Source organism: Bacillus sp. CZDM1, assembly GCF_055502545.1.
Window position 1 is genome coordinate 115,344 of the sequence record NZ_JBUESO010000006.1, and the last position, 56,759, is coordinate 172,102.

At 42.6% G+C, this 56,759-nt stretch carries 64 protein-coding genes (1 of these 64 only partly in view); 8 read left to right on the forward strand and 56 right to left on the reverse strand.

Features of this window, described 5'->3' with window-relative positions:
- From ACY3XC_RS15485 to ACY3XC_RS15500, 4 genes are all read right to left on the reverse strand, one after another.
- Positions 1-660 carry the 5' portion of a YwmB family TATA-box binding protein gene (locus tag ACY3XC_RS15485; protein ID WP_464869357.1) on the reverse strand. It extends 84 nt beyond the left edge of the window, so only the first 660 of its 744 coding nucleotides appear in the window; the start codon lies at positions 658-660; its stop codon lies off the left edge, out of view.
- 278 nt (positions 661-938) lie between these two features.
- Positions 939-1,196: a DUF1146 family protein gene (locus ACY3XC_RS15490; protein WP_464869358.1), complete on the reverse strand. Its 258-nt coding sequence runs from the start codon at positions 1,194-1,196 to the stop codon at positions 939-941.
- Between the two features lie 226 nt (positions 1,197-1,422).
- Entirely contained in the window at positions 1,423-1,602 is a 180-nt protein-coding gene (locus tag ACY3XC_RS15495; RefSeq protein WP_179158098.1) for a hypothetical protein, read from the reverse strand.
- A 35-nt stretch (positions 1,603-1,637) separates the two neighbouring features.
- Complete coding sequence (locus tag ACY3XC_RS15500) at positions 1,638-1,964, reverse strand: YflT domain-containing protein (protein WP_464869359.1); 327 nt, start codon at positions 1,962-1,964, stop codon at positions 1,638-1,640.
- 166 nt (positions 1,965-2,130) lie between these two features.
- On the opposite strand from ACY3XC_RS15500, the gene ACY3XC_RS15505 reads away from it, so the two are divergent.
- Both ACY3XC_RS15505 and ACY3XC_RS15510 read left to right on the forward strand, forming a co-directional pair.
- A complete protein-coding gene (locus ACY3XC_RS15505; RefSeq protein ID WP_179158096.1) occupies positions 2,131-2,340 on the forward strand; it encodes an IDEAL domain-containing protein in 210 nt (69 codons plus the stop codon).
- 66 nt (positions 2,341-2,406) lie between these two features.
- The gene (locus ACY3XC_RS15510) at positions 2,407-2,658 is read left to right on the forward strand and encodes a GlsB/YeaQ/YmgE family stress response membrane protein (RefSeq protein WP_095247574.1); all 252 of its coding nucleotides are present in this window, start codon (positions 2,407-2,409) and stop codon (positions 2,656-2,658) included.
- Between the two features lie 96 nt (positions 2,659-2,754).
- On the opposite strand, the gene cls is transcribed toward ACY3XC_RS15510, so the two are convergent.
- The 3 genes from cls to ACY3XC_RS15525 all read right to left on the reverse strand — a co-directional run bounded on the left by cls (position 2,755) and on the right by ACY3XC_RS15525 (position 7,985).
- Positions 2,755-4,254: a cardiolipin synthase gene (cls, locus tag ACY3XC_RS15515; RefSeq protein ID WP_464869360.1), complete on the reverse strand. Its 1,500-nt coding sequence runs from the start codon at positions 4,252-4,254 to the stop codon at positions 2,755-2,757.
- An 81-nt stretch (positions 4,255-4,335) separates the two neighbouring features.
- On the reverse strand, positions 4,336-5,208 hold the full coding sequence (locus tag ACY3XC_RS15520; protein WP_179158093.1) for a CheR family methyltransferase: 873 nt from the start codon (positions 5,206-5,208) through the stop codon (positions 4,336-4,338).
- Positions 5,205-7,985, reverse strand: a complete 2,781-nt coding sequence (locus ACY3XC_RS15525; RefSeq protein WP_464869361.1) for a CHASE3 domain-containing protein — start codon at positions 7,983-7,985, stop codon at positions 5,205-5,207. Before ACY3XC_RS15525 ends, ACY3XC_RS15520 begins: the two co-directional genes overlap by 4 nt.
- A 169-nt stretch (positions 7,986-8,154) precedes the next feature.
- On the opposite strand from ACY3XC_RS15525, the gene ACY3XC_RS15530 reads away from it, so the two are divergent.
- On the forward strand, positions 8,155-8,622 hold the full coding sequence (locus tag ACY3XC_RS15530) for a Dps family protein (RefSeq protein ID WP_179158091.1): 468 nt from the start codon (positions 8,155-8,157) through the stop codon (positions 8,620-8,622).
- A 46-nt stretch (positions 8,623-8,668) separates the two neighbouring features.
- On the opposite strand, the gene ACY3XC_RS15535 is transcribed toward ACY3XC_RS15530, so the two are convergent.
- The 6 genes from ACY3XC_RS15535 to ACY3XC_RS15560 all read right to left on the reverse strand — a co-directional run bounded on the left by ACY3XC_RS15535 (position 8,669) and on the right by ACY3XC_RS15560 (position 13,123).
- Positions 8,669-9,817: a PP2C family protein-serine/threonine phosphatase gene (locus ACY3XC_RS15535; protein ID WP_464869530.1), complete on the reverse strand. Its 1,149-nt coding sequence runs from the start codon at positions 9,815-9,817 to the stop codon at positions 8,669-8,671.
- A 73-nt stretch (positions 9,818-9,890) separates the two neighbouring features.
- Entirely contained in the window at positions 9,891-10,682 is a 792-nt protein-coding gene (gene sigB, locus ACY3XC_RS15540; RefSeq protein WP_464869362.1) for an RNA polymerase sigma factor SigB, read from the reverse strand.
- On the reverse strand, positions 10,648-11,130 hold the full coding sequence (gene rsbW, locus ACY3XC_RS15545) for an anti-sigma B factor RsbW (RefSeq protein ID WP_179158088.1): 483 nt from the start codon (positions 11,128-11,130) through the stop codon (positions 10,648-10,650). Before rsbW ends, sigB begins: the two co-directional genes overlap by 35 nt.
- On the reverse strand, positions 11,127-11,459 hold the full coding sequence (locus ACY3XC_RS15550; protein WP_179158087.1) for an anti-sigma factor antagonist: 333 nt from the start codon (positions 11,457-11,459) through the stop codon (positions 11,127-11,129). The genes rsbW and ACY3XC_RS15550 overlap by 4 nt, the downstream gene beginning before the upstream one ends.
- 235 nt (positions 11,460-11,694) lie before the next feature.
- Positions 11,695-12,018: a hypothetical protein gene (locus tag ACY3XC_RS15555; RefSeq protein WP_464869363.1), complete on the reverse strand. Its 324-nt coding sequence runs from the start codon at positions 12,016-12,018 to the stop codon at positions 11,695-11,697.
- A 172-nt stretch (positions 12,019-12,190) separates the two neighbouring features.
- Positions 12,191-13,123, reverse strand: a complete 933-nt coding sequence (locus tag ACY3XC_RS15560) for a magnesium transporter CorA family protein (protein WP_464869364.1) — start codon at positions 13,121-13,123, stop codon at positions 12,191-12,193.
- Positions 13,124-13,250: 127 nt separating this feature from the next.
- Here ACY3XC_RS15560 and ACY3XC_RS15565 point away from each other — a divergent pair, with 127 nt between their 5' ends.
- Positions 13,251-13,520 carry a hypothetical protein gene (locus tag ACY3XC_RS15565; RefSeq protein WP_464869365.1) on the forward strand — a complete coding sequence of 90 codons (270 nt, stop codon included), beginning with the start codon at positions 13,251-13,253 and terminating at the stop codon, positions 13,518-13,520.
- A gap of 52 nt (positions 13,521-13,572) precedes the next feature.
- On the forward strand, positions 13,573-13,962 hold the full coding sequence (locus tag ACY3XC_RS15570) for a hypothetical protein (RefSeq protein WP_464869366.1): 390 nt from the start codon (positions 13,573-13,575) through the stop codon (positions 13,960-13,962).
- A gap of 46 nt (positions 13,963-14,008) precedes the next feature.
- Here ACY3XC_RS15570 and ACY3XC_RS15575 read toward each other — a convergent pair whose 3' ends face one another.
- Together ACY3XC_RS15575 and ACY3XC_RS15580 are read right to left on the reverse strand one after the other, a co-directional pair.
- Positions 14,009-15,313, reverse strand: coding sequence for a hemolysin family protein (locus ACY3XC_RS15575; protein WP_464869367.1), 1,305 nt, complete (start codon positions 15,311-15,313; stop codon positions 14,009-14,011).
- 90 nt (positions 15,314-15,403) lie between these two features.
- Positions 15,404-16,909, reverse strand: coding sequence for a mechanosensitive ion channel (locus ACY3XC_RS15580; protein WP_464869368.1), 1,506 nt, complete (start codon positions 16,907-16,909; stop codon positions 15,404-15,406).
- Between the two features lie 231 nt (positions 16,910-17,140).
- Here ACY3XC_RS15580 and ACY3XC_RS15585 point away from each other — a divergent pair, with 231 nt between their 5' ends.
- From ACY3XC_RS15585 to ACY3XC_RS15595, 3 genes are all read left to right on the forward strand, one after another.
- On the forward strand, positions 17,141-17,389 hold the full coding sequence (locus tag ACY3XC_RS15585; protein WP_464869369.1) for a hypothetical protein: 249 nt from the start codon (positions 17,141-17,143) through the stop codon (positions 17,387-17,389).
- Positions 17,390-17,437: 48 nt separating this feature from the next.
- Positions 17,438-17,608, forward strand: coding sequence for a CsbD family protein (locus tag ACY3XC_RS15590; RefSeq protein ID WP_464869370.1), 171 nt, complete (start codon positions 17,438-17,440; stop codon positions 17,606-17,608).
- Positions 17,609-17,679: 71 nt separating this feature from the next.
- A complete protein-coding gene (locus ACY3XC_RS15595; RefSeq protein WP_464869371.1) occupies positions 17,680-18,282 on the forward strand; it encodes a general stress protein in 603 nt (200 codons plus the stop codon).
- A gap of 132 nt (positions 18,283-18,414) precedes the next feature.
- Here ACY3XC_RS15595 and nuoN read toward each other — a convergent pair whose 3' ends face one another.
- The 41 genes from nuoN to spoIIR form a co-directional block, all read right to left on the reverse strand.
- Positions 18,415-19,932: an NADH-quinone oxidoreductase subunit NuoN gene (gene nuoN, locus ACY3XC_RS15600; RefSeq protein WP_464869372.1), complete on the reverse strand. Its 1,518-nt coding sequence runs from the start codon at positions 19,930-19,932 to the stop codon at positions 18,415-18,417.
- A gap of 6 nt (positions 19,933-19,938) precedes the next feature.
- Positions 19,939-21,447 carry a complex I subunit 4 family protein gene (locus ACY3XC_RS15605; RefSeq protein ID WP_464869373.1) on the reverse strand — a complete coding sequence of 503 codons (1,509 nt, stop codon included), beginning with the start codon at positions 21,445-21,447 and terminating at the stop codon, positions 19,939-19,941.
- On the reverse strand, positions 21,448-23,310 hold the full coding sequence (gene nuoL / locus ACY3XC_RS15610; RefSeq protein WP_464869531.1) for an NADH-quinone oxidoreductase subunit L: 1,863 nt from the start codon (positions 23,308-23,310) through the stop codon (positions 21,448-21,450).
- Between the two features lie 132 nt (positions 23,311-23,442).
- Positions 23,443-23,757 (reverse strand): NADH-quinone oxidoreductase subunit NuoK, encoded by a 315-nt coding sequence (nuoK, locus tag ACY3XC_RS15615; RefSeq protein WP_179158074.1) that lies wholly within the window; start codon positions 23,755-23,757, stop codon positions 23,443-23,445.
- A complete protein-coding gene (locus ACY3XC_RS15620; protein WP_251635840.1) occupies positions 23,754-24,272 on the reverse strand; it encodes an NADH-quinone oxidoreductase subunit J in 519 nt (172 codons plus the stop codon). The genes nuoK and ACY3XC_RS15620 overlap by 4 nt, the downstream gene beginning before the upstream one ends.
- Entirely contained in the window at positions 24,269-24,688 is a 420-nt protein-coding gene (nuoI, locus tag ACY3XC_RS15625; RefSeq protein WP_063255622.1) for an NADH-quinone oxidoreductase subunit NuoI, read from the reverse strand. Before nuoI ends, ACY3XC_RS15620 begins: the two co-directional genes overlap by 4 nt.
- A 110-nt stretch (positions 24,689-24,798) precedes the next feature.
- Complete coding sequence (gene nuoH, locus ACY3XC_RS15630) at positions 24,799-25,803, reverse strand: NADH-quinone oxidoreductase subunit NuoH (protein ID WP_464869374.1); 1,005 nt, start codon at positions 25,801-25,803, stop codon at positions 24,799-24,801.
- The gene (locus tag ACY3XC_RS15635) at positions 25,803-26,903 is read right to left on the reverse strand and encodes an NADH-quinone oxidoreductase subunit D (protein ID WP_179158071.1); all 1,101 of its coding nucleotides are present in this window, start codon (positions 26,901-26,903) and stop codon (positions 25,803-25,805) included. The genes nuoH and ACY3XC_RS15635 overlap by 1 nt, the downstream gene beginning before the upstream one ends.
- Before the next feature lie 3 nt (positions 26,904-26,906).
- A complete protein-coding gene (locus tag ACY3XC_RS15640) occupies positions 26,907-28,253 on the reverse strand; it encodes an NADH-quinone oxidoreductase subunit C (protein ID WP_464869375.1) in 1,347 nt (448 codons plus the stop codon).
- A 3-nt stretch (positions 28,254-28,256) separates the two neighbouring features.
- Positions 28,257-28,769 carry a NuoB/complex I 20 kDa subunit family protein gene (locus tag ACY3XC_RS15645; RefSeq protein WP_179158069.1) on the reverse strand — a complete coding sequence of 171 codons (513 nt, stop codon included), beginning with the start codon at positions 28,767-28,769 and terminating at the stop codon, positions 28,257-28,259.
- Positions 28,760-29,134 carry an NADH-quinone oxidoreductase subunit A gene (locus ACY3XC_RS15650; RefSeq protein WP_095247549.1) on the reverse strand — a complete coding sequence of 125 codons (375 nt, stop codon included), beginning with the start codon at positions 29,132-29,134 and terminating at the stop codon, positions 28,760-28,762. The genes ACY3XC_RS15645 and ACY3XC_RS15650 overlap by 10 nt, the downstream gene beginning before the upstream one ends.
- Positions 29,135-29,880: 746 nt before the next feature.
- Positions 29,881-30,039, reverse strand: a complete 159-nt coding sequence (locus ACY3XC_RS15655) for a hypothetical protein (RefSeq protein ID WP_464869376.1) — start codon at positions 30,037-30,039, stop codon at positions 29,881-29,883.
- A 68-nt stretch (positions 30,040-30,107) separates the two neighbouring features.
- Positions 30,108-30,260 carry a hypothetical protein gene (locus ACY3XC_RS15660; protein ID WP_464869377.1) on the reverse strand — a complete coding sequence of 51 codons (153 nt, stop codon included), beginning with the start codon at positions 30,258-30,260 and terminating at the stop codon, positions 30,108-30,110.
- 556 nt (positions 30,261-30,816) lie between these two features.
- On the reverse strand, positions 30,817-30,996 hold the full coding sequence (locus ACY3XC_RS15665; RefSeq protein ID WP_464869378.1) for a hypothetical protein: 180 nt from the start codon (positions 30,994-30,996) through the stop codon (positions 30,817-30,819).
- 186 nt (positions 30,997-31,182) lie between these two features.
- Positions 31,183-31,947, reverse strand: a complete 765-nt coding sequence (locus tag ACY3XC_RS15670) for a GntR family transcriptional regulator (protein WP_464869379.1) — start codon at positions 31,945-31,947, stop codon at positions 31,183-31,185.
- A gap of 118 nt (positions 31,948-32,065) precedes the next feature.
- Positions 32,066-32,887, reverse strand: a complete 822-nt coding sequence (locus ACY3XC_RS15675; RefSeq protein ID WP_464869380.1) for a PfkB family carbohydrate kinase — start codon at positions 32,885-32,887, stop codon at positions 32,066-32,068.
- Between the two features lie 13 nt (positions 32,888-32,900).
- Positions 32,901-33,779, reverse strand: a complete 879-nt coding sequence (locus tag ACY3XC_RS15680) for a carbohydrate ABC transporter permease (RefSeq protein ID WP_464869381.1) — start codon at positions 33,777-33,779, stop codon at positions 32,901-32,903.
- A 1-nt stretch (position 33,780) separates the two neighbouring features.
- Positions 33,781-34,665: a carbohydrate ABC transporter permease gene (locus ACY3XC_RS15685; protein WP_464869382.1), complete on the reverse strand. Its 885-nt coding sequence runs from the start codon at positions 34,663-34,665 to the stop codon at positions 33,781-33,783.
- Between the two features lie 89 nt (positions 34,666-34,754).
- Complete coding sequence (locus ACY3XC_RS15690) at positions 34,755-36,032, reverse strand: ABC transporter substrate-binding protein (RefSeq protein WP_464869383.1); 1,278 nt, start codon at positions 36,030-36,032, stop codon at positions 34,755-34,757.
- Positions 36,033-36,243: 211 nt separating this feature from the next.
- Positions 36,244-37,218, reverse strand: coding sequence for an SIS domain-containing protein (locus ACY3XC_RS15695; protein WP_464869384.1), 975 nt, complete (start codon positions 37,216-37,218; stop codon positions 36,244-36,246).
- Between the two features lie 187 nt (positions 37,219-37,405).
- Positions 37,406-37,813 (reverse strand): F0F1 ATP synthase subunit epsilon, encoded by a 408-nt coding sequence (locus ACY3XC_RS15700; RefSeq protein WP_179158059.1) that lies wholly within the window; start codon positions 37,811-37,813, stop codon positions 37,406-37,408.
- A 21-nt stretch (positions 37,814-37,834) separates the two neighbouring features.
- Positions 37,835-39,256, reverse strand: coding sequence for a F0F1 ATP synthase subunit beta (gene atpD / locus ACY3XC_RS15705; RefSeq protein ID WP_464869385.1), 1,422 nt, complete (start codon positions 39,254-39,256; stop codon positions 37,835-37,837).
- A gap of 170 nt (positions 39,257-39,426) precedes the next feature.
- The gene (atpG, locus tag ACY3XC_RS15710; RefSeq protein ID WP_179158057.1) at positions 39,427-40,284 is read right to left on the reverse strand and encodes an ATP synthase F1 subunit gamma; all 858 of its coding nucleotides are present in this window, start codon (positions 40,282-40,284) and stop codon (positions 39,427-39,429) included.
- 117 nt (positions 40,285-40,401) lie between these two features.
- Positions 40,402-41,910 (reverse strand): F0F1 ATP synthase subunit alpha, encoded by a 1,509-nt coding sequence (gene atpA / locus ACY3XC_RS15715; RefSeq protein WP_464869386.1) that lies wholly within the window; start codon positions 41,908-41,910, stop codon positions 40,402-40,404.
- Between the two features lie 26 nt (positions 41,911-41,936).
- Positions 41,937-42,473, reverse strand: a complete 537-nt coding sequence (locus ACY3XC_RS15720; protein ID WP_179158055.1) for a F0F1 ATP synthase subunit delta — start codon at positions 42,471-42,473, stop codon at positions 41,937-41,939.
- The gene (locus ACY3XC_RS15725) at positions 42,470-42,997 is read right to left on the reverse strand and encodes a F0F1 ATP synthase subunit B (protein WP_179158054.1); all 528 of its coding nucleotides are present in this window, start codon (positions 42,995-42,997) and stop codon (positions 42,470-42,472) included. Before ACY3XC_RS15725 ends, ACY3XC_RS15720 begins: the two co-directional genes overlap by 4 nt.
- Positions 42,998-43,157: 160 nt before the next feature.
- Positions 43,158-43,370 (reverse strand): F0F1 ATP synthase subunit C, encoded by a 213-nt coding sequence (gene atpE / locus ACY3XC_RS15730; RefSeq protein ID WP_053368380.1) that lies wholly within the window; start codon positions 43,368-43,370, stop codon positions 43,158-43,160.
- Between the two features lie 73 nt (positions 43,371-43,443).
- Positions 43,444-44,154, reverse strand: coding sequence for a F0F1 ATP synthase subunit A (gene atpB, locus ACY3XC_RS15735; protein ID WP_464869387.1), 711 nt, complete (start codon positions 44,152-44,154; stop codon positions 43,444-43,446).
- A 23-nt stretch (positions 44,155-44,177) separates the two neighbouring features.
- Positions 44,178-44,552 carry an ATP synthase subunit I gene (locus ACY3XC_RS15740; RefSeq protein ID WP_179158052.1) on the reverse strand — a complete coding sequence of 125 codons (375 nt, stop codon included), beginning with the start codon at positions 44,550-44,552 and terminating at the stop codon, positions 44,178-44,180.
- 7 nt (positions 44,553-44,559) lie between these two features.
- Positions 44,560-44,781 (reverse strand): AtpZ/AtpI family protein, encoded by a 222-nt coding sequence (locus tag ACY3XC_RS15745; protein ID WP_464869388.1) that lies wholly within the window; start codon positions 44,779-44,781, stop codon positions 44,560-44,562.
- 322 nt (positions 44,782-45,103) lie between these two features.
- Positions 45,104-47,293: a S8 family serine peptidase gene (locus ACY3XC_RS15750; protein WP_464869389.1), complete on the reverse strand. Its 2,190-nt coding sequence runs from the start codon at positions 47,291-47,293 to the stop codon at positions 45,104-45,106.
- Positions 47,290-48,300, reverse strand: coding sequence for a nuclease-related domain-containing protein (locus ACY3XC_RS15755; RefSeq protein ID WP_464869390.1), 1,011 nt, complete (start codon positions 48,298-48,300; stop codon positions 47,290-47,292). The genes ACY3XC_RS15750 and ACY3XC_RS15755 overlap by 4 nt, the downstream gene beginning before the upstream one ends.
- Positions 48,301-48,975: 675 nt before the next feature.
- Entirely contained in the window at positions 48,976-49,605 is a 630-nt protein-coding gene (gene upp / locus ACY3XC_RS15760) for a uracil phosphoribosyltransferase (RefSeq protein ID WP_464869391.1), read from the reverse strand.
- Between the two features lie 117 nt (positions 49,606-49,722).
- Positions 49,723-50,964 carry a serine hydroxymethyltransferase gene (glyA, locus tag ACY3XC_RS15765; RefSeq protein ID WP_464869392.1) on the reverse strand — a complete coding sequence of 414 codons (1,242 nt, stop codon included), beginning with the start codon at positions 50,962-50,964 and terminating at the stop codon, positions 49,723-49,725.
- Positions 50,965-51,160: 196 nt separating this feature from the next.
- Positions 51,161-51,727, reverse strand: coding sequence for a TIGR01440 family protein (locus tag ACY3XC_RS15770; protein ID WP_464869393.1), 567 nt, complete (start codon positions 51,725-51,727; stop codon positions 51,161-51,163).
- A 10-nt stretch (positions 51,728-51,737) separates the two neighbouring features.
- Positions 51,738-52,178: a ribose 5-phosphate isomerase B gene (gene rpiB, locus ACY3XC_RS15775; protein WP_179158045.1), complete on the reverse strand. Its 441-nt coding sequence runs from the start codon at positions 52,176-52,178 to the stop codon at positions 51,738-51,740.
- Positions 52,179-52,257: 79 nt separating this feature from the next.
- Positions 52,258-52,692 (reverse strand): low molecular weight protein arginine phosphatase, encoded by a 435-nt coding sequence (locus ACY3XC_RS15780; protein ID WP_464869394.1) that lies wholly within the window; start codon positions 52,690-52,692, stop codon positions 52,258-52,260.
- Positions 52,693-52,898: 206 nt separating this feature from the next.
- Positions 52,899-53,447 (reverse strand): manganese efflux pump MntP, encoded by a 549-nt coding sequence (locus tag ACY3XC_RS15785; RefSeq protein WP_464869532.1) that lies wholly within the window; start codon positions 53,445-53,447, stop codon positions 52,899-52,901.
- 110 nt (positions 53,448-53,557) lie between these two features.
- Positions 53,558-54,601, reverse strand: coding sequence for an L-threonylcarbamoyladenylate synthase (locus ACY3XC_RS15790; RefSeq protein WP_464869395.1), 1,044 nt, complete (start codon positions 54,599-54,601; stop codon positions 53,558-53,560).
- Between the two features lie 175 nt (positions 54,602-54,776).
- A complete protein-coding gene (locus ACY3XC_RS15795; RefSeq protein ID WP_464869396.1) occupies positions 54,777-55,223 on the reverse strand; it encodes a GNAT family N-acetyltransferase in 447 nt (148 codons plus the stop codon).
- Positions 55,224-55,769: 546 nt separating this feature from the next.
- A complete protein-coding gene (gene spoIIR, locus ACY3XC_RS15800) occupies positions 55,770-56,645 on the reverse strand; it encodes a stage II sporulation protein R (protein ID WP_464869397.1) in 876 nt (291 codons plus the stop codon).
- Positions 56,646-56,759: the final 114 nt, after the last annotated feature.

Here is a 56,759-nt window from a genome sequence, read left to right on the forward strand (position 1 = left end):
ATTCATGTTCTGTGATATGGAGTCTGTAAACATTGGCGAGTTCGCCGATACAGACATGAAATTATCCTCTTTTAACGCTTCGATTTCTTTTGCTTTAAAAATTTCCATTAAATCACTAGCGATAGTTGGTACAGCCTTATCAATCTTATCATTGATACTACCCTTCATACTAGAGAAAATTGTTGGATTCCCCCGAAATATGTCGGAAAGCCTATTTCTAAATTGATTCTCCGTGAAAAAGGACTCCATCTCCTTGTTCCACTCTTTACCGCTGACCCTATATACTATATACGCATCTACAGGTTGTATTGTGTGGGTTGCCATAATTTGAAGCATTTCTGTGTGGTGTTTAGAAGTCGGAGATACTGCTGTTACTTCCCATTTGTCGCTGGCCTCACTCGAAGACCAATCCCAATCAGGAAACTTTTGCTGAAGCTCCTTCACATATTCCTGCACTTCGCTCTCTGTATTCAGGTCAACCAAATGCTCCCTTGCATAAAACGACCATTCTTCGAGCAAAATATCTTCTGTTTGAAAAGCGTCGGCGATTTTTACTAATTCGAGTTCACCGCTGGCTGCCGTCATCCGACTGCCAAGGACCGCCATCAAACCAACGATCATCAACATACCTATACTAAAAAGGACCTTATTTCTCTTCATCTCTACTCTCCCCCTTACTACCATTGTTACCAAGGGAGACAAGAGCATACTTGGGAAATGTCGTCACTTTTTGACAAGCTTTTTGAAATCGAAGATCTTTTATTGAAAAATTACCTATTTCCTGCGTTAGAATAGCTTAAGTTTTTGCATGAGGTTCTTCACATTGAAGTAATTTCGCTTTTGCGCTAACTCTATATCTAAGCTGTGAGCTTTGTTTATTTTTTCACACAAAGAGAATTGTACTCAATTTTCCCTAAAAAAGATACATGTACGAAGACCTAAATTTTTACCAGTTGTATGTATTGTAAAATTAATGGCAGCTGTCTCGACCATTGAAGGTAATCTAGGAAAAAATTACTAACCGACGATCCAATGACAATGGCCAATAATATATAGAGCAATCGTGCTTGAAAAACATGGTTCGGTTTCAGCAGCTTATCTAAGCGAATAGACTGCAGCGCCCACCACGCCAAAGCGATAAACACCAGATGTGAGAAGATACTAAATAACGCTATTTGCCCAAAACCATCCATCAAACCCCTCCTTTTATGGTGCCCCTTTTATGGTGCCTCCTTTTATGGTGCCTGTCACCATTTATGCAAAAAACAGCCTTTATGCATAACTTAGGTGCATACCATACTGACGGATGAAACTCTGGAAAGTTTCGTTTTTATTATAGCAAATTTTTAACGCATTAACTGCCTAAACACTGGTTATGTGGTCACCATCAGTGTTTAGGCAGTTAATAGGTGTAGGTGACATCTAGATTCCATTCCAAATCCTGCTGATTCTTAACGGAACGTAAACTCTGTCCCCGTGTATCTCCTTATGAATAATTGGTTTTTTAAAATAATGCATGAGCGAGTGACTCTCCCTCTTTTTAGGTCTCGCTCGTTTACGCATACCCTTTAATTTCTCTACGCTTTGAATAGACTTCTTCATGATTTTTCACCTCATTATTTTTTATTATCCTGAGATTAAGCTGATTTAGAAGCGATGACAATAACTCTTCCTTGGTCCATTTGTTCTTCACAAAGCTCCGAAGCATGAGTTGATAATCCCAATGACTCTAACTTCGATCGCAGTTCATCCCCCCTGGAGCGAAATACGTTGGCGATTGATTCAAGTACCCCCTGTTCTCCCACGCCAATAGCACTTATATTCAGTGCTTCTGTAAGATGTTCAGCACGGTTATGGTCATGAGCGAATAGATAAATTTCGTCCTTCGTAAATCCCTGCATCTGAAATTGAGCGATTTCCTTTCTAGCTTCAACTCCATTTTCTACTATTTTTAAAGTTTCCATTTTCATTCCTCCTCAAGCGTTATAGCCAGCTGATGTGTCAGCTTGTACCAGTTATATATCCGCTCTTTAAATAAACGAAACCTATTTTTAAAAAAAGTTTAAGTGATCAGATATTAGGGTATTTAACCATTAGTTATTTTAAAAAGGAATAATTGGGAGGTATAAAATGAAGAAAAGGGCAGAGTTAATTACAAAGATTAGTTTGTTAAAACAAAAAATCGATCAGTGTCTGGATAATCGGGACCGGGAAGGATTTATTCAATTATCTTATGAATTAAAAGTTTGCCAGCGTTATCTGGGAACGCTTATGAACAACAATGAGAACACCTTAATAGGACGTGTGGAACAAAATCGTGACAAGTTTTTTCATTTATAAGTTTAGGTGTTGAAATGTCGGGTATTTATTAACCATACTCACTGAAAACAGAAGGGAGAGATTTTCATGGGATTTATTTGGTCATTAATTATTGGAGGAGTTATCGGCTGGTTGGCCGGACTGATTCTGGGGCGTGATGTTCCGGGCGGCGTCATTGGAAATATCATTGCAGGATTCATCGGGGCCTGGATTGGTTCACTTGTAGGGGGATGGGGACCTGTAATAGGAGGTTTTTACATTTTACCAGCACTCCTCGGCGCCATTGTCTTTGTGCTTATCCTAAGCCTTGTACTCCGAATGATTAGACGAAACGTATAATATAGAACGAAGTGAAGACTGCAAATGCTGCAGTCTTCTTTTTTATGCTCTCATAAAAGTAGGCATCTGCTTGGAGACAGATGCCTTTGAACTGATTTAGAGGACACCCGAGAACAGCCGGGCAAAGGATTCCTTCCATTTAACACTTAGACCTCTTTTGTAAAAAGCAACCGGCCTAACCCGGGTGCATTCTTTAAGGTCCTCTTCAAAATGACTAACAAGGTCATCAATGCTGTCGGTACCTGTTAAAAACAAATGTACCTCAAAATTTAAATGAAAACTGCGCAGATCGATATTCGCCGTTCCAATCGAGGCGGTGTCACCATCGACAATGATCACTTTTTTATGTAAGAATCCTTTTTGGTAGGTGTAGAGCTCAATTCCGGCACGAAGAAGTTCTGAAAAATAGGATTGAGTGGCATATTGGGTAAGAAAACCGTCATTGCTCTCAGGCACCATGAGCCGGACCTGAATGCCCTTTTTCGCCGCTACCCGCAATGCTGTCAGAATGGTCTGATTGGGAATAAAGTACGGTGTCGCAATCCATATCGATTCTGTTGCACAGGTAATCATCGCATATAAATGATCACCCATGTCGCGGGTTTCTGGTCCAGTTGCGACCACGTGGACAAGACCATCCCCCTCAGCCGGCACACCCTTGAGATAGCGGGGATCTTCAAACAGCTTTTCGCCACAGACATATTTCCAATCTAATAAAAAAACAGCATGCAGTGTCTGGACCGCTTCTCCTTTCAGCAATACATGCGTATCGCACCAAAAACCAATCTTGTTATCCTCACCAAGATATTCCACTCCCACATTCAACCCGCCGACAAATCCAATTTTCCCATCAATGACAATGATTTTTCGATGATTGCGGAAATTAAACTTTTGCGTAAACCATCCGAATTTCAGCGGCAGAAAAGGGTGAAGCTGAATCCCGGAGTCTGCCATTTTCCTCCTATCTTGTTCAGAAAGGGTGTAGCTTCCGAACGCATCGTAGATCAGCCTGACCTCCACACCTTCCTGTACTTTATGTTTCAAGATATCCATCAACTCCTGCCCCAGCCGGTCATAGCGAAAGATATAATACTCTAAATGAATAAACTCCTTCGCTTCCTTCAACCGCTGCTTCACCTCCTCAAAAGTTGCCTCGCCGTTTTTTAAAATATGGGTCCTAGTATTCTGGCTTTGATCCGTTAGGGTCACCCTTTTTAGATAACTGATAAACCCGCGCTGCTGGCCATTGAGATTAGGCGGCACCTCAACTGGCAGCTTTTTTTCACCAAGTGCCTCGAACAACTCGCGGTCACTGGCACGTTTGCTTTTAAAAAGTTCCCCTTTAAAGAGCAATTGCCCTGAATACACATAGAAAATATAACCGGCTGCCGGTACTAAGATTAACAGGCATGTCCATAAAAGAGTTCTCGGTACAGAACGATTCTGAAGCCATAATTCCACCACACTGTATATAATGATAGCTGCATACACACTCACCCCTAATGCTTTCCACCAAAAGGGGAGTCTTGTAAAAAGAACCATCCAGCAACAGTAAAACATTATCACGACAAAAAATATCTCGATTCTTATTTTCATCCAGTTCCCCCCACAGTCTTTTTAAAAAGAAATACCCTTTCAACAACCCTATCAAACATAAAAAAAATGCCTGACTCAGAGTCAGACATCTACTTTTTTACGATAAATCTTTTCACACGAATTAAATTCTGTGTAATTCATACCCTTCGGCATACCTAGAATCGATTCTTTACTTCCCAGCCCAATGAATCCGCCGTCCGCCAGACTGTCATAAAATAGACCGTGAACCTGCTGCTGCAGGGTGCTATCAAAATAAATCATCACATTGCGGCATAAAATCACATGAAATTCATTAAACGAGCTGTCACTCACCAAATTGTGCTGGGCAAAGGTGAGGTTCTCGTTCAAGCTAGGTGAAAAATAAGCAAACTGATGGTCCGTGGTATAGTACTCGGAAAACGCCATTTTCCCACCGGCTTTCAAGTAATTTTTCGTATATTGCTGCATCTTTTTTAACGGAAAGGCCCCTTTCCCCGCAGCCATCAGGGCTTTTTCATTCATATCCGTTGCATAGATTTTCGTTTTCTCCCAAAGACCCTCCTCCTGCAAAAGGATCGCCATGGAATAAACCTCCTCACCTGTGGCACAGCCGGCATGCCATATCCTGATTTCCGGGAGCTCCCGAAGCAAGGGCACCACTTCGTTACGAAAGGCAGCAAAGAAACTAGGATCTCGGTACATTTCGGTCATCCGGATGGAAAGATCGTTCAACAGACGCTCCAAAACCCCCGGTTCGTGGAGCACCTTTTCCAATAACGCCGTAATGGTTGGAAGCCTCTCCGCCTTCATCCGGTTTAAAATTCTCCTGCCTATCGAGCCTCTGACATAGCCTCTGAAGTCATAGCCATACATTTGATACATGCCCTCCAGCAGCAATTTGATTTCTATTTTCTGAAGCTCATTTGGCTCCAGCTGCTTGATGTCCGTTACGACTTCCTTCTTTGTTTCATTCACTCTTCATTCACCTGCTGTGTCAGCCACACCCGCATTAACGAGAATAACTGATTGATATTTAATGGTTTCATAATATAATCAGAAGCGCCTGCTTCCATACACTTGTCCCGTTCCCCTTTCATCGCCTTGGCCGTCAACGCAATAATCGGCAGTCTTTCCATATCCAAGTCCTGCCGGATGACCTTCATCGCTTCATAGCCCCCCATCACCGGCATCATGATATCCATAAATACGAGGTCAAAATCTGCTTGTTTCTGTAAAAATTCAATTGCCCGCTTGCCGTTCTCTGCCACTTGAACCTTCACACCCTTTTTCTCGAGAGCCGTGACTAGTGCAAATACATTCCGGCGGTCATCTTCAACCAACAGCACTTTCTTCCCTTTAAATAACTGGTCATCAGTAGCCTCCGCTTCCACCACCTCGACCGTTACTGTTTCTTCGCTAATCGATTGCCGGACCTCTGCCAACTCGCTCACACTTACTGCAACCTCATCTAGCGCTAGTTGTTCAAGCTGTAGAGGATATTCAGCGGCCTCCAGTCTTCCAGGGATATACAGGGTAAACGTGCTTCCTTTTTCCGGTTCGCTTTGAACTGTGATCGCACCGCCAAGTAAACGGGTAAATTCACGGCATATCGACAACCCTAAACCAGTTCCGCCATATTGCCGGTTAGTGGTACCATCCACCTGTTGAAATGCTTCGAAGATAATTTGCTGCTTCTCCTTAGCGATACCGATTCCTGTATCACTCACAGAGATGGCCAGCACCATTTCATCCTCATCCAGACCAGGCAATAGTTCCTCCACTATTTCCTGTCCAGCACGTTCAATTTTCACTGTTACAGAACCCTGTTCCGTAAACTTAAAGGCATTGGATAATAGATTCTTCCAAATTTGCTGCAAGCGCTGCCCGTCTGTCGTGATCACAGAAGGTACATTTGCAGCCGTATGCACCTCGAAGGTTAGATTCTTTTTGGCTGCAACAGGGTCAAACATGCTCTTCATCATTTGTGGAATTTCAGTCACGTTGACTTCATCTGTTAAAATTTCTATTTTACCTGCTTCAATTTTTGATAAATCAAGGATATCATCAATCAGCCGCAGCAAGTCACTTCCGGCCGTGTAGACAACCCGAGAGGATTCCTTCACTTCTGAGCTGTCCATTTCCTCGTCATTTTCCATCAGCATTTGAGATAGAATTAAAATACTGTTTAATGGCGTGCGCAGCTCATGAGACATATTCGCGAGAAAGTCCGTTTTATACTGCGAGCTCATCTGCAGTTTCCTTGAATAGTCTTCCAGTTCATCCTTCGCTTTTTTCAAGTCAAACGCTCGTTGTTCAGCGAACTGCTTCTGTTCTTCTAAATATTCATTGGTAATCCGCAGCTGTTCCTGCTGCATTTGCAGCTCTTCCGATTGAGCTTGAAGTTCCTCTGACTGCGCCTGAAGTTCTTCGGTTAACACCTGTGATTCCCCGAGCAGCCTTTCTACCTCCATCCTTCCGGCCACATTGGTAATCGCAGAACCGAACTTATCCTGAAGCAGATCCAATAAGGTTAAATGATGAGCCATAAAGTGGTGAAACGCCGCAAATTCAACGACCGCTTCTACCCTGCCATCCACTAAAATGGGTGCAACCAAAAGATTTCGAGGAGAAGAATCACCTAACCCCGATGTGACTTTAAAATGCTCCTCCGGCAGCTGATCAATCAGGAAGATTCTTTTATCCATGGCTGCTTGACCAATTAACCCTTCTCCTAACCGAAAACTCGCCGCAGCCCCTTCGTCACCGGCAATAGCATAACCAGCCTCTTTCACGTAGCGAACCTCACTGCCTTTATTTCTGCGCAAATAGACAACGCCGTAAACTGCATCAAGCATAGGAGCAAGCTTGGTGATAAAGGCATGCGTCAATTCAGTCAAATCCGTCATCCCCTGGTACATGGTTGAGATTTCCGCGATGTTTTTCTGAACCCAATTCTGTTTCTCAAGATTGCTGAGAAGCTCGTTCATCGCTTCGGCAAGTTCGCGTGTTTCATCATGAGTACTGACCTCAATTCTTGTCGAAAGGTCAACCTCTGTCTCTCTTGAATCCGTAACACTTTTAATTGTCCGCACCACCTGCCTAATTGTTTTAACAATCGAATTGGACAGAAATACAGCTGTGGCAATCGTAATCAAAGTAACCACGATGATAAGGCCATATAACGCAATTTTTAAATTGTTATTGTTCTGATTTAATTTCTCAACACGTTCATTTGTAAGGTTCTTTTGATTTTCAAGGAAGGAATCAAAATGCGCCCGTAGTTCATCCGTCATTTTTTTACCTTTGGTATCATTAAAATACTCATCTAATGCGGATTGGTTATTTACCTTTTTTTGTTCCACGACATATTCAGCAGCACTCGTGACCCAGTTTTGAACCAGCGGCTTCATTTCTTCTAAATTCCGCTGCTGGTTCCCGTTATCCGCCAGCAGGGAATGAAGTGTATTGAAGTTGTCAAGCCAGTTCCTGGAGGCTGTATTGTAGGGCTCGAGGTACTCCTCATTGCCTGTAATCACATATCCTCGCATGCCCGTTTCCATATCTAGAACATTCTTTTGAATCTGATTTGCCAAATTGTGAACCTCGATATCATGCTGTGAGACGAAATCGACCTCTTCCTGCATCGCCGACATCCGATTCATGACAATCAACAGGGAGACCACTAAGCAAATCAAAATGAATAAATAGCCTGCAATCATTTTCGTGTGGATGTTGAAATGTAATCCCTTCATTCTCCGCTTTCCCCCTTTGTACAAAAATAGATGTTTCTATCATATCGTTTCTAGTAATCTCACCCAATGGGAATTTTGTACCAACCTCCTCTTGTAAAAATTACAAGTTTCAAATCTAGTAAACCGGGTATGTAATAGGTACACCACAAATTTGGAGGAGGTTATTATTATGGCAACAACTACTAAAACAAAATCGAAAGACAAAACGTTAACTGATACTCTCAACAGGCAGGTGGCGAACTTTTCCGTTCTTCACATGAAGCTGCATCATTTCCACTGGTATGTAAGGGGAGAAAACTTCTTCACCCTGCACGTTAAATTTGAGGAACTTTACAAGGAGGCAGCCTTACATCTTGATACGATTGCGGAAAGAATGCTGGCGCAACGGGCGTTACCGGTCGCTACTCTTACAGAGATCCTGGAACTTACCACACTAAAAGAAGCAACTGGTGAGGAAGATGCGCAGCAAATGATCCAAATACTAGCAGATGATTTTGAGATGATTTGCACCGAGCTCACAGAAGGGATTTCGCTTGCAGAGGAAAATGAGGATCAGCCGACTGCTGATATGCTCGTTCACATTCGCACCTCATTAGAAAAGCATGGATGGATGTTTGAAGCTTATCTGGCAGGTTAATCCATACCAACATAACCGGGGTGTCAGCCAAAACGCTGACACCCTTCTATGAGGAGGCATTTGTAGAAATCAAGACGAGACACATATCGTCTTTTGGCGGATTGACGAGCTCCCAGCCTGGCTGCAGTTGATGAAGCAACAGAGCAGGATCCTGCATATCCTCCGCCTGCAAAGCCCCAATCAGCTTATCACTTGCATCCTCATATTTTTCCTCCAGCCATTCTGATAATCCATCCGTAAACAACAGGATTCGGGCAGAATCATGATATGGAATGACCCCTTTGTTGACTTCAATCTCCTCAAAAAAACCGAGTGCGCATGACCCTTCTGTTAACAGCTTCACTTCCTGATCGACAATCGCAATTCCCGCAGGATGACCAGCATTGACGTATTCAATCGTCTGTTTTTTCGTATCGAGGACAAAGTAGATTGCCGTAAAATAGTAATTCATTAAGCTATCAGGGTTATGAAGCTGATTCATTCGCCTGTTCAGTTCTAACATGACCTTTTCCGGATCAACCATTCCCGTAATACTATCTTTTAACGCAGAATAGATGTACATCCCGACAAGCGAGGATGATATCCCGTGACCCATCATATCAAGCAGGATTACACCATATTGATTTGGACTAATCTGATACCAGGCATAGAAGTCCCCAGCTAGCTCAAAAGTGGGCCTGTACACTGAGGAAATGCTGATATCCTTTTCCTTTAGCGGGCTGCTGAGCATACTTCGCTGCACTTGTCTGGCTAAGTCAAGTTCATATTGAATTCTTCTGTCCCGTTCCTTCCGCAAATCTTTTTCTTGCTTTAACCGCAGGACGGAACGAATCCGGGCGAGGAGTTCGACTTTATTAATCGGTTTCAACACATAATCAAGGGCTCCCGCATCCATTGCCTCAGCCATTTTATTGGAATCTCCCATCGCCGTAACAAAAATAATAGGCAGGTCGGAGAACCTTTCATTGCTCAAAACGTGCCGGCAGGCCTCAATTCCATCAATTTCCGGCATCATCATATCCATTAAAATTAAGTCTACCGGCACTTCACTCGGATTAGGTGCATCAAGCTGTAAATATTGGTATAACTCCCCTGCAGATGAGAGCTTAAGCAAATTACCATAGCCGGCTTTCCTTAGGATTTTCTCCACAATCATGAGATTCGTACTATTATCATCGACGATGACAATCTTCATTGGCATTGGGCTTAACCCCCTTTTGCAAAAGATGATGCCTGACCTTCATGATCAATCACGGTCAGGCACTTTATTAGATGGAGCAATCCTGACGCTGGTTACGGGCAAGAGCCTTACGCAATTTCTCGATCGCCTTTTTTTGCATTCGTGAGACATGCATTTGCGAAATTCCTAACAGCTCCCCCACTTCGCGTTGGCTTTTGTTTTCGATAATCGTCGACTGAATAATCCGCTTCTCCCTGTCGTTCAATACATGAAGGACACTCTCAAGTAGTAGCTGCTGGTCGATTTTTTCATATCCTTTATCTTCTGACCCGATCACATCTAACGCTGTAACCCCGCTGCCATCGGAACCGGTTTCAATTGTTTGGTCAACAGAAGCTGTTTGATACCCTTTTCCTAATTCCATGGTTTCTAGTACTTCTTCTTCAGAAATCGCTAAATGCTCAGCGATTTCAGGTATCTTAGGTGATCGTTGGTAGCGGTTGGTCAGCTCGTCCACCACTCCGTTCAATTTGGGCCACGTTTCTTTGATCCGCCTCGGTACATGAACATCCCACGTCTTGTCCCTTAAAAATCGTTTTATTTCTCCAATTACCATCGGGACTAAATAGGCTTCAAATGGATTCCCGGTGCTGAGATCAAACCGTCTGATGCTGGATAACAATCCAATCATCCCTACCTGCACGATATCTTCATGCAAATTTCTTCCTTTTGAATACTTTCTCGCAATACTCCCAATCAGATTGGTGTACTGTTCCACTAAGAGAGATTGGGCGGCTTCACTCTCGTTCTCCTGAAAGTCCCGGATCAACGCATATGTTTCTTCCTTAGTTCGTTTCACGTTCTGAGGTGGCTTTGTCATGATTTTCACGCTCCTCGCCTAGATACTTCACCATGAAGACCGTTACTCCGGACGTATTCGAAACACGGACTTCGTCCATGAGCGTTTCGATCAGATATAAACCCAACCCTCCCTCTGAAAGTTGATCGACTGTAGTTGACTCTGTATAGGGGCCCAGTTCTTCTTTTTTCTGTATAAAATTAAAGCTTTGACCACTATCGGCAACCATCGTTTCTAACTTATCCTCGTAAATGCCGAAGCCGACAATAACCTCTCCGCCTTCCTCTTCTGGATAGGCATGCTGCACCGCGTTTGTGCAGGCTTCACTTACGGCAATCTTTATATCCTCAATTTGCTCATATGTATAACCCATGGTGCTGGCTATTCCCGAAATCGTTAATCGAATGACCCCCACATACTCCGGTTTGGCTGGAATCTTCATTTCAACATAATCCATCACGTGTTTCATCGTCCCCCATCCTTTGCATTGTCGGAAATACTCATAATATGGCTTAAACCAGTAATCTTAAACAGACGCTTCAGGCGATCTGATAACTCAACCAGCCTAAGTTCTCCCTCGTTTTTGTTCAGCTGCTTGAACATCCCTACAAATACGCCAAGCCCAGTACTATCCATGTAGGAGACATCCTTTAGATTCACCGTAATGATTTTATTTTTCCCCTCCGCAAGAGGCAGTAACTCCTCCCGAAGCTTCGGCGCTGTATACGCATCAATTTCTCCGGTAACACTCACAAGTATTTCCTTTTCATTCTGATGCTGTTCTATATTTACCTTCATGTCATCACCTCTGAAAATATTTACTGTTTACATACCCTTTATCGTAAAATGCTAAACCTATTTTTTTAAAAAATATTTTTCTAGCATTATACCAGAATAAGGAAGAGTTACGAATAGACACAAACTCCTAGTGAAATAGTAGTGATTAGGATGTAAGAAAAAGGCTTGCACCTATTTGTGCAAGCCTCTTATATAGTAAAGGCAGTGTATGGCAGATTAAGGATCGGTTACTATTTTAATCGTTACTTTTATTCTGCGATTTCGATGGGGGATCTTGAAATTGTTTATCACCATTCTTGGAAATCGAATCACCATATCTCAGCCTGTCATTCTCTTGTTGGACATTTTCACCACTTAGATAAGTGGGACCGTCATCTTTTTGACCGCTCTGGCGTGAAAGCTCTCGTAAATCCTCCACAATCTCATCGCCTGGGAATTCTTGCTTCATCGAAGGATCTTCACCATCGTTATATCCCGTTCTTCCTTTTTCATAACGGTCCTTAATTTCATCTTCATCCTTGCGTTCCATATCCTTGTCGTCAACATAATTTTTAACCATGATTGTTTCCTCCTTTTATTTTTTCAGATTGCCGTTTTTCATTCCTGCTGGTTTTACCGAACATGCAACCACATACTTCAACCACCCTCCTTCTACTCTATCGTTTTGATTAGGTTAGCTAGTTTCTAACCTTGATAGTGTTATACCCGATACGTCGAGGTTCAAACCTTTTTCAATGAAAAAATGAACCTTTCTTTTTCCCTTTTAATAGATCACCAGTCCAGCCCTTTGTTTTTAAATATCCATAGAGCAGCGCTGTCAACAAGACAATTGAAATAATAGAAACAAGGTACCCATACCTCCACTCAAGCTCTGGCATATGTTTAAAATTCATTCCCCATAGCGCCCCTAAAGCCATAATCGGGGTAAAAATGATCGTCAGGACCGTTAAGGTTTTCATAATTTCATTTCCCCGATGGGAAGATATGACCTCTTCTAAATGAATCATCGAGTCTAACTCCTGCTCATACTCCCTCAGCAGCACCATTGCCCGGTCGATCCGTTTGCACGTCCGGATAAAAACCTCTCCTTTGTTGACGTTTGGAAAATCGGTTTCCTCTATCGCCATTTTCAGCTCCTGGAAGGGTATCAACAAATTTTTACAAACCAACAGTTCATGCCTCTGACAAAAAACATGTTCTAAAATCCTCCTATCATTCCTCTTTTTCACACCCCACATCAGCTTATGGAGCGACTCTTCGAACTGGTCAATCTCACCCAGCAAGTCATTTACCAGCTCTCCTAGCAAAAATAAAAAGCCATCTACTGCATTTTCCGTTTTATTAAGCTGCCGCAGCATCACTTCTGGGGACAGTTGTTTAAAAGAGGTAAACTCTAAATCAATCGTAAATAAGGTACTAGACGTTATATAGAAATGAAAAATTTGACGATCTTCTTCCTTATCCTCGTTTTGTCTGTAAATAAGAGACCCATTCACGACCCTTTCCCCATCTATCAACCCCTGAACTTTCACGCAATTGGTTTGATTTTTTCGAACTGAAGATAACCAGCCAGAATGCATGGTCTCCTTTTCCCATATTGTATTTAGCTCATTCTGATTTAATTGAACCCATTTCCATTGGTCAAAATTGATATTTCTCTCCACACTGTATCCCCTCCCAATCAATCCTTTGATTCCCTTAAAAGGAGTTAACCAAACGTAAAAAAAGGTTTCATAGAGAAATGTTACGGGTATGTACAGAACAAGTCCAAATCTTAAGGAGGTTTTATTGATGAGTAAAGTCGTAAGTATGAGCTCGCTGGTAGCGGTAGGAATTGGGGCATCAGCTGCAGTATGGCTATCAAACAAACCTAACCGCATTAAAGCTGAAAGTGTGTTAAGAGACTTAAAACGTAAGGTGAAACCGAATGTATACGAAAAAGCCGAGCAGCTTCCGATCGAAAAGGGCGGTAACCCGCACCCAAGAGATTTTGCCGATAACGAAATGGTGAGCGAGGGCGCACAGTATTCCGTTCAATTTTACAATGAGAAAATCCAATAATGGAGCAGCCGGTTGGGGTACTACTACCCCAACTTTTTTATGGAGGTGAATGATGAGTTTACTTTTTTTGCTGGTTTATCTTATTATCATTCTGGTTGTTATGGAGATTTTTGTTGTTTTATTTCGCCTGACAGGGCTGAAAGTCGAAGTTTCTAGGTTTCAGGTTATCTCGATGATGACAGGAACCGGTTTTACAACCGGAGAATCTGAGCTTATTCTCGGTCACCCCATCCGCCGGAAACTGGCCGCCTTTTTGATTCTTTTTGGCGCCTTCTCCCTCGCCGTCATTATCTCTTCCATTAGCCAATTTCTTTCAAAGGGGATTGTGTTAACCGAGATTTTAATGGCCGCTGCTGCTGTTATTGTTGTGTTTTTCACATTAAAGCTGAAAAGCATTCAGCGGATACTGGCTAAGTTCCTGCATCCACCAGAAAAAAAGTGATCCTTCTCAACATGAAATAAGCCAGGCGGAAGCCTGGCTCAGCATTTTAACCAATCTTTTTCACTTCTAAATACTTAATATGATATCCATCCGCTGCATGGACCTTGAACAGACAGCCTTCTTCTTCGACTTCTTCATCCGCCGTCACTTCAGCCTCCGCTATTTTGGTAAGAAACCAGCCGCCGATTGTATCCATTCTTTCATCCCTTATGTTGGTACGGAGTAACGTATTAACCTCCTCAATCAAAATTTTCCCATCCAGTAAATAATGGTTTTCCTTCACCTTTTGAATCTTTGCGACTTCATCGGTATCAAATTCATCCCTTACCTCACCAACGATTTCCTCAATGATATCTTCAACTGTCACTAATCCTGATGTACCACCGTATTCATCGACAAGGATGGCCATTTGACTGCGTTCCTTCTGCATTCTCACCAATAAATCATGGATGGGAATGGTTTCGATTACTTTCATTACAGGCCTTATGAACGAGCTTAGACTTATTTCTTCATTATGATTTATCCCAATTACCTTTGACGTCAGGAACACTTTAACGTTTAAGAGACCAACGATTTTGTCTTTATCACCGTCAATCATCGGATAACGGGAATAATTCTCCATCCTTACTTGGTCCATCACCTCATCCATACTGTCGTTAATCGATAGCGTGCTCATCTCCGTCCGCGGGACCATTATCTCTTTTGCAACCCGCTCATCAAATTCAAAAATATTGTTCACATAGGTTAATTCATTTTGATTGATTTCACCCCTCTTATAGCTTTCCGACAAAAGCAAACGAAGCTCTTCTTCAGAATGAGCTAATTCTTTTTCGGATTCGGGCTTTAAGCCAAAGAATCCGACCAGGAGCCCGGCAGAACCGTTTAATGCCCAAATAAATGGCCGCATCACTTTGGTAAACCCTATGATGGGAGCGGCTAACAGAAGTGCTACCTCCTCGGCTTTATGAATGGCAACCGTTTTAGGAGCTAACTCCCCCACTACGACATGCAGAAATGTAACGGCGGAAAAGGCAATGATAAACGATAGAATATGTGCGAAGTATTCATTGATATTCAATGCCGAAAACAAAGGATGGATTAACTTTTCCACAGTGGGTTCTCCCAGCCAGCCGAGTCCGAGTGCCGTAACCGTTATCCCCAGCTGACAGGCTGATAGGTATTCATCTAAGTGATTTACCACCTTTCTAGCCGATACCGCACCCTTTCTCCCCTCCGCAATCAATTGATCAATTCTAGATGGCCGTACCTTCACAATCGCAAATTCTATCGCTACAAAAAAACCCGTTAGTCCGATTAATAGGGCAATTAATAGTAGATTTATTATGGTCATTGAGCAGCCTTCCTCCCTTCTTATAAAAATAACAATCCGAAATCATGTAGATCCGGATTGTTATCGTTTCGTTTAGCTTTAACGAATCTCTTATTCTATTATTTTATTATCGATTTTATCGTCTAGCTTACGCAGATATTTGGAAGCAAAGTCTTTTCCTCCGAGACCGAATGCAAGTCCAAAAGCTAATGCTAATCCACCTAAAAGGAGAATAAAGGCAGCATTGACGATGGAGTGCGCTACACCTAGTTGATCTAATGCCATAAAGATGGTAATCGTAAAAATGGCATATTTCGCAACAGCGGCGAGCGTTCTAGAGTAACTGTTCTTAAGGATATTTTGTAAAATACGCTGTACTAAGTTACCTAGATATAAACCAATTCCTAGGATAATAAGGGAGGCAAACAACATTGGCAGATACGAAATCACACCTGTTCCAAGTACGACAAGGAACTCCAATTGGACAATTTGTAATGCTTCAACTGTAAATAATAAAATAACAACAATTTTGGCCAGCAATCCAATGATTTGAGAGAGTGTGTAGGTGGATTGTTCCGGTTTAAGTGAACCTAGACCCATGTGGGTAAAAACATTATCAATCTTTAAACGCCAAAGCATTTGTGAAACAACCTTCTCCACCCATTTTCCAAGCCAAATACCTACTAGGACCAGAACGACAGCGACCGCAATGTTCGGAATAACCGATACGACATCTTGAAGCATACCAATGGCTGGATCCGATATGCCTTTTAATTCAAGTTTTTCTAAGGCTGTAATGATGGTAGGTATTAAGATTAAAATGAACGCGATGTTTCCGATGATACTAGAAAGACTAGTGGTATCCGTCGTTTTTACGATTCCTAAACGTTGACCAAGCTTTTCGGTACCAATACTATTCAAGAAGTTGGTTAGAATATCTCGGACTATTTTTGCAATCAGCCAGCCGACAAACACAATAAGGACCGCGGCAAATAGCTTAGGTATGAAGGCTAGTAAGGTTGAAAGCGTATCTGCAAATGGTTCTGAAACACCTTCAATTTGCAATGCTCCTAATACTCCAGGCAAGAATAGTAACAAGACGAAATAGAAAAGTGCCTTTGCGATACTGTTTACCTTGTTTACCGCTTCGCTTTGGCTTACTGCCATTTTCCATTGTACTAAGCGGCGTTCTAGATGAACCAGAGACGCTCCCTTTTTAAAAAGCATCCGAATTAGCGAGGCAGCAGCCCAAGCAAAAAGTAAGATCAGGGCAGCTTTCAAAAAGTTTGGAATCGCTGCTGTAATCAGCGTCAACATTTCTACAAGCGGCGTCGCAATAAAGCTTAAGTTAAGCATATTGAAAAAGATGATCCACACCACTACCAATAAGATATAATAAACAATTTTTCCTATAATCATTTCTGAAGAATATTTCTTTGACCCAATGTTTGCAAACAGCTTATCATCAAATCTTGTCCTCTTTAAAAGGGCCTCCACACTTTTACCAATACTTTTGGCAATCAACCAGCCCGCCAATAAGATTAGAAGAGCAAATAATAGGGTGGGAAGCTGATAAAAGTACGAGGTCCATCCTGTCATCATATCGTTTACATTCATTCTACCAATCTCCTTTTCATCTTTTTTTTCCTAGTATGCATTTACCCTTTTAGTAAGTGACCTAAACAAAAAATATCTATAAATCTAGTTAGCTTTAATTTTTTAAAAAAATGCTGTTAATAGAAGGAAGGCGATTTGGTGAGCAATTTCCCCAAAAAAATGTTTCAGATTATTCTTGATGGGAATATAAAAAGGGCAGAACAAAACACGACGAAGGGAGCTAAAAAGGCTATGAAGAAAAGTATATTAGTTAGTGGATTGGCTGTTTCTCTTACCTTTGCCGGTTTAACGGGTTGCGGCGATGGAGTTGACCAAGATAATGGGGTCAGTGATGGACAACAGAATGATGCGGTAGATCATGATACAAAGCAAAAAGCAGCGGATACCGTCAATAAGGTAGAAACAGAATTAAAACAGGCACAAAAAAATTTAGAAAAGAAAATTGACGATAACGGTGTTAGTGACGGTGTTAATCAATAACTCATGGCAGAAGGATATGCACAGTAAATACAAGGAGGCTGAAACAAAATGAACAAAGATAAAATGAATGGATATGTAGATACCGTTAAAGGAAAGGCAAAGGAGCAATGGGGTAAAATGACCGATGATCGTGCAACTGAAAAGGAAGGGAAAGTCGATCAAGCTAAAGGTAAATTACAAGAAGGCATTGGGAAAGTAAAGGATAAATTATCAAGATAGTCCTTAGGTAAAACTACTTTACTAGTTATAAAACTATGAATCTTTCGAAACGAAAAAGAGGAGGAATTGAAATGGACAAGGTAGAAAAGAATGTTGCAGGTGTTTATGAAACAGAACAGGAAGCGATTATTGCGATTGAGGAGCTTGTCAAACAAGGATACGACAAGCAGGATATCTGTGTCATTGGTAAAGACCTCAAAAATGTGAATCATATTGCGGACGAAACTGGTACGGTAGTGGAAGAAAAGGCTTCTACAGGTGCCTTAACAGGTGGAACACTCGGCGGGATAACAGGTTTATTAGTTGGAGTAGGTGCTCTGGCAATCCCAGGAGTTGGCCCCATCATCGCCGCAGGTCCCATTGCATCAAGTATAATTGGAACCATTGCAGGCGCAGGTTTAGGAGGCTTAACGGGAGCACTGATTGGAATGGGAATTCCTGACGATGAAGCCGAATACTATGGGAACTCTGTAAAAGAAGGAAAAATATTAGTTTTAACCAAGAATAGAATGACCAATCCTTTAGAAGACAGAAATTCATTAGCGGCAGCAAATAATAGCTCGATGGCACAGGATTGGGATGAAGTGAAGAGGCTTGGTAATGAAATGAAGAATAGTGATTCTAAGGATGAGCTGCAGGAAAAAGGACAAATACCTGACCCTATTCAAAAATAGCCACAAAAAAACGGTCCCTTCAAAGGACCGTTTTTCTTGTTAAGAAGAGGCTCCCCTTTGCCTCTTCTTTCGCTATTTTATTGTTACCCCTTTATTCAAGCTAGACCGGGTTCTTCCCCCAAAGCTGCCGGTCTATTGTAGAAAGTCTGAGAAATGGTTGAAGTTTTCGTTTACGAAGTCGACCGCGATGTCTGGGAATATTCCAAACAGTAAAGATGCTGCGACGGTGACGATTAAGACAACCACAATTCCGACTGGAATTTTTGTAAACTTGCTGTCGTCCGCTGCTGGGCGGAAGAACATTTGTGTCATGATTCCGAAGTAGTAGAAATACGATACTACTGTTGTCGCAATCATAATGGAAGCCAGTACATAATGCGGGTCCTGAACCATGAAGGCGCCGATAAAGATGTTCAGCTTGCCGATGAAGCCTGCTGTTCCTGGGAAGCCGGCTAGAGCGACTAACAAGATCGCCATCGCTACCGCCAACACCGGTGAACGTCGATACAAGCCTGCAAAATCAGCGATCTTCGTTGAACCGGTTTTTGCCTCCACTAATTGGATCACAGCTAAAGCGCCAAGGTTCATAAACAAGTAGGCTAATAAATAGAACCAAACGGTGTAAAAGAAGTTCGAGCTCAAAGACGTGAACGCCACCAGAATATAACCTGCGTGGGCGATACTAGAGTACGCAAACATTCTTTTAATATTGCTTTGCTTCAGCGCAACGACGTTTCCGATAATCATCGTAGCTGCAGCAATAACAGCGATGTAGTCCTGCATATTATAAAGAATTGGTATTGAACCTGGTCCCTCTGAAGCTGCCACACCAAAGATTGAAATCATAATACGGGCCACAATCACAAAGCCTGCTGTCTTCGAAACAACGCTTAAGAATGCCGTAACTGGTGTTGGTGCGCCTTGGTAAACGTCTGGTGCCCACATATGGAACGGAGCAGCCGCCAGTTTAAAGCCTAATCCAACGAAAATCATTAAGAACGCTAGTCCGAGCAAATAAGCATGCTGTGCGTCCGCTAACGCCTGAAGTGTCCTTGCGATCACTAACAGGTTCGTTGAGCCTGTTAACCCGTACACATAGCTCATCCCGAACAAGGTAATCGCAGTGGCAATCGAACCATTGATGACGTATTTCATCGCAGATTCATTCGACTGTAAATTGTTTTTGCGGATACCCGCTAAAATATAGGAAGAAATTGATAACAACTCAAGACCAATAAATAAAGTAATTAAGTCCCCGCTGGAGGTCATAATCATTCCGCCGAGCAATCCGGTTAGGAATAAATAATAAAATTCACCGCGGTATTCTTCTAATCCTTGATCAGCCTTATAGGAGACAGCTAAAAATAATACTAGCGCTCCTCCTGCAAGAAGAAGGAATTTGAATGCTTTTCCAAAAGAATCAAGACGGAAGGTATCCTCTAAAATCGATTCCGGCGCGGCCCCAAGTAATCCGGCAAGGGATACCATCGCAGCGAAAATCGCGGCAATCCCGATCCAGCCAAGGATTCGGCGATCTTGTTTTTTTGGCATAAATAAATCTAGTACTGTGATAAGCGCTGCAACACCAACGATGATGAACTCTGGTGTCATGATGCCCCAATTAAATGATGTTAAATCTTCAAGACTCATCCTTCATCACCCTCCTAACCCTAGCATAATCGTTTCAAGTGTGGCTTGAAGCGGTGAGCTTAGAACGCTTGGTATTACTCCGATTAAGACTATTAAGCCAATGAGCACGAGAACCGGAACCCATTCGACACCTTTGATATCGACAAGTCCTGTAAATTCACGGTGTGCTTGGCCGTACGTAATGCCGAGGACGGCACGTAATAAATAAACGGCAGTCATGATAATCCCGATCGTTCCGACTGCTGCAATCCATGGCATTTCTTCAAATAGCCCTAAGAACGCCATAAATTCACTGACGAACCCTGACATACCCGGTAATCCAAGTGACGCCAATGCGCCAGCAAGCAGGAAGCCTGAAGCAATTGGCATTCCCTTTGCCATTCCGCCTAGGTTTTCCATCAGTGATGTATCTGTGCGCTCATAGAAGGCGCCAACTAAGAAGAACAAGAGTGCTGAGATTAAACCATGTGATACCACTTGGAAAATGGCCCCTTGAACGCCCGCTTCATTCATCGCCGCTAACCCGATTAGCACGATTCCCATGTGTGAGATCGAAGAGTAAGCCAAAACCATTTTAAAATCTGTTTGAATGAATGCTAGGAACGCTCCGTAAAGAAGGTTTACTACTCCAAGGATGGCTAGCAATACCGCTAACGTTTCAAACTGCTCCGGGAAAATTCCCATTCCGAAGCGAATTAAGCCGTACGCCCCGATTTTCAATAGAATACCAGAGTGAATCATAACGATGGAAGGCGGTGCCTGCACGTGAACGCGAAGCATCCAGCTGTGTAACGGGAATATTGGCAGCTTAACGCCGAAAGCAATAAGAAGTGCAATCAATAATCCTAGTTTTAAATCGCCCGATAATGGAACGTTCGGGTCATTCATAAGCTGCGTTAACATTTCAATATTGGTTGTTCCTGTTTTCGCAAACAGAATCATAATCACGATTAACAGGACAGCTGAGCCTAAACCGTTATAGATTAAGAAGCTGTAGGCTGCTTTTTCTTTTTCAAAATAACCCCATTTTCCGATTAAGAAGAAGGTTGGGATTAAGGTAATCTCAAAGAATAAGAAAAATAGAACTAAGTTTTCTGCCGTAAATACGCCAAGCATTCCGATTTCTAACAGCAGGAACAGCATGAAGTAGCCTTTCCATTCTTTTTTAATATAAATGGAGGCAATCGCTGCAAGTGTTGCGACAACAGCCGTTAGGAGTACCAGCAGCATCGAAAAGCCGCTGACACCAAGTTCATAGTTTACTTTCCAGAATCCTGCTTCAGCACCCTGAAGACCGCCGAAAGTAATCCATTCCTTGACAACATTAAAGTCACTTAAATCCTTGCCCCAAAGGTAATGAAGATACAATCCAACTGCAATTCCTAATGCAGGCAGTGTCGCTAGAAAGCCGACGATTTTAATGGTTTTTTCCTCCGTTTTAGGCATGAAGGCTAAAACAATAATTCCGAGTAACGGGGAGAATACTAATAGTGATAGAACGAAAGAAAGATCCATTTATAAGTACCCCCCTGTTAATACAAAGATGACCGCAAGCAGTGCCATGCCAACGAATGCTACTGTAACATAGGTTTGTGTTTGACCCGTTTGCAGCTTCGAACCTGCTGCTCCAAGGCCATGAACAATCCCTGCGACACCCTTCATGATTCCTTCAACTAAGAAGACATCGATGAAGCGTAAGAAGTAGCTAATTCCTTTTGTAATGGCAACCACTGACATTTGATAGAATTCGTCAATGTAATATTTGTTCGTAAGAATGGTGTGCAGCGTATCGCCGCTGCCCGAAAGCCAGTTGCGTGCGATTGAACGCTTGTAGTAAATCATGTAAGCAAGGTAAATACCTGCTAAAGAAACAACGGTTGCTGCAATCATAATCCAAATTGGACCTTCGATATGACTATGTCCAAGTGCTTCATTTCCAGCAACAAGCCAATCACCAAGATTGTGATTAAATGGTGTCTGAACGTAACCAGCAATAATTGCCAAGACCCCAAGAACGATCATTGGGAAGGTCATCATCGATGGTGATTCGTGAACATTTTTCATAGGTGTTCGCGCTTCTCCTGTAAAAACCATGAAGAACAAGCGGAACATGTAGAATGCGGTCATGAATGCCGCTGCAAGCGCTAGTAAGAACAGAACTGGATGTCCGCCTTCCCAGGCTGCGATTAAGATTTCGTCCTTACTGAAGAACCCAGAAAACAACGGTACACCGCTAATCGCGAGTGTTCCGATTAAGAATAACGGTGCAGTAAGCTTTAGCTTTTTCCAAAGACCGCCCATTTCTTCGATGTTCTGTGTGTGTACCGCATGAATGACGCTTCCGGCTGCTAAGAATAACAAGGCTTTAAAGAAAGCATGTGTCATTAAGTGGAATACACCCGCAACATAGCCGGCAGATCCTAAGGCTAGCATCATGTAACCAAGCTGGCTGACGGTTGAATAGGCAAGAACCCGTTTAATATCGGTTTGTACAAGACCGATGCTCGCCGCAAAAATCGCCGTAAACGCACCGATAATCGCAATGGTTAATAGAGCTGTTTCACTCGCTGCGAACAGCGGAAATAGTGCCGCAACTAAGTAAACCCCGGCAGCAACCATTGTCGCCGCATGGATTAATGCGGATACAGGTGTCGGCCCTTCCATCGCGTCCGGAAGCCAGGTGTGAAGCGGGAACTGACCTGATTTACCAACAGCGCCGATGAAGATTAAGATCGCCGTAAGAGTAATCATGGTAGTGGATACAGCACCAGCCTCAACGGCCTCAAAAATCTCACTGTATTCAAAGCTTTTTGTTTCCCAAAATAATAAAATCATCCCGATCAAGAGACCCACGTCTCCGATACGGGTCATAATGAACGCTTTTTTTGCCGCAGCCTTCGCTTCTTCTTTGTAGAAATAGAATCCGATTAAGAGGAAGGAACCGACTCCGACGAGCTCCCAGAAAATATAAGTTTGCAGCAGGTTTGGCGAGATAACGAGGCCAAGCATCGCAAACGTAAAGAGTCCTAAATAGGCATAGAATACTGGAAACCGCTCATCCCCGTGCATATATCCCTTTGAATACGTATGTACCAGGAAGCTGACGAGCGAGACAATTACAAGCATTAATGCATTCAATTGATTCACTTCAAAGCCCGCTGTTAAAGAAATATCTCCTATCCTGAGCCACTCCGTTGAAGTCTTAAACGTTGGTTCCGTGAACCGCTCGAACAACACCAACAACGAATACACAAGCGCAGCAAGCGTTGCAAGAATACCGACGTACGCACTAGCATCCTTCAGCCGCTTACCAAATAGAAGAAGAATCAAAAACGAAAGTAGCGGGAAAAGCGGTATGATCCATGCATTTTCCATCATCATCACAATCCCCTTTTTAAAAATGGTGCCTGTCACCGCTCGTGGACACTGTCCACTGAGGAGGGACACCAATTATTACCAATTTGTCCACCTGAGACGGACAGTGTCTTTCTGCGGTGACAGGCACCGCAGTTAGTTTTTCATTGTGTCCATATCGTCGATGTTGACGGTTTTGCGGTTGCGGTATAGGGCTATCAAAATAGCCAGACCGACGGCTGCTTCTGCAGCGGCTACGCTAATCGTGAACAATGCGAAGATTTGACCGGTGATGGACGGTGCCACACCGTATTTGCTGAAGGCTACCAGGTTAATATTGACGGCATTCAGCATGAGTTCGATAGAAATGAGGACGATGACGGTGTTTCTTTTTGTCAGTGCCCCGTATAAGCCGATACAGAATAAAATCAGTGCGAGTGCCAGGAAGGCTGAAGCAGGAACTGAACTCATTCCTTGTCACCCTCCTTCTCGTCTTTCTTCGCCAGAACAATCGCTCCGACAAGTGCGACTAATAATAAAACAGAGGTTAATTCAAACGGGATTACCCATTTAGAGTAAAGGGCTTCCCCAATTTTCATCGTATTGTCTACATGTAAGTCGGTTGGTACCTGTACCACGTTGAAATCATAGATTCCAATGTAGACAGCCACCGCAAAGCCAAGTACACCTAGGAATAAAAAGAACTTTCTTCCTTTGCCTGTGGTTGTTTCCCCTTCATCATCATGCTTTGTTAACATAATCCCAAATAACATGATAATCGTGATCGCACCGGAATAAATCAGGATTTGAACCGCAGCGACAAATTCAGCTGACAGCAGCACGTAAATACCGGCAATGCTGACGAACGTAAAAATGAGGGCAACGACCATATGCACGACTTTGGTAAGGTTCAATAACAGAACACCGCCAATGATGGCGACAAGGGCGAGGCCCATAAATGCGATAAACTCGCCTGTAATTGTCATGGTTTATTCACCTGCCGTACGTTTTCGTCGTTCTCATCTAACCATTCTAGGTTTTTAAATAACATATCACGGCTGTAGGACGCTAACTCAAAGTTATTGGTCATTACAATCGCTTCGGTCGGGCAAACCTCCGTACAGAGGTCACATAGGATACAAATCTCGAAATTGATATCATAGGTATCAATGATTTTCCCTTTTTTCGTCGGATCCGGATGCTTTTTACCCGTTAAATTAATACATTCGGTCGGGCAAATGTTCATGCATTGATTGCACACGATACACTTTTCCGGATAGAACTTTTGAATTCCGCGGAAGCGGTCCGGCAGCGGAAGCGGCTCATCTGGATAGTTATAGGTTACCTTTTCTTTTGTTAGCTGTTTTAGGGTATATTTCAAGCCTTTTGTAAATCCAAGCACGTTTTTCACCCCTTTTTCATTTTAAAAATTGCTTTCTGAATTCGTTCTATGGTCACCTTCAAGGGCTAGCCCAATTGCGAACGCCCCATGAGGTTCCTTTTCAAAAAATCTTAGAAAAATAATGTTTTGATTAGCGCTGTTAAGAATATGTTTGCTAATGCGACTGGGAATAGTACTTTCCACGCGAATTCCATTAATCGGTCGATTCTAAAACGTGGAAGTGTGGCCCGCAGCCACATGTAAACAAAGACAACGACGCAAAATTTGAGTGCAAACCATACGGCACCTGGGATAAATCCAAGGATATCGAGCGGCGGCAGCCATCCGCCTAAGAAGATGACGGTGATTAGTGATGACATCGCAAACATGTATACGTATTCTGTGAGCATAAAGAATGCCCAGCGGAATCCTGAGTACTCAACAAAGTATCCGGCAACCAGTTCGTTCTCTGATTCAGGAAGGTCAAATGGTGTCCGGTTTAATTCTGCAATCGAAGCGATGAAAAACACGATAAACGCGATTGGCTGATAAAGAATGAACCAGCCATGCTCCTGCTGTACAACAATATCCGTTAAATTCAAGCTTCCCGTTAAGAGAATGACACCTAAAACGGACATAACCAGTGGAATTTCGTAGGAGATCATCTGTGCGCCTGCACGCATGCCCCCTAGAAGCGCATATTTATTGTTAGACGCCCAGCCTCCGAGAACCATTCCGAAGATTGTCATTCCGGATACGGCAATATAATAGAGCAATCCTACCCCGATATCGGCAAATTGGAATTTGTCCGTAAACGGGATGGTCGCGAGGACCATAAAGGCTGGAGTAAAGGCAATGATTGGCGCAATGATAAATAACGGCCTGTCGGCTGCCTTTGGAATAACGTCTTCTTTTAGTAAGAGTTTCAGAACGTCTGCTACGGTTTGCAATAATCCCCACTTACCGCCGAGCTGGTTTGGGCCGTGACGGGCCTGCATGTATCCTAAAACCTTTCGCTCTGCTAATATCGCATAGGTTACGAAACCTAAGACTACTAATAGTAAGACAACTGCGAGTAAAAAGAAGATTCCAAAGTTCATCAAGCCTGGACTTGATTGGAGCAACTCTTCTACCATTAGCCGTCCACCTCCCCAAGGACAATGTCAACTGCCCCTAAAATCGCAATCAAGTTTGCAATGTTTTCGCCTACTAATAATTTAGGGAGAATTTGCAGATTATAGAATGATGGTCTTCTAAACTTCAAGCGATACGGTTCTTTTTTACCGTCACTTGAGATATAGCAGCCAATTTCTCCGCGTGGAGATTCAATTCTTACAAAGGCTTCCCCTTTTGGTGCTTTGATAATTTTTGGCACTTTAGCCATAATCTCGCCCTCAGCAGGGAATTGTTCACAGGCCTGCTCAAGGATTTTCAAGGATTCTCCAATTTCATCTAGGCGCACATGATAGCGTGCCAAGCAATCTCCTTCGTCCCTTGTGACAATGTTAAAATCAAAGCGGTCGTAAATCGAATATGGCTCATCTTTACGAAGGTCCCATTTCACGCCGGTACTGCGAAGGTTTGGACCGCTGAGTGAATAGTTGATGGCCTCTTCTTTTGAATAAACGCCAACCCCTTTTACCCGGTCTAAAAAGATTTCATTTCCTGATACAAGGTCATGGTAGCCTTTCAGCTGTTCGCGCAAATAAGGAACAAATTCCCTTACTCCATCTACCCAGCCTTCTGGAGCGTCCCACTTTACCCCGCCTACACGCATATAATTAAAGGTCAAGCGCGCACCTGATAATTCATTAAGCATATTGATAATCATTTCTCGGTCACGGAACGCATAGATGAACGGACTTGTCGCCCCTAGGTCGAGGATGTATGTTCCCCAGGCAACCAGGTGGCTCGCGATACGCCCTAATTCCATTGCCATGACACGAAGGTATTCGGCACGTTCAGGAATTTGAATCCCCATCATCGTTTCAACGGCATGGCAAATGACATAGTTATTTGTCATTGCGGACAAATAGTCCATCCGGTCCGTGTAAGGAATAATCTGGGTGTATTGCAGGTCTTCCGCCAGCTTTTCTGTTCCGCGGTGTAAATAACCGATGACAGGGGTTGCTTCGGTAATGATTTCCCCATCGATTTTGACGACAAGCCGGAATACTCCGTGCGTACTAGGATGCTGAGGACCGACGTTAAGCAGCATTTCTTCTGTTCTGATCATTGGTTACACCTCCACATCATACGGTTTATAATCTTTACGCAGTGGATGGCCAACCCAATCTTCTCCTAGCATAATCCGATGTAAATTCGGATGTCCGGTAAACTTAATTCCTAGTAAATCATAAGCTTCACATTCAGGCCAGTCAGCACCTGCCCAAATTGGCTGCAAGGACTCGATTGTTGGTTCATCGCGGTCAATCTTTACTTTCAACGCCACGGATTGGCGATTTTTGTATGAGAATAAGTGAACATACACTTCCATATGTGTGACAAAATCTGTTCCATGCAGCTCAGATAGATAATCGAACCCTAGGAGCTCATTATATTTTAAAAACTGAGCTACCTTGAAATATGTATCTTTCTTCGCAACGAGTGTTGGAACGTCTTTCGATAATTTATTAATATAAGAATCTTCTAAAACATCCGCGCCCAAGTTTTCTTCAATAACCTTCCTATATTTGTCCAAGAAAGGCTGATTTGGTGATGGCTGCTCGGCCGTATCGGCTGGCGATACGTCGCCGCCTTTTGCCGCCCCTGCTGCTTTCGCCTTCGCTGCTGCCGCTGCTTTTGCTTTCGCTACGGCTGCCGCTTTCGCCTTCGCTTTTTCATCATCGCCGCCCGCCGCAGTGTCCGCCTCACCGATACCAGCTGCCTTCGCTTTAGCCGCTGCTGCTGCCTTTGCTTTCGCTGCCGCCGCTGCTTTGGCTTTTGCTGCTGCTGCCGCTTTCGCCTTCGCGTCATCTCCTGCTGGTTCATCAGCTGGTGCACCTTCACCCGCAAGCTCCATTGCCTTACGTTTCGCTGCTGCTGCCGCCTTTGCCTTCGCTACCGCTGCCGCTTTCTTCTTCGCAAGATCGTCTCCGTCTTCGCTCGTTTTAGCTGCTACTGGGGCTTCAGGTGCTGGAGTTTCTTCAGCCGGTGCATTACCTGCCGCTAACTCCATCGCTTTACGCTTTGCCGCTGCCGCCGCTTTGGCTTTCGCTACCGCCGCTGCCTTCTTCTTAGCAAGATCGTCTCCATCATCGCTCGTTTGGGCTGAAGCTGGTGTCGTTTCAACCGGAGCAGGAGCTTCTTCCTCTACAATACCTTCACGTTTTTTCTTCGCTAATGCAGCCGCTTTCGCCTTCGCTGCCGCCGCTGCTTTTTTCTTCGCAAGGTCCGCACCATCTTCAGCAGGCGTTCCCGCTGTTTGGGCTGGCTGACCTAGCGCTTGTTCAGAAGGTTTGTCCTCCTGCCTTGGAGCATCAGCAGATTCACCTGCAGCCTTTGCCTGACGTTTCGCTAAAGCTTCCGCCTTTGCCTTTGCAACGGCTTCCTTTTTCAATTGATCGAGATCCTTTTCCCCGCTCATCGGTTAGATCACCTTCTTCCCAGTCTTCGCCTCATAGCGAATCTTTTCCTTTAATTTATTAATACCATAAATTAATGCGGCCGGGTTTGGCGGGCATCCAGGGATATAAACATCAACAGGGACGATTTGATCGACACCCTTCACAACGGCATAAGACTTCACATACGGTCCCCCTGCAGTTGCGCAAGATCCCATCGCAATAACCCATTTCGGCTCTGGCATTTGATCATACAAACGGCGAACAATCGGCGCCATCTTCTTCGTAACCGTACCAGACACAATCATGCAATCCGATTGCCTTGGCGACGTACGGAAAATAGTTCCAAACCGGTCAAGGTCATAGTTCGCTCCACCCGTACCCATCATTTCAATCGCACAACAAGCCAGACCAAAAGTCATCGGCCACAAAGAATTACTTCGTGCCCAAGCCTTAATTTGCTCCAGCGTCGCAAAAAATACATTTCGTTCTAACTCTCTCATTTCCTCTGGTGAAAGGTCATCTAGTTTTAAGTCCATCGTAGCACCTTCTTCTTCCAAGCGTAGATTAAGCCAATTAACAGCATAATTACGAAAATCAACATCTCAATTAACGCAAAAATCCCCAGCTTATCATAGGCAACCGCCCATGGGTATAAAAATACAGTCTCTACATCAAAAATAACAAACATAAGGGCAAAAATATAATAGCGGACATTGAACTGTACACGGGAATCGTGAAAAGGATCAATACCGCTCTCATAAGTAGTATACTTCTCGACACTCGGCTTATGAGGACGCAAAAACTTACCCAAAAATAAAGCCACCAACGGCAGCAGCACCCCAAGACAGAGGAACACAAAAACTATCAGATAATTATTCTGATATAAATTCAAAAGTTCCAAGTCCATCCCTCCAATGTTGAAAATTTTCATACAAATGAAACTTGTAACCGATAACATTATAGCACTGTTACAAACCTGTGTCGACAACACCACCCCATTAAAATTGGAAATTCTATCGCCGCAAAACTGCCCAATCCAAGCGATTGTGAGCTCGCTCGCAAAATCGCCTTGGATTGGGCAGTTTTGCAAGCTTACGCGATAGCGGAAGCGCAATGTGCGTTAGCACATGGCGATAGAATTTCCAATTTTCTTCGCAGTCTGGTTTGGCGACACAAGGGCCCCACCCCCCTGAGCGTTTGCGTGATCTCGCAGAAAAGGCTCCCTGAAATCACTTCAGAGATGACGCAAGAGCGAACCGTGAAACCTTGAACTTAGGTGCACGTGATCTGCAGCGGAGCGAAAGATGACGTGCATAGAAGTAGGCTCGAAAGAGCCGTGTTTTATCCCTATATCGACATTTAACAACAAAAAACCGCTATTGTCAGTGAGAATTGTCATAAAACCTTCACCGAATCATACCTATATATACAAAAAAACAACCTACCAAAATCCAACATTACCAAAGGACCCTTGTACATCATCACCACCATCATATTCACAATAAACCAAATCATTCAATAATTTCTATTAAAATGTAATAAATATCATCAACATCCTACTAACTCCCTACAAATAACATTCGGAAGGCGGACCAAGTTCCTTCCCAACCTACGTACCTGCATTTCCCCCTTCTACACCTGCCTAATTCACACTCCTACCTGCATTTTTCTTTCATTCACCTGCATAAACCATCTGTTTATCTGCCTAATTATTCCGTCCCTATTAAACCCTGAAATGAGCCAGTCGTAAGACTGGCCATCGTCATTTTCTCTATCACAAATATGTGTAAAAACCCCATTCTTCATTACAAATCCTCCATCATATCCTCATCCCCACCTCTTACCTGCCATTCTCCCTCCTCTATCTGCCTTTTTCACACTCCTACCAGCCCTTTTCTTCTCTTCTCCTGCATAAACCATTTGTTTACCTGCCTAATTAATTCCTCCACCTTATAAACCTGAAATGAGCCAGTCGTAAGATTGGCCATCGTCATTTTCTCTATCACAAATATGTGTAAAAACCCCATTCTTCATTACAAATCCTCCATCATATCCTCACCCCCACCCCTTACCTGCCATTCCCCCTCCTCTATCTGCCCTTTTCACACTCCTACCTGCATTTTTCTAACAGTCACCTGCATAAACCATTTGTTTACCTGCCTAATTAATTCCTCCACCTTATAAACCTGAAAAGAGCCGGTCGTAAGACTGGCCATCGTCATTTTCTCTATCACAAATATGTGTAAAAACCCCACTCTTCATTACAAAGCCTCCATCATATCCTCATCCCCACTTCTTACCTGCCATTCCCCCTCCTCTATCTGCCTTTTTCACACTCCTACCTGCCCTTTTCCTCACTTCACCTGCATAAACCATTTGTTTATCTGCCTAATTAATTCCTCCACCTTATAAACCTGAAAAGAAGCCAGTCGGAAGACTGGCCATCGTCACTTTCTCTATCACAAATATGTGTAAAAACCCCAGTCCCCATTACAAATCCTCCATCATATCCTCATCCCCACCACTTACCTGCCATTCTCCCTCCTCTATCTGCCTTTTTCACACTCCTACCAGCCCTTTTCCTCACTTCACCTGCATAAACCATTTGTTTATCTGCCTAACTAAATCCCACCACCCAATAAACACAAAAAGCCAGTCGTAAGACTGGCCATCGTCATTTTCACTATCACAAATATGCGTAAAAACCCCATTCCCCATCTCAAATCCCCCATAATTTCTGCACCCCCACCCCTTACCTGCCATTCCCCCTCCTCTATCTGCCCTTTTCACACTCCTACCTGCATTTTTCTAACAGTCACCTGCATAAACCATTTGTTTACCTGCCTTATCAAATCCATCAGTACCTGCACCACTGTCCCAAATTCCCTAGCCTAAAAGCCAAAACAAAAAAGACCTATGCCACCAGCCAAAGGTCTTTGTTTTACATTATTACGTTAAATCAAGATCACTGTCCATATCGACGTCAATATAAAAGTTTACTTTATTAGCAAGGAGGTAGTACACGGAGTAATGTACCGGTCTTTCACGATCATCCTTTATTACTTTCTTAACTTGAATGACGGTTTCCATTCTAGAGACCTGAAGTAGCTTGCTTAAATCTTGAGGAGGAAGAATAAACTCCATTTCCTTCCGCGCTTTGCCGAACTTTATTCCGTAATCATCATGTATAACTTTAAAGGTTGAAACATTATCCTTTATTTTTTCAGAAATGCCAGGGTATATATCACAAGGTAAATAGGCAAAGTCAACACTAAAGATATTGTTTCCATCCTTTATTAGTCGCACAAGCTTCACCACCTCAAATGGCTCATTACGTTCAAAATGCTGCATAAGTTCTTTGTCAGCGGTTTCAATTTGATTGACCAAAATTTCTTTTGTGAAATTACCATCCCCTGTCGCTACTGACAATTCCGAAAAGCCTTGCAAATTTAGAATATGGATTTTTTGTTTTACGTTTTTGACAAAGGTCCCTTTTCCATGAATGATTTCAATGACCCCTTCACTTGCAAGTTCCTTCAACGCTCGCCTAATGGTAATTCTGCTTGTGTCGAAGGCTTCACATAATTCCTTCTCATTCGGCAGTCTTTGGCCGGAAGCAATTTTTCCCGAATTAATCATTTCCATAATGCCATGCTTTACCTGATCATACAAAAACACCGGGCTCTCTGTTTCAACAGATTTTTCCTTATTCATAAGTTACCTCTTCTAAAATTTACTTTTTATAGTAATTATAATAAGAAAATGATTATAAGACTATCTTTTTATCTAAAAATAATAGCCTTAACCTTGTGGCGTTAGGCTATCAATTGTACTATTCTAAATCCTTCGGGTAGCCGAAACCGCCATAAAACCCGCAAGTAACGCTTGCTCGTTCAGCGGCAAAGACTAAGGCATCTTTCATGTCTTTCTGCTTGTAGAAGGCTGTTAAAAATCCAGCAATAAAACTATCCCCTGCTCCCATCGTATCAACGATTTCAGTTTCAATTACTTCTTGTCTATACTTGTTACCTTTGTGAATAAAAAGAGCAGGCTTGGACCCTCTGGTAATACCGACTGTTTCCAAATCGTATTTTCCAAGGTCCGCAACTAAGCTTTCCAGTTCCTCATCACTTAAATGAGCACCCGAGAAAAACCCATGTTTGATATAAGGGCAAACTTTTTCAAGCTGAGCGGCATTATATTTATCCGAGAAATCATAGGATACATTAATATTCTGCGCCAAGCCTGAAAGTTCTTCCTCCATTGAACTATAGCAGCTAGTATGAGCAACATCAAACTCTTTAATGTATTCATAGTCCTCAGGAGTAAGTTTTAATTTTAAGGTATGTTGCACCGTATTCTTTGGCCCGCCTACAAATACACGATCGCCATCCTCGGTAAGATTTACGCGGGGTTGTCCACTGATCCCTTCTGCCACACGTGATCGGTGATAAGGAATACCTTCCAGTTCTAGAACGCTTTTCAAATGGGCTGCTTTATCGTCGGTGGCAAAAATCCCAATATATCCTACATATTCTGCTCCTGAACGCTTACAATTCACAGCGACATTGACACAGTTACCGCCAGGATAATACTTCCCCTGATCCAAATAACAATCGACCACATTATCTCCAATTGAAATAATCTTCAACATGCTCATCCTTTCTTTAACCTTTTACAGATCCTTCAGATAGTCCTTGAACTAGATACTTTTGCAAGAAGATTAACAGCGCAATCATTGGAAGCGAAGCGAGTACCATCCCCGCAAGGAGTACGCCCCAATCTGTCCGTAAGGCATCTCTAAAGTTCATTAATCCCGATGGAATCGTTTTCAATATTTCTGAATCAATAAAGACTGTGGCAAATAAGAACTCATTCCATGCAAAGAATGCAGTCAATACAATCGTTGTCAATAAAATGGGCACGGACATCGGCAAATAGATTCTTCGATAGATACCGAATTCCGTACATCCATCAATAATGGCTGACTCTTCCAATTCTTTTGGAATACTTAAAAAATACCCTCTCAAAAGCAAAATCGTTAATGGCAATCGATACGCAATATACGTTAAAATTAACGCCCAATGGGTATTGATTAAATCTAGATTCGTAAGGATATTAAACAATGGAATTAAGGCAACCTGTGGATTCATCATCATTCCGCCGATAGTAAAAATCAGCGCAATGTCAATCCATCTTGTCTTATATCTGGCTAGTACAAATGCCGCCATCGAGCCAATAATCAGAACCGCAATAATGGTTACACTTGTAACGAACAAACTATTCATAAAATAGCCGGATATACCTTTTGACCAGGCAATTGAGTAGTTTTCAACAATCCAAGTACTAGGTAAGCCCCAGACATCATTGAAGATCTCATTATAGCTCTTCATCGAAGAGATAACCATCCAAAGAAGCGGATAAAGGATGGCGATTGCAAAAGCCGCCAACATTAACATGGTGACAAATCGGCCGATACTAAATTTTCGTAGTTTCCGAGATGGTTTTATTACCTGCTCCACAGATGGTTTTATTACCTGCTCCATGTTAATCATCCTTTCCCGTGCGAGACAGTTTAATTTGAATAAGCGCCAGCACCGCTGTCAAAATAAAGATAATAATCGCCAGTGTGGAAGCATAGCCCATGTTATCTTTCACAAATCCAGTCTGATACATATGTACAGACATAACCGTCGAACTAAAGCCTGGTCCGCCATTCGTCAGAATATAAGGTTCGTTGAAAACGAGCATAGATCCAGTGATCGTAATTAATGTGTTTACAAAAATAGCTTCTCTTACTTGTGGTACTGTAATGCTAAAAAACATTCTAATTTTTCCAGCACCATCTATATTAGCAGCTTCGTAAAGCTCTTTCGGAATTTTCTGAATCGCAACAATAAATAAGAGGGTAACAAACCCAATACTATGCCATTGTGACATGGCAATAACGGAATAAATGGCCGTCTCAGAATTGCCTAGCCATACCTCTTTCAGGTTTTCCAAACCAATTAATTCAAGGAAACTGTTTAAAAGTCCCATTTGCGGGTTGTAAACAAATCCAAAAAGTAAAGCAACAACAGAAATGGAAATCATAACCGGCATAAAGTAAACGACCCTAAGGAAAGGGGCTACTCTGTGAAATAATTTATCTTCCAAGATATAAGCTAACACTAAAGCAAGTCCGACCTGTAAGATCACAGAAATGATTGCGTACTTAACGTTATTGAGAAGTGCAACACTTACTACTTTATCGGCTAATAGGTTTTTAAAATTTTCCAAACCAACAAACGTTTTTGTTTGAGAAAAAACTGAAAAATCAAAAAAACTATTATAAAAATTTTGTATAAGCGGAATATAGACAAATATGAGCAGCAAGGCGATGCTCGGCAATAAGAATAGTACAGGGATAATATTAAATTTTCTTCTTTGCATTGACCCCACCCCTAATATTTTTGACTCGGTTAGATTTCCCCAAGATTCGAGCAACACTGTCCTCAAATCTTGGGGAAGGGGAATTCATTCTACTTTTTCAAACGTTTTGCTTCAGCTTTTACTTCCTTCATAATGTCTTCTGGAGTCGTTTGCTCATTTGCTAATGTCTGTCCGCCTCTCATGAAAATATCGGCAATATTGATATTAACAGCATTATCAAACCATGGTGTAGTTGCAGAAGCATTTGTTACGAGCCCATAAGCTTCTAATCTGGCAGGAGAAGTATTGCCTTCATCAACAGCTCCCTGTACGGCATTCAATTGTCCATCTGTTTTTGTGAAATCGTAAGCAGTTTCTTCAGATGTTAAGAACTTCAAGAAATCAACTGCTTCTTTTGGTGCATTTTTACTTAACATCCATCCTTCAGGTGCCCCAGTAAGTGCCTTAGAATCACCTTTACCACCCTCAATTTCAGGGAAGTCAAAGAAACCGAAATCTGTCATACCTTGATCTTCTACCATTTTAACTTCAGCAAACTGCATGTAAACGATTGGTGCTTCACCGCTAGCGAACATATTTCTTGCAGCCTCGTGGTCAATTGCAGTTGAGAGATCTCCCATATAATCAGTAAGTTCCTTGAAGATTTCTAATCCTTTAATATAACCTGGATCTGTAAACTCACCTGTTTCGACATTATAATCTTTTGCTGTTACAGCAGGATCAACAACCCTTTGGAAAATAGTTCCCATGTAATGCGAAATCGCCCATCCATTGGTTAAACCCTCTACTAACGGCGTTTCATAACCAGCATCCTGTAATTCATCTAGAACTGCGATAAATTCTTTATAGGTTTTAGGAACTTCAAGATTATTTTTCTTGAAAGCTTCCTTATTATAAAAGAATGCCTTGCCGTCAACCGTAAATGGTACACCATACCTCTTTTCATCAAATGTAAAACCTGCAAACTGAGACTCAATTAACTTTCCTGCCCACTCAGAATCCTCTGCTAAAATATCATCTAACTCCATAATACGTTCAGATGATACAAGATTTTCAGCAAATGAGTCAGACCAAGATGAGAAAATATCTGGAAGATCGTCGTTAGAAACGAGCACTCTAATTTTCTCTTTGTAGGAATCGTTTAAAACAGAATTGACTTTTATCTTAACCCCTGGATTAGCATTTTCAAATTCTTTAATTTTCTGATCATAGAAAGATTTCCGTGGTTCATTCGGCCATCTATGGAAGAAATCAATTTCCACTACATCTTTATCCGATGATTTTTTTTCTTCGTTTCCTGCTGAGGAGGAACAAGCTGTTAATGCTAATAAAAGAACTGTCATGAAAATTGCTAAAAATCTTTTCATTTTTTCACTCCCTTTATAATATTCTGATTATAAATTTTAAAATAATGAAATGGAGTGAGTTCAATTAAGTGTCCTAGTCATCAACGTAGATTAGATTAACCTTCAACTGAACCTTTTCCACTTGGAAAACTGTTTCCCATAAGTATAGTAGAAAATCTTTCTTATAATCTATCATGTTGAATCCGAGTTGTAAGTGATGAATAGTGACAGATTAATAGTCCATTTTCCACATATAGCGTCTTACGGAAAGCGGGTGACCTGTATGCTCTGCCAATCCATCTGCATATTGACGTAATACAACACCTGCAAGAGCTGGACCAAAGTATTCTTTTAGATCTTCGTCAATACCTGTGTAATCCAATTCCGCTACATCAACCACTTCAACTTTTTTACTGAATTTTTGTGCAAAGTTAATCGCTCTTTCATCTAATGGACGAGTAGCGCCTTCTCCTTTAATAATTAGGAACGGCACATCAAAGTCAGTTGCTTCAAATGGTCCGTGGAAGTATTCGCCAGAATGAATCGCATTAGAGTGGATCCATAACATTTCCATTAACAAGCAGCTTGTAAAAGAATATGCCTGGTGATAGTAAGCACCGCTTCCCATTGTATAAATCAATTTATCGCGCTTGTATTCGCTTCCAAATTGGAATGCACGATCATAGGTCAATTTTCTGTTTGATTCAAAAAGAGTTTCCAAATTATTTAATTGGCTTAATATTCTTTCGTATTTTTCATTTTGTGAAACCGCATTCAAAATACCGAAAATTAAGCTGTAATATATACCCGTTTCTCCGTCAATCGCATCTGAGCCATCCTTATAGTTGTAATGAACGGTATACTCGGCTTCTTGACAAAGTGGAGAATCAACTTCCATGGAAATCGCAATCGTAACTGCGCCTTTTTCTCGGGCGAATTTAGCTGCTGTAACCGTTTCTGGTGTAGTCCCTGAATGTGAACGAAGGATCACAACGCTTCCTTCACCAAGTCCTGGCGGGTTCACATGAACAAATTCATTTGAAGTGTAAACTCTACTTGGAATCTCAATTTCTCTGTTTAAGAAATAATCCCCAGTAGCAAGGGATGCCATTGAACCTCCACAAGCCACAAAATAAACGTTTTTCACTTCTGTTGCTTTAACTGCATTTATAGCAGCAGCAATTTGGTTAACATGTTCAGTTTTCATTACTTTACCCCCTAATGGTTATATGACATCATATGATGTCTTACTGAGATTATATAACCATTAACTAAACAAGTCAAATACTTTTAAAGATTCTGTTAATTATTTTTTGACACACCTACCATCGTCCACTAAAAAGACAAAAAACCCCCGCCAGTCCGTCGACCAGCAGGGGTTTGATTCATAACTATTATTGTTTTCCTGTAACCGTCAGACGGTTAATGGCACGCTGCAGGGCTAATTCAGCACGACGGAAGTCGATGTCTTCCACTTTCTGCTCTTTCATACGCTGCTCGGCACGTTCTTTCGCTCTTAGTGCACGTTCAACGTCAATATCCTCTGCTCTTTCAGCGGCTTGGGCTAGGATTGTTACTTTATCAGGACGGACTTCAAGGAAGCCGCCGCTCACCGCAATAAGATCCTGCTCCTTGCCATTCTTCTTCATGCGGACTACCCCAATTGCTAAAGGAGCAACCATTGGAATATGTCCAGGTAAAATACCTAATTCACCACTTTGAGCCTTCGTAATAACCATTTCCACATCTGACTCATACACCGGGCCATTCGGAGTAACAACACTGACTTCAATCGTCTTCATTTTTTACCCTCCTGACAGGCCTTAGGCCTCTACACCCATGCGTTTTGCATTTTCCACTACGTCTTCAATACGTCCAACTAAGCGGAATGCGTCTTCTGGAAGGTGGTCATACTTACCTTCAAGGATTTCTTTAAAACCACGAACCGCTTCTTTTACTGGTACATACGATCCCGGCTGTCCAGTAAACTGTTCAGCAACGTGGAAGTTCTGTGATAAGAAGTTTTGTACACGACGTGCACGAAGCACCACTAACTTATCATCATCAGAAAGCTCATCCATACCAAGAATCGCGATAATGTCCTGTAATTCACGGTAACGCTGTAAGGTTGATTGTATTTGGCGCGCTACATTGTAATGTTCTTCGCCAACGATTTCTGGTGACAAGGCACGAGAAGTCGAAGCAAGTGGATCCACCGCAGGGTAGATACCCATTTCAGATAGCTTACGCTCAAGGTTCGTTGTTGCATCTAAGTGAGCGAAGGTTGTAGCCGGAGCCGGATCCGTATAGTCATCGGCTGGTACGTAAATCGCTTGGATCGATGTAACAGAACCTTTATTAGTAGAAGTAATACGTTCCTGTAAACGACCCATTTCAGTAGCAAGCGTCGGCTGGTAACCTACGGCAGAAGGCATACGGCCTAATAGCGCCGACACTTCCGAACCTGCTTGCGTGAAACGGAAAATGTTATCCATGAAGAAAAGAACGTCCTGTCCTTGCTCATCACGGAAATATTCAGCCATCGTCAAACCAGTCAAGGCAACACGCATACGTGCTCCTGGCGGCTCGTTCATTTGTCCGAATACCATCGCCGTTTGCTTGATAACGCCTGAATCCGTCATTTCATGATAAAGGTCATTACCTTCACGTGTACGCTCACCAACACCAGCGAATACAGAAATACCGCTGTGCTCTTGCGCGATGTTATTAATTAATTCCTGGATAAGTACAGTTTTACCTACACCGGCACCACCAAATAGACCAATCTTACCACCCTTAATATAAGGAGCAAGTAAGTCTACAACTTTAATACCCGTTTCAAGAATTTCTACCTCAGTAGAAAGATTTTCAAACGTTGGAGCTTCACGGTGAATCGAATCACGGCGCTCACTCGCTGGAATTTCCTCGTTAAGGTCAATTACTTCACCTAATACGTTAAATACACGGCCAAGCGTTACGTTCCCAACCGGTACAGAAATAGCTGCACCTGTATCAACAACATTCATTCCACGCATTACACCATCAGTCGATGCCATTGCAATCGTACGAACCGTATCGTCACCTAAATGAAGGGCTACTTCAAGAGTTAAGTTAATATCAACTTCAGATTGATTCTGCGCTTTGTACTCAATACGCAAAGCGTTATAAATCTCAGGAAGCTGACCGTTTTCAAACTTAACGTCAATAACCGGACCCAAAATCTGAAGAACGCGTCCTTTATTCATTATTTTCCCTCCTATCTTACTTTTTCACAAACCCCTTTTTTAATAAGGAACCTGTGAATCACACTTAACACGTTATAGTCCTGATATGTAGCCGGGAACGCTGAACACATTCCCGTCATGCAGAACTTATCAAGGCCCCTAATTGGGGTTCGTTTTTAAAAATATAGATTCTACTCGAGTGCTGCGGCACCGCCGACGATTTCCGCAATTTCCTGCGTAATCGCTGCTTGACGAGCACGGTTGTAGATAAGTGAATAATTCTTGATCATTTCTTTCGCATTATCAGTAGCATTTCTCATTGCCGTCATCCGGGCTGCATGCTCACTTGCTTTGCTGTCTAAAAGAGCGCCATAAATCAAGCTCTCAGCATATTGAGGCAAGAGAACGTCCAAAATTTCTTCTGCAGATGGCTCAAATTCATAAGAAGTCAGTTTTGAAGTCGTTGTAATATCCGTTAAAGGAAGCAGCTTCTTCTCGATAACCTCTTGCGTAATGGCACTTTTATAATGAGTGTAAAATAAGTAAAGTTCATCGAAGGTTCCATCGGAGAACATACCTACCGTACTACTGGTAATATCTTTAACGCTTTCGAAGTTCGGCTGATCCGATACTCCAACAATTTCAAGATCGACATTAACGCCGCGCTTAACAAAAAAGTCACGCGCTACACGACCGATTGCAATGATCGAGTATTCATCTTTCGACTTGTGACGGTTTTCGATTGTTTGAAACACACGTCGAATCACGTTACTGTTAAAAGCACCAGCCAGACCACGGTCAGAAGTCATAACAATATAACCCGTTTTCTTAACAGGACGAGATTGAAGCATAGGATGATTAATCCCTTTACTGCCCATTGCGACTGCTACCGTAACTTCCTGGATTTTTTCCATGTAAGGAACAAATGCCTTTGCATTCATAACTCCACGGTTCCATTTAGCTGCAGAAGTCATCTCCATTGCTTTGGTAATCTGACTCATCTTTTTTGTAGAATTAATACTATTTTTTATATCGCGTAATGATGCCATAGGTTCTCACCACCCTCATTCAAAGAATGTGTTTGGGGGTTAAACAGTGGTGACAGGCACGGTTTTGGGTGCCTGTTTCCACTGTTTAAACACCCATTTTCAATTGTCAGACCCTACTTATTCGGAAACTGCGAACGTCTTTTTGAAAGCGTTAAGCGCAGCAGCCATATCGTCATCGGAAGGTAGATCTTTCGTCTTCACAATATGGTCTAACAAGTCTTTGCGATTGTGGTCTAACCAATTAAGGTATTCTGATTCGAAACGACGGATATCTTCTAATGGAATATCATCCAAGAATCCGCGTGTTAATGCATAAAGAATAGCTACTTGCTTTTCAACAGAAAGCGGCTTATGAAGATCCTGCTTTAGAACTTCAACAGTACGAGCACCACGGTTAAGCTTCGCTTGTGTCGCTTTATCAAGGTCAGAGCCGAACTGTGCGAATGCTTCTAACTCACGGTATGAAGCAAGGTCAAGACGCAATGTACCTGCTACCTTCTTCATCGCCTTGATTTGCGCGGATCCTCCTACACGAGAAACGGAAAGACCTGCGTTGATCGCTGGACGTACACCAGAGAAGAATAGATCGGATTGTAAGAAAATTTGTCCATCTGTGATAGAGATAACGTTTGTTGGAATATAAGCAGAAACGTCCCCTGCTTGTGTTTCGATAAATGGCAATGCAGTGATTGAACCAGCACCTAGTGTGTCGTTCAATTTAGCTGCACGCTCTAATAAACGGGAGTGCAAGTAGAATACATCCCCTGGATATGCTTCACGACCTGGAGGACGGCGAAGTAATAGGGAAAGCTCACGGTATGCAGCCGCTTGTTTAGATAAATCATCATATACGATTAATACGTGCTTGCCAGCATACATAAATTCTTCCGCCATTGAAACGCCCGCATAAGGAGCTAAGAATAACAATGGAGCTGGTTGTGACGCAGATGCCGTTACAACGATTGTATAGTCTAACGCACCAAACTTACGAAGCGTTTCAACCGCACCACGTACCGTTGATTCCTTTTGTCCGATTGCAACGTAGATACAGATCATGTTTTGACCTTTTTGGTTCAGGATTGTATCGATCGCAACAGATGTTTTACCTGTTTGACGGTCTCCGATAATTAACTCACGCTGTCCGCGGCCGATTGGAACTAGCGCGTCAATCGCTTTAATACCTGTTTGTAATGGCTCATGAACGGATTTACGAGCCATAACGCCTGAAGCAACTGCTTCAACAGGGCGAGTTTTTGTAGTATTGATTGGACCCATACCATCAACTGGCTGTCCTAAAGAGTTAACAACACGACCAATTAGTTCCTCACCTACTGGAACCTCCATGATGCGTCCTGTACGACGAACCTCGTCACCTTCTTTAATTTCTGTGAAAGGTCCAAGAATGATAATACCAACGTTATTGGCTTCAAGGTTTTGAGCCATACCCATAACGCCGTTTGAAAATTCAACAAGTTCTCCAGCCATGACATTGTCGAGGCCATGAACACGTGCGATACCATCACCTACGGAGATAACAGTACCAACATCACTCACTTGAATTTCAGCCTGATAGTTTTCAATTTGCTTTTTTATCAGGGCACTAATTTCTTCAGCTTTGATGCTCATGAGTTTCACCCCTATTCTTTCGAATCTTAGCTTAACAATTTACGTTCTAAACGGTCTAGCTTCCCGCGCAAAGAACCGTCGTATATACGGTTTCCGATTCGGAGCTTAACGCCGCCGAGCAATTCGGAATCCACGATATTTTCAATTCTAAGTGACTTCTTGCCAACCTTTGCTCCAAATGTTGCAGAGATTGCTTCACGTTCTGCTTCTGAAAGCTCACGTGTGCTGTAAACTTCAGCATCCGCAATTCCCTTTTCTTCATTTGCCAGCTCAAAGAATTGGTTTGCTGCTTCAATGATCTCGTCTTCGCGATGGCGGTCGATCAAAATCATTAGTGTATTCAGTACATATGGATTAACCGTTGAAAAAGCATTTGTTAAAATCTCTTTCTTCTTATCTAATGTAAGCTTTGAAGACTTCAAAACTGCTTTTAAATCGGTATTGTAAACAAAAACTTCCTTTACCACACGAAGTTCTTCTTCTATTACTTCAAGAAGCTGTTGTTCTTTTGCGATTTGAAAAAGAGCCAACGCGTAGCGTTTTGCTACCATGGAGTTGCTCATCGCTTATCTCCTGCCTCTTGAATATATTCGTTAATAAGTTTATCTTGGTCTGCTGCATTCAATTCTTTTTCAATAACTTTTGAAGCAATTAATACAGACAAGGAAGCAACTTGTTCACGAATAGCGGCAACCGCTTTTTCTTTCTGCTGCTCGATTTCAAGCTTCGCAGATTCTTTAATACGATCAGCTTCAGTACGTGCAACAGCAATGATTTCATCACGCTGAATATCGCCCTGCTTTTTCGCACTTTCAATTAAAACTTGCGCTTCTGAACGAGCTTCTTTTAAAAGAGAACGTTGCTCTTCTAATAGTTTCTTTGCTTCAACGCGACTTTGTTCAGCCGCTGAAATTTCACCAGCAACATGATCTTCACGCTGTTTCATGATGCCCATTAATGGGCCCCAAGCGAATTTCTTCAGCAATACCATTAAGATGATGAACATAACAAGCTGGAAAATAATATCTCCCCAGTTCACACCAGAATGGGCTGCTGCAGCTCCTAATACAAAACTATTTGTTAACACCCGCGGTTCACTCCTTTCAAGGTCTTTCCTTAAAACAACTTATATATCAGTCGAAATAATTGTCGAAATCAATCGTCTATGAACAGTAATGAACATAAACGAATGGCGAAGGTTCTCACGAATGATCTTCGCCATCTACTGAAACGCGTTTAGCGTTCGATTATTGACCTTGAACCATGAACGCGATAACAACCGCGATGATAGGAATCGCCTCAACTAACGCAACCCCGATGAACATTGTAGTTTGAAGCATACCACGAGCTTCTGGTTGACGAGCGATACCTTCTACTGTTTTTGATACGATAAGACCGTTACCGATACCAGCACCTAGTGCTGCTAAACCAATTGCGATTGCTGCTGCTAAAAGACCCATTTGAAAATTTCCTCCTTTAATGTATAAAAAAATAAATTATTATTTTGTGTTCTTATGATAAGAACGGTTTATCTTAATGGTCACTGCTCACTTTGTGAGCTAAGTACACCATTGTTAACATACAGAAAATAAATGATTGGATGGCACCGACAAAGACTGAGAAGCCTTGCCATACCAGCATTGGGAGTGCAGCGGCGATTGTTCCGCCCACACCGGTTGCTAAACCAGCTGCGAGTAAGCTTAATAAAATTTCCCCCGCATAAATGTTTCCGTAAAGTCGGAGACCGAGAGTCAGAGTATTTGCAAACTCTTCAATAATTTTAATCGGGAACATGAACCAGAACGGTTTAAAGAATTCCCTTCCATATGCTCCGGCACCCCTCATCTTGACACCGTAGAAGTGAGATAATCCCACTATCAATGTGGCTAATGTCAAAGTTACAGCCGGATCTGCTGTTGGTGATTTCCACCAAAGGACTCCGTCCACCGTAATTGAGAATGGCAGCCCCAGCATATTTGCTACAAAGATATACATGATGATGGTGATTCCGAGAATATGAAATCGTCCGCCATCTTTCCAATCCATCGTACTGTTAATAATGTTTTTAACAAAATCCATGACCCATTCCATAAAGTTTTGCATTCCGGTCGGTTTCATGGCCAGTCTTCGAGTAGATAGGACGGCTAACAAAAAGACAATTGCACTTGCTATTGTAATCATCAAAATGTTTGCCAGATTAAATTGGAGCCCAAGAAACGTAACTATTGGAGCTTCGTGATGCAACAGTATTCACCTCGCTTCCCCCGCTATTTATCTGAATAGAAATTGTGGATAAAAAAATCTATCATAATGACAATGTAGGATGTCATTAATCCTATAACCACACTAATGAGGTGGAATTGCTCAGGATACCTCAAAGTGATGACAATCGCTAGGGCAGCGGTTGCCATTCGTGAAAATGAGCCAAGTGAACGAACTTGCCTTCCTTCTGCTGCTGCTTGACCAAATTTGTCGATTTTTCGAGCCATCAACCACAAATTAAAGAGGCTCAAACTTGTCCCAAGAATCAATCCAAGAAAGATTGATTGATGCGCAGTGAACCCCCAACCAAGCACATAAAAAGACAATAAAAAAAACATCCACTTCCGCTGTCGGACAAACATTGTTTGGAATTCTGGCATGGTTGGTTTAATCTCCTGAATTGAACTTGCGAATTGTAACAAGCATCGAGTAAATACCGGCCGCTAAACCCATAAACAATCCAACTATTAAGAAAATTGGTTCGGTACCCCACTGCTCATCCAGCCATCTACCTGCAAAAATACCGATAAGAATAGATCCCACAAGAGCTGCAAGAATGGCGGACATTAGGGCATATGCTTTGAACGGATTGCGGTTTTCATTACGCATACTTATCGCATCCTCACCTTTAGAGAATACATCAAAAAACGAGGTTATGTACAAAAGGAAGTTCTGTAGAATTCTGAGGATTCTGTCGAAATATGTGAAAACCCTCTCATTTTACATCCTTTGTTAGCATACAATAGCGATTCTGCAAAGTCAATGGATTTACGTGAAATTACCCACAAACTATTCTGCGTAATTTCTTCCAACTGGAAGTTTTAGTTAACACTAACATTGTAGTGTAAACCACCCTTATATTGATGCTGTAAATGTGACCATTTTGTGAACAAATTGAATTGGAGTGGCGGATACACCACCCCAGTCCCATTTATCTCACCGCCGCTCCAATGACGAGCATGGTTTCGATAAAATCCTCCTTCCCTGCCTTCTTTGCAAACACCTTAGCAAGATAGGTTCCTTCGGGCGGGAGGTTCTCCGCCGTGATCACCTTGCTGACCAATCCCTTCTTTACATTTTGGTTGCTGTCTAAAAAGCCAACGAATCGGAAATCATCCGGATTGAAAAGCGCGATTCCAAACTCCTCTGCCCCGCCCGGCAAGTAGACTTCATAACGATACGTTCCCGGTTGGTCGCCATCCTTAAAATCAAATCCCATCACCCTTGGATAATTCGGTTCCTCAAGCACATAGATATAGGGAATTTGAATAGAATTGGAACCGGCTTGAATGGTTAAATAACCATCATGTATCTTCCCCTTCAACTCAACAGGATTCACTTTTAACTCAAGCTTAGCATCTCGAGATTCTCCTGGCTGCAGTGTAAACGCCAGTGGGAAGTGCCATTCTAGACCATCCTCCCGCTTGGGTATGTCGAAGGTATAGCGCACCGGTTTCTCACTTTTATTCTCAACATGCAAAAAGGCTTTGTGGGTATCCCCCTCACTTTCATATTTGCCAAATCGCAGTGAACTTGGACTGACAAGTGAGGTGGCTTTAACAGCTTCATTCACCTGAATTCTTCCTGCCCCCTGCTCATACGTCCGGTAAGGTTTACCGTTTTTCACTAACGGTTTGGCGGTATTCATTAAGGCAGCTTTAATTTGATCTGGGCTCCACTCTGGATGTGCCTGTTTTATGAGCGCGCATGCCCCCGCTACATGAGGTGCCGCCATACTCGTTCCCTGGAGAGAAAGATAACCGCCGGGAATCGTCGAGTTGATCGCCACACCTGGTGCAACAATATCCGGCTTGACCTCCCAAGTGTCCGTAACCGGCCCCCTCGAGCTAAAGTCCGCCAGTAAGTCCTTTTCCTCGGTCACATAGATTTTTGCAAGGGTGTTGGTTTTGCTTTTTAAAAGCTCCCCCTCTTTCTTAGTGACGGAGCCAACCGGAATATCATTCGGTGCCTCCAGATTCCCCATAAAACCGCCGCTCAAGTTATTATAAATAATAACAGCCTTAGCCCCTGCCTCTCGGGCGTTATTTGCTTTTTCAGTAAAAGTTAATGTCCCTCTCTTAATGAGAACTATTTTTCCCATGACGTCCTTTAATTCTTCCTTCGTTCCGAGCCCGCCATCTACAATTGGAAGGGACCGGTCAATGGCCCAATTACTCGAACCCGCCAGTGGCTGAATCTTGATTTTATCCCGGATTCCTTCTATTAGAATATGAGGGACTTCTAAGGTAGGGGTCGAGGCCCCGACTGATATCGCCTTTGATGCCGTTCCCGGTGAGCCAACGGTCCAGATATTCGGGCCCGAATTACCAGATGCCGCGATGGCGACAATCCCCCTCTCCACCGCTCTATTCAAAGCAAGCGAGATGGGCAGGTCTGGACCATTAATATCATTTCCAAGCGAAAGATTCATAATATCGACTTTGTCTTTTATCGCCTGCTCAATGGCCGCAAGCACATTCTCCGTCGTCCCCCCGCCCCCTGGACCAAGCGCACGGTAAGCCAGAATTTTCGCCTCGGGAGCGACCCCTTTCAACTTTCCATTCGCAGCAATAATTCCAGCGACATGGGTACCATGAACCGTCGCCCTTCCCAGCGTTTTCGTTTCCATTGGATCCGAATCATTATCAACGAGATCCCGGCCGCCCGCATAATTTCTTCTCAGGTCAGGATGTGTGTAATCTACACCCGTATCGATGACTCCGACTGTGATTCCTTTACCAGTTAGCCGGCGATTCTTTTTATCAAAAAGGCCGCGAATCTCCTCACCGCCAATAATCTTGACGCTTTCCTCAGCCTGCACCTTGTACTGGTTCACCGGCGAAATGCTAATGATTTGCTTGCTATTTTGTGCCGCCAATTTCTCAATCGATTCAGGATTCCCTTCCACCGAAAATCCATAAATCGCCTCTGTAAAAACATGCCTGAGGTGAATGTCTTTGAAGGGTTTTATAAGTTGTAGGATATCCTGAGGAGATTGTGGTTCTTCAAGCACCACAATCGCAACCCGTTCCTTCGGGATCGGAGGTGTCTCAAGCGACCGAGCAGAAGTAGCGGTTTGGAGGGAGAAAACGAGTACGAATAAAAGTGTCCATTTTTTCATGTAAAAAATTCCCCTTTTTTCATAGAGTTTTCATCGTGAGGGAAAAGTATGCAGTTTTTTGGGAGAAAGTATTTGGAGCCTCGTTTCGTGCCTGTCGAGGGGAGTTTTAGAGCCAGCAGTAAATATCTAGCTTTAATGGGCGAATCAATCTGGAGAAATTTAGCGATCTCCTGCCGGGTAATGGTTGGACCGTATATAAGAAAATAATCACTTACGGCTGGTATGTGTGCGGTTTTTGAGACTTCCTTGCATCTGTTACACCGCCAAGCCGCTGAAATATACTCCATTGGGTAACAATTGCATTTCGTACACTGTACACCTGGTATCAAATCGGTTTGGGTTAATTGGTATTTTTGAAGAATGTCCGGAATGCAGATATGATGAGCGTTTAAGAGGGTATGTGATAAATGATTCAGGGTATTTTTTGTAATATGGGGCTTTTGATACTTTTCTTCTAATTCTCTTATCTTATCAAGCAGCGATTCAGCATAGATTATTTTTTGAAAAATTTGCTGGTTATCCGGAGTTGTTTCTATAATTGTTGACGTTTTACTAATCACGACCAAATGTTCCACCGGGATCCCCTTGATTTGGTGAAACTTCAACCAGTTATTAAATTGAAGATGATGCCTTTTCACCTGCTGTATCGGGTTATCCATCCCTTCCTCCAGGTTATTCAATTCTCTAACCATAAGGTCTGAGCCCTTTTCAAACTTTAACTTACCCGAAATATTTTTCACCTCGATGATTAACGCAAATTTGGAGGATACCAGCAATATATCCATTTGGAATGAACTTTTATCCTTTAAACGCAATCCATGAAAAATGTAATATTCATTTTCTGGTAAAAACGACAGATAATAAGCTACATTGAGTTCTCCATAATACCCTTTCAGCCACGCCCGCAGGTCCTTTTCTACAATCGGCCTTACTGGGTGCCCTTTTGGCATCCTTCTTAATAAAGCAATGCATTGTTCTGCCTGAACTGAGAGTTTTAATTCTAACATGATCAAGAAAATCACCTCTTTTTTGAATTAAGAGGGTAATTCTCTACTTGTTATGGGTAATCCTGCTAAAAAATTAAGGAGATAGTGTGAACTTATTGGGTATATTTTGGGAAAATAGCTGGGGCAGAAGTTATTGGACTAATTTGGGGGTGTTTTGGACTATTTTCTTGTGGTTTTGGACTTTTTTATAAGGGTTTTGGACTATTTTGTTACGGTTATGGACCTTTTCCAAAGGGTTTTGGACCATTAGCCAATATCTGTAAATAAAAATACCTATATAGGTATAACACAAAAACCAAAAAACCGAGCAGAAAACAGTTCTGCTCAGCCCCTAGTTACGGTTATGGAACTTTTTCAAAAGGTTTTGGACTATTTTCTTGTGGTTTTGGACTTTTCCCAATGGGTTTTGGACTATTTTCTTGCGGTTATGGACCTTTTCCAAAGGGTTTTGGACCATTAGCCAATATCTGTAAATAAAAATACCTATATAGGTATAACACAAAAACCAAAAAACCGAGCAGAAAACAGTTCTGCTCAGCCCCTAGTTACGGTTATGGACCTTTTCCAAAGGGTTATGGACCATTAACCAATATCTCTAAACCAAAATACCTATATAGGTATACCGCAAAAACCAAAAAACCGAGCAGAAAACAGTTCTGCTCAGCTCTACTAAACTTATTTCGTCCCAAACAACCGATCCCCAGCATCCCCAAGCCCAGGTACGATGTATCCATGGTCATTCAACTTCTCATCTAATGCAGCAATATAAATATCAACATCAGGATGTGCCGTCTTAACCGCCTCAACGCCTTCTGGTGCCGCAATTAGACACATAAACTTGATATGTTTCGCGCCGCGTTTTTTCAAGCTATCAATCGCCACATTGGCTGATCCGCCGGTTGCGAGCATTGGATCGACAACGATGAATTCACGTTCTTCCACATCACTTGGCAGCTTGATATAATATTCCACTGGCAGCAACGTTTCCGGATCGCGGTACAAGCCGACATGTCCGACCTTTGCAGCTGGAATTAATTTCAAAATCCCATCAACCATACCAATTCCTGCGCGCAAAATCGGGACAACGCCCATTTTCTTCCCAGATAATACCTTTGATTTTGTCATACAGACTGGCGTCTCAATTTCGATATCTTCAAGCGACATATCTCTTGTGATTTCAAATGCCATAAGTGTTGCCACTTCGTCTACCAATTCACGGAACTCCTTCGTTCCTGTGTTTTTATCACGTATGTATGTAAGTTTATGCTGAATAAGTGGATGGTCGAAGACGTATACCTTTGCCACAATGATCGCCCCTTTATTAAAATTTAACTCCGTCTCATTTTACAGAAAAATAGTGTAGAGAGCAACTCAGACCAAAAAAGAAATCGACTCACACTCGGAGTCGATTTCAAAAGTTGTTTAATATTCAGGATAAAGCGTGAATTTACCTGTTAAAGCCTCAACACGATCCGCAGCTTCTTTAAGCTTCGCTTCGTCTTCATGATTTTTCAAGGTAAAGGCGATGATAGACGCAATTTCGTCCATATCTTCTAATCCAAAGCCACGGCTAGTAACCGCTGCAGTACCAATACGGATACCGCTTGTTACAAATGGGCTTTGTGGATCAAACGGAATTGTATTTTTATTAACGGTAATTCCTACCTCATCAAGTACCTTTTCAGCAACCTTACCGGTTAAACCAAGTGTCTGCATGTCTAAAAGCAGCAAGTGATTGTCCGTACCACCGGAAACAAGCTTGATACCTTCATTTTGCAAGCCTTCCGCTAAACGCTTAGCGTTCGCAATGATCTGACCTGCATATTCTTTAAAGCTATCCTGCAGCACCTCACCAAAAGCAACAGCTTTTGCAGAAATAACATGCATTAACGGACCGCCTTGAATTCCAGGGAAGATCGACTTGTCGATTTTCTTGCCAAATTCCTCTTTACAAAGAATCATTCCACCGCGAGGTCCGCGTAATGTTTTATGTGTAGTAGTCGTAACAAAATCAGCGTAAGGTACTGGATTTTGGTGAAGGCCAGCTGCCACAAGTCCAGCAATATGAGCCATATCAACCATTAAATAAGCGCCCACTTCATCCGCAATTTCACGGAATTTCGCGAAATCAATACCACGCGGATACGCACTTGCACCAGCAACAATCATCTTTGGCTTATGTTCGCGTGCTTTTGCTAAGACATCATCATAATTAATCAGATGTGTTGTTTCATCTACACCGTACTCAACGAAATTATATTGAACACCGCTAAAGTTGACCGGGCTTCCGTGTGTTAAGTGACCGCCATGTGAAAGGTTCATACCAAGAACCGTGTCGCCTTGCTCAAGGACCGTAAAGTAAACAGCCATATTAGCCTGCGCACCAGAGTGTGGCTGCACGTTCACGTACTCGGCACCAAAAATCTCCTTCGCACGATTGCGAGCTAGATCTTCGACTATATCCACGTATTCACAACCGCCATAATAACGGCGGCCTGGATAGCCTTCTGCATATTTATTGGTTAACACAGAACCCTGTGCTTCCATTACCGCTTCACTTACAAAGTTTTCTGAGGCAATTAATTCGATTTTTCCGCGCTGGCGTCCTAATTCCTGTTGAATCGCTTCAAATACCTGCTTGTCCTGATTAGACAAATGCTTCATGGTAATCCCCCTTGTATGTTTGAATCTTAAATAATCTTTTTGAAAATTCCCTCTATATAATAGCATGTTTTCTTCTAAAAAAGTGGTGATTTTGTAAAATGCTCACTTTTTTATATTCTACCATCCTTTAAGCGGGGATAAAACCCCTAAAACACGAACATTTATATTTATTTTTAAAAAAATATTCGTATTTAACTTAACTACAGCTAGAATTCCCTGCTGTCTTTTCATAAACCGCTCGCGCCCCGCCAATAAGTTTTGGCCGTGTCTTCGCCAATGTAACATGTGCATGTCCAACATTTTTCTGGGCAACTCTGATCGGAACGGCCACATGCTTCAGGTGCATGCCAATAAAGGTATGGCCAATATCAATCCCGGCATCCGCCTTCAAAAATTCAACAACGCACGCATCCTCCATTTTTTCAAATGCATAGGTTGCCATTGCCCCGCCTGCAGTCCTAACAGGAACCACAGATACCTCATCCAAGCCGCGTTTTACAGCCTCGGCTTTTTCAATCACAAGCGCCCTGTTTAAGTGTTCGCAGCACTGAAACGCCAACGCAGCACCGGTATCCTCTGCAAACCTGCCCAATTGCCGGAAAATCATTTCGGCGACATCAATTGTACCCGATGTACCGATTTTCTCACCAATGACCTCACTCGTACTGCAGCCTACGACAACCAGCTGCCCCGGCACCAAAGAGGCCTGCGTTTGAAATTCAGTTAAAATGGTTTCAAGCTCTTTTTCCCATTCTTGAATCATTGTCCTCATCCTACTTCTGCTCGTATTCGCTGATTTTACCAATGCGAGTGGCATGACGGCCGGCTTCAAACTCTTCTGTCAGCCAAATCTGTGCAATATCACGTGCAAGCCCAGGACCAATAACGCGCTCACCCATCGTGAGAATATTAGTATCATTGTGCGCACGTGTTGCCTTTGCACTAAACGTATCGTGTACAAGGGCACAGCGGATACCCTTTACCTTATTCGCGGCAATGCTCATGCCAATTCCTGTTCCACAAATCAATATCCCTCGATCAAACTCACCGCTCGCTACCTTTTCAGCAACCGGCAGCGCATAATCTGGATAATCGACTGACCCTTCACACTCACAGCCGAAATCTTGATATTCAATCCCCAGTTCTTCCATCAAATTGGCAATTTCCTTACGAATATTAACTCCGCCATGATCAGACGCTAATGCTACTTTCATCTTAAAAACCTCCTGTTTTCATCCTTCCTTAATATTGACATACCAATAAAAAAATATAAAGCCCTCACCACTGAGAGCTTTACATTTTTTCAATCGCTTTTGTAATCAATTTTTCCAATTCCTGAAAAGTTTCCTGATAGATGGACAAATTGCCGCCAAACGGGTCGACTACATCGACATCATAGTCCTCGCCGGTAAACTCCTTTAAGGTGAAAACTTTACCCGCTGCACCAGAATATTGTTGAAGTATCGCATGTTTATGCGAACCCGTCATTGTTAAAATTAAATCTGCCCATTGTACCGATTCCATATTTAGCATGTTAGAGGAATGGTTATGTTCGATATTATTGGTATCCAGCACCTGTTTGGCGTGAGCAGATGCCTCACTCCCCGTCTGAGCATATATTCCCGCGGACTTCACTTCAAGGCCGTCAATCTTTTTACTTTTCAAAATCGCTTCCGCTATCGGGCTTCTGCACGTATTCCCTGTACAAACAAACAAAATGCGCTGCAAGCTGCCAGCCTCCTTTCCATTATGTCTAGCTCCAGCGCCTAGGGGCTCGGGGTCATAAGTCAATCCGTCAAGAAGGTAAAAACCAACCTTCTCGCCGGCTTGCCTTATGCCTGTCTCCCCTGAGCAAGGCGCTTCCGCTTTTCTATGTACATTATTATAACTTCTCCAACACCAATTAAAAAACCTTTGACATTTTTAGAAAGGTTTTATAAAAAAGGATAAAGTAATTTAATCCCAAACGCCAGCAGGATACTGCCCCCTAGGGCTTCGCTATAGGACCCAATCCATCCTTGCGCCTTTCTTCCAAGCAGCAAGCCAACCCATGTTAATATCGTTGCCACCACTCCAAAGCAGATAATCACCAAAATCGTTTTTGCCCCATAGATCCCTAGCGTTAATCCGAGCGAAAAACTATCGAGGCTCACACTTGTTGCGAAGATTAATAATCCAAATCCCACCGGCGTCATCACCGATTCCTCGCTTTTCCTAAGGCTTGACCAAATCATTTGCACCCCGAGCAAAACGAGGAGCAGCCCTCCCACCAGTGACGCAAAGGCTCCAAACTTATCGGATAAAAACCTGCCGGCGAGCATACCCACAAGCGGCATCCACACATGGAATAACCCGATGGTAATGCCAATTTTGAAAATTTGCCGGAGTCGTAACTTAAACATACCCATTCCGAGACCCACAGAAAAGGCATCCATCCCTAATGCAAACGCCATTAACAACAGCGTTACAAGTTCCCCAATCATCCCATACACGAATCTCTACCCCCTCGGACTTGCCCTGCTAAAAACATATGCACGTCCACAGAGAATTAGAAGTCAAAAAAACAGGCCTTCCTTCATGGAAAGCCTGTTGCTTACTCGTTTATGATTTTGTTCCCTGCCGCTTTTTGCAGGCGGTTCATGATCGCATGACCTACACCATTATTCGGAAACATTTCACTAAAAATAATGTCCACTTTTTCCTGGTTAAACGCACGCAAGGTTTCATATAGCGCCGTGGCAACACTTTCAAGCTCGCTTCTTTTTCCACAGGCGATCGAAACATCCGCTTGATAATCCTTCACACTCTCCTCGGTTGCGAGCACACCCACTCGCAGCCCGTCCCTCTGCCTTTCTTCTAATAAACCTTGCAGAAAAGACTTACTTCCATTGACTAAATAGAGCGGGGCATTTGGGGCATAATGCTGATACTTCATCCCAGGAGCTTTCGGTTTTGACTCTTCATCTATCAATGCTGCATCAAGCTGAACCTCACCAACAACAGCCTCCAGCTGCTCTTTCGTCACTCCGCCCGGCCGCAAAATAACCGGAATCTCCTCCGTGCAATCCAAAACCGTCGATTCCACCCCAACACCTGTCGAACCGCCGTCCAGCACCCCGGCAATTTTCCCATTTAAATCATCCATTACATGCTGTGCATTCGTCGGACTCGGCTTCCCGGAGCTATTCGCACTCGGGGCGGCAATCGGCAGCTGGCATTTTTTCAAAAGTGCAATGGCCACCGGGTGATCCGGCATCCTTACGGCAACCGTCTCTAAACCAGCGGTTGCTTTATCCGAAAGAACACCGTCTTTCTTTTTAAAAATAATCGTCAACGGTCCTGGCCAGAACCTTTCCATTAATATTTCTGCTTTTTTAGGAATTTCCGCTACAAATGCTGTTAGTTGCATTTTATCCGCAATGTGGATAATCAGTGGATTATCACTCGGCCTGCCTTTCGCAGCAAAGATTTTTTCCACCGCCACATCACTTTCGGCATTTCCACCCAGCCCATAAACGGTCTCTGTGGGTAATGCAACCACTTCATTTTCCTGTAAAAAATGAGCGGCATCCACAACCTGTGGATTATTTTCAAGGTTATCCACATATTTATCCACTTTCCATACTTTTGTGTTCATAAGTTATCCACCTTTACCGGAAGCGCAAATGATATCGAAATTTGCCGAATTTAGGCTCTTTGTCTCATATTTCTTTTGAAAGTATAAAAGATGGTGAACATAAACACAACCCTTTATCCACAATTTGTGTATAACTATCTTAAAAAAGTGGATAACTTTGTGGATTAATCCACAGTTAGAGTGAAAATTTCAAAAATAGTGAGTTATCCACAATAAATACATGTCGAATGTGTTCAAGTGAATAAAGCTCAGCAGGTAATTGGTCCCGGTCCACCTTTTCGAAACCTAGCAATTCAAAAAACGGCATTGCCACGCCTTTATTTGTTGCCAAAAACAAACTTCTCATTCCTTTTTCTTTCGCCAGCTGCATCATTTGAGTTATCAACAGCACAATATCCTTTTCCGCTTGTCCCGGCGATACCACCAGCGAACGCAGCAATCCGCCCTCACGGAAAGCCTCCATTCCAAGTGTACCCTTGATCGCCCCATCCTCATCCTCTAGCAATAAAAAGTACTCTACTGTTTCCTCCGTTAATCCATCCGTACCAAGGCTCGCCTTCATCAGGAACTCTCTTAAAATGCCCAAATCCTCTTTATTCGCGCAACGTATAAGTGCTTGCATCCCTACCACCTCATTATATTTGTCTAGCTCCACCGCCTAGGGGCTCGGGGTCATAAGTCAATCCGTCGAGAAGGTTAAAAAGCAACCTTCACGCCAGCTCGCCTTATGCCTGTCGCCCCTGTGCAAGGCGGTTCCGCTTTTCTTTTGATACTCTATTACTATGAAAAATTAAGAGAACTAGAACCAAATACATGCAAAATCTAGTAAAACTTATTTAAAATGTCTCTGTTAAAACTGAATGTTGATTTCACTATGTTTAGAAAATAAGCGGAGAATTTCCGTTTAAATTGGTAAATAGCCATTTTACCTTAAAAATAAGCGGAGTTTTTCCGCTTATTGTATCCAAATCCATGGATTTTGTCCTTTTTAACGCAGTTAACCGGAATTTCTCCGCTTATATCACCTTCTTACGCTTGCTCTATATACAATAGACGGAAATTCTCCGCCTATGAATTCTCAACCCTACACGAAAATCAACAATGAGATTAATAACAGAGCCATAAAAATAAATAACCAGCCCTATTTCAAGAGGCTGGCTGCAATCCCTTATTTAAAAATACTTTCAAACATTTCTACCACAAAGAATTTCACTTTCACCGGTTCTTCGTCTTCTGCTGTATAGACCGGAGCACTTTTTTCCTTTTTAGTTTCCTTTTTGCTTTCCTTTTTCACATCACTTTGCTTCTTCTCTTCCACTTCTACCTCTTCTACCTCTGCGACTTCAACTTCCTCTTCGATCTCAGCTTCCTCTTCTTCCACAACCTCTTCTTCTTCAGCAGCTTCTTCTAGTTTCTTTGTCTTATTAAAATTCGTAACCTTCACTTCTTCTGCCTCTAGTTCTTCCTCTACAGCTACACTTTCAACAGGTTCATCATTCTCCGCCGCATAAGCCGTGTCTTCAAATCCATCACTTTGTACCGCAACACCATTTGAGAAATCCAAGAAACACAATGGTGGGTATAGCACGCACCACCAGTTTGCGCCTGTCCCTTCACCTAATGTAATCAAAATCGCCTGATACTCACCTGCTGGATATAAAAACTGTCCATACAATTTCGTCGGAAACTGAACTTTCCCAAACTCCACATTCACACTTTGAGTCGAACCCTGTTCCGCTACAACCTTTTCAGCAATGTTTTGAACCTCCGGCAGCTTTGAGTTAAGCACCTCTTTTGCCTTCTCCAATGACGTTAACTCCTGAACCCACAACGTAATCTGCTCATTGACCGCGTCACGGACCATTCGTTTAATCTCTTGATCCTGTGCACTATCACTATTGGCAAGAATTCGGAGTCGAATCGCTTCCGCTGGTATCACAACGGAATCCTTCGCCACCGCTTCCGTTTTTGGTATATATAAGTTTAAAATCGTTCCTAACGATAAAACGATTAAATAAGACCATACTAGTATTTTACTGTTCATATTCTCGCACCGTCCCTTCACTATCCTCATTTTGGACAAATACAAAGAATCTTAAACTAGTAAAATTAAAAAAACTAGTTTTAGAATTTTTTCTTCCTAAACAAAGCAAACTAA

Bases quoted from the DNA above. Each gene is read 5' to 3' on its own strand.
- ACY3XC_RS15495 (WP_179158098.1), bottom strand. From the start codon at position 1,602: ATGAAGAAGTCTATTCAAAGCGTAGAGAAATTAAAGGGTATGCGTAAA.
- ACY3XC_RS15500 (WP_464869359.1), bottom strand. From the start codon at position 1,964: ATGGAAACTTTAAAAATAGTAGAAAATGGAGTTGAAGCTAGAAAGGAA.
- ACY3XC_RS15505 (WP_179158096.1), top strand. From the start codon at position 2,131: ATGAAGAAAAGGGCAGAGTTAATTACAAAGATTAGTTTGTTAAAACAA.
- ACY3XC_RS15510 (WP_095247574.1), top strand. From the start codon at position 2,407: ATGGGATTTATTTGGTCATTAATTATTGGAGGAGTTATCGGCTGGTTG.
- cls (WP_464869360.1), bottom strand. From the start codon at position 4,254: ATGAAAATAAGAATCGAGATATTTTTTGTCGTGATAATGTTTTACTGT.
- ACY3XC_RS15525 (WP_464869361.1), bottom strand. From the start codon at position 7,985: ATGAAGGGATTACATTTCAACATCCACACGAAAATGATTGCAGGCTAT.
- ACY3XC_RS15530 (WP_179158091.1), top strand. From the start codon at position 8,155: ATGGCAACAACTACTAAAACAAAATCGAAAGACAAAACGTTAACTGAT.
- ACY3XC_RS15535 (WP_464869530.1), bottom strand. From the start codon at position 9,817: ATGAAGATTGTCATCGTCGATGATAATAGTACGAATCTCATGATTGTG.
- sigB (WP_464869362.1), bottom strand. From the start codon at position 10,682: ATGACAAAGCCACCTCAGAACGTGAAACGAACTAAGGAAGAAACATAT.
- rsbW (WP_179158088.1), bottom strand. From the start codon at position 11,130: ATGAAACACGTGATGGATTATGTTGAAATGAAGATTCCAGCCAAACCG.
- ACY3XC_RS15550 (WP_179158087.1), bottom strand. From the start codon at position 11,459: ATGAAGGTAAATATAGAACAGCATCAGAATGAAAAGGAAATACTTGTG.
- ACY3XC_RS15555 (WP_464869363.1), bottom strand. From the start codon at position 12,018: ATGGTTAAAAATTATGTTGACGACAAGGATATGGAACGCAAGGATGAA.
- ACY3XC_RS15565 (WP_464869365.1), top strand. From the start codon at position 13,251: ATGAGTAAAGTCGTAAGTATGAGCTCGCTGGTAGCGGTAGGAATTGGG.
- ACY3XC_RS15570 (WP_464869366.1), top strand. From the start codon at position 13,573: ATGAGTTTACTTTTTTTGCTGGTTTATCTTATTATCATTCTGGTTGTT.
- ACY3XC_RS15575 (WP_464869367.1), bottom strand. From the start codon at position 15,313: ATGACCATAATAAATCTACTATTAATTGCCCTATTAATCGGACTAACG.
- ACY3XC_RS15580 (WP_464869368.1), bottom strand. From the start codon at position 16,909: ATGAATGTAAACGATATGATGACAGGATGGACCTCGTACTTTTATCAG.
- ACY3XC_RS15585 (WP_464869369.1), top strand. From the start codon at position 17,141: ATGAAGAAAAGTATATTAGTTAGTGGATTGGCTGTTTCTCTTACCTTT.
- ACY3XC_RS15590 (WP_464869370.1), top strand. From the start codon at position 17,438: ATGAACAAAGATAAAATGAATGGATATGTAGATACCGTTAAAGGAAAG.
- ACY3XC_RS15595 (WP_464869371.1), top strand. From the start codon at position 17,680: ATGGACAAGGTAGAAAAGAATGTTGCAGGTGTTTATGAAACAGAACAG.
- nuoN (WP_464869372.1), bottom strand. From the start codon at position 19,932: ATGAGTCTTGAAGATTTAACATCATTTAATTGGGGCATCATGACACCA.
- ACY3XC_RS15605 (WP_464869373.1), bottom strand. From the start codon at position 21,447: ATGGATCTTTCTTTCGTTCTATCACTATTAGTATTCTCCCCGTTACTC.
- nuoL (WP_464869531.1), bottom strand. From the start codon at position 23,310: ATGATGGAAAATGCATGGATCATACCGCTTTTCCCGCTACTTTCGTTT.
- nuoK (WP_179158074.1), bottom strand. From the start codon at position 23,757: ATGAGTTCAGTTCCTGCTTCAGCCTTCCTGGCACTCGCACTGATTTTA.
- ACY3XC_RS15620 (WP_251635840.1), bottom strand. From the start codon at position 24,272: ATGACAATTACAGGCGAGTTTATCGCATTTATGGGCCTCGCCCTTGTC.
- nuoH (WP_464869374.1), bottom strand. From the start codon at position 25,803: ATGGTAGAAGAGTTGCTCCAATCAAGTCCAGGCTTGATGAACTTTGGA.
- ACY3XC_RS15635 (WP_179158071.1), bottom strand. From the start codon at position 26,903: ATGATCAGAACAGAAGAAATGCTGCTTAACGTCGGTCCTCAGCATCCT.
- ACY3XC_RS15640 (WP_464869375.1), bottom strand. From the start codon at position 28,253: ATGAGCGGGGAAAAGGATCTCGATCAATTGAAAAAGGAAGCCGTTGCA.
- ACY3XC_RS15645 (WP_179158069.1), bottom strand. From the start codon at position 28,769: ATGGACTTAAAACTAGATGACCTTTCACCAGAGGAAATGAGAGAGTTA.
- ACY3XC_RS15655 (WP_464869376.1), bottom strand. From the start codon at position 30,039: ATGAAGAATGGGGTTTTTACACATATTTGTGATAGAGAAAATGACGAT.
- ACY3XC_RS15660 (WP_464869377.1), bottom strand. From the start codon at position 30,260: ATGGGGTTTTTACACATATTTGTGATAGAGAAAATGACGATGGCCAAT.
- ACY3XC_RS15665 (WP_464869378.1), bottom strand. From the start codon at position 30,996: ATGGCAGGTAAGGGGTGGGGGTGCAGAAATTATGGGGGATTTGAGATG.
- ACY3XC_RS15670 (WP_464869379.1), bottom strand. From the start codon at position 31,947: ATGAATAAGGAAAAATCTGTTGAAACAGAGAGCCCGGTGTTTTTGTAT.
- ACY3XC_RS15675 (WP_464869380.1), bottom strand. From the start codon at position 32,887: ATGTTGAAGATTATTTCAATTGGAGATAATGTGGTCGATTGTTATTTG.
- ACY3XC_RS15680 (WP_464869381.1), bottom strand. From the start codon at position 33,779: ATGGAGCAGGTAATAAAACCATCTGTGGAGCAGGTAATAAAACCATCT.
- ACY3XC_RS15685 (WP_464869382.1), bottom strand. From the start codon at position 34,665: ATGCAAAGAAGAAAATTTAATATTATCCCTGTACTATTCTTATTGCCG.
- ACY3XC_RS15690 (WP_464869383.1), bottom strand. From the start codon at position 36,032: ATGAAAAGATTTTTAGCAATTTTCATGACAGTTCTTTTATTAGCATTA.
- ACY3XC_RS15695 (WP_464869384.1), bottom strand. From the start codon at position 37,218: ATGAAAACTGAACATGTTAACCAAATTGCTGCTGCTATAAATGCAGTT.
- ACY3XC_RS15700 (WP_179158059.1), bottom strand. From the start codon at position 37,813: ATGAAGACGATTGAAGTCAGTGTTGTTACTCCGAATGGCCCGGTGTAT.
- atpD (WP_464869385.1), bottom strand. From the start codon at position 39,256: ATGAATAAAGGACGCGTTCTTCAGATTTTGGGTCCGGTTATTGACGTT.
- atpG (WP_179158057.1), bottom strand. From the start codon at position 40,284: ATGGCATCATTACGCGATATAAAAAATAGTATTAATTCTACAAAAAAG.
- atpA (WP_464869386.1), bottom strand. From the start codon at position 41,910: ATGAGCATCAAAGCTGAAGAAATTAGTGCCCTGATAAAAAAGCAAATT.
- ACY3XC_RS15720 (WP_179158055.1), bottom strand. From the start codon at position 42,473: ATGAGCAACTCCATGGTAGCAAAACGCTACGCGTTGGCTCTTTTTCAA.
- atpE (WP_053368380.1), bottom strand. From the start codon at position 43,370: ATGGGTCTTTTAGCAGCAGCAATCGCAATTGGTTTAGCAGCACTAGGT.
- ACY3XC_RS15740 (WP_179158052.1), bottom strand. From the start codon at position 44,552: ATGCCAGAATTCCAAACAATGTTTGTCCGACAGCGGAAGTGGATGTTT.
- ACY3XC_RS15745 (WP_464869388.1), bottom strand. From the start codon at position 44,781: ATGCGTAATGAAAACCGCAATCCGTTCAAAGCATATGCCCTAATGTCC.
- ACY3XC_RS15750 (WP_464869389.1), bottom strand. From the start codon at position 47,293: ATGAAAAAATGGACACTTTTATTCGTACTCGTTTTCTCCCTCCAAACC.
- ACY3XC_RS15755 (WP_464869390.1), bottom strand. From the start codon at position 48,300: ATGTTAGAATTAAAACTCTCAGTTCAGGCAGAACAATGCATTGCTTTA.
- glyA (WP_464869392.1), bottom strand. From the start codon at position 50,964: ATGAAGCATTTGTCTAATCAGGACAAGCAGGTATTTGAAGCGATTCAA.
- ACY3XC_RS15770 (WP_464869393.1), bottom strand. From the start codon at position 51,727: ATGATTCAAGAATGGGAAAAAGAGCTTGAAACCATTTTAACTGAATTT.
- rpiB (WP_179158045.1), bottom strand. From the start codon at position 52,178: ATGAAAGTAGCATTAGCGTCTGATCATGGCGGAGTTAATATTCGTAAG.
- ACY3XC_RS15785 (WP_464869532.1), bottom strand. From the start codon at position 53,447: ATGATTGGGGAACTTGTAACGCTGTTGTTAATGGCGTTTGCATTAGGG.
- ACY3XC_RS15790 (WP_464869395.1), bottom strand. From the start codon at position 54,601: ATGAACACAAAAGTATGGAAAGTGGATAAATATGTGGATAACCTTGAA.
- ACY3XC_RS15795 (WP_464869396.1), bottom strand. From the start codon at position 55,223: ATGCAAGCACTTATACGTTGCGCGAATAAAGAGGATTTGGGCATTTTA.
- spoIIR (WP_464869397.1), bottom strand. From the start codon at position 56,645: ATGAACAGTAAAATACTAGTATGGTCTTATTTAATCGTTTTATCGTTA.